A 57671-nucleotide genomic window follows, 5' to 3' on the forward strand; every position below is an offset into this window, starting at 1 on the left:
GTAAAGAAAATGTATCAATAGGTGTATCCCCTAATGTTATGCTTCCCTTTGTAGGTTGATAATACCGTTCTAAGAGAGAAAATGTAGTAGTTTTTCCCCCTCCACTAGGACCAACAATAGCCGTTACTTTACCAGGTTCAATTGTGAAATTAATATCAGATAAAATCGCTTCATTTCCATATGCAAAGTCCACATGATTGACATGAATAGGTTCTTTCACTAGATCTAACTCTTTACCTTCATAGATGTCTTCCTCATCATGTTCAAGTACTGCACTAATACGTTCTGTTGCTCCCATTGCTTTTTGTAATTGCGTAAAGAACATCGTCAATTGCGTCATCGGTATAATAATTTGAATTAAATATAAAATAAATGCAACCATATCGCCAGCTGTTAATGCACCTGAAGAGACACGTACTCCCCCGTACCCAATAACTGCCACAAGCACAATCATAAGGATGAAAGAAATCAATGGTGAAATAAGTGCGTGTATTTTAGCTTCTTTTAAACCAAAATTGAAAAGATTTGTAATGCCTTTTTTTCCACGCTCATATTCTATGTTTTCTGCATTTGAAGCTTTTACTAAACGTGATTCTGGTAATACTTGATTTAACACAGCAGTAAATTTTGCCGTTTCATCTTGCATTCCTTTTGAAATTACATACATTTTCTTACCTAACAACATCAATATCAACATTGCAATTGGAACAGCAACAAGCATTACTAACGTCATTTTCCAATCTAAGAATAGCAAAATCGTAACAGAACCGATAATCGCAATAATGCCAGATAAACAGTTAGCAAGATGCTCTGTAATGAGCTCCTTCACAACAGCAGTATCATTTGTTACACGGCTTAGTGTCTCCCCAGTATCATTCTTATCATAATAAGGTATTGGTAGGTGAAGTAGCTTTTTCCACAAACGATCTCTCAACTTTGCTACTACATGATGACCAACCCGGTTTAACAAATAAATCGAGAGCCCGCTCGCTATTGCTTGGGCAATAAAAGCAATTACTAATAAAATTATTTGCCAATAGTTAAGTGAATCTAGTGAAAACCCATCCACTAATTTTTTTGTAAATAACGGTACGACAAAGCCTACTCCTGTTGTCGCAAAACTCATACAAAGTGCAATAATTAGCAAAAGCTTAGGCGGTTCAGTTTGTTTAATTAACTGAACAAACTGTCGCCAACCCTTTAATTTATTTTCTTTTATATCTTCTTTCATCGTTTATACTCCTCCTTATATATTCTCATACAACGATTTAACGATCTTATAATAGTTACTTTAGCATTTCATTATGAACTCAATATGAAGTGAACGACGGTAGAGAGATTTAATGAAGATGAGCCTCTTATTAATTTTACTATAGATAGAATCTCTTAGTATGTAAGCGAAGATTAATATAACTGGGAAGTGTAAAAGAGATGCAAATGCGAAGTTAGAGCTTCGAAATTAAAATACCATTCATCTTCATAAGTAGATATAAATAGGAAAAAGGAGAAGGCATGCCATCACGAGCGGATGATATCTCTTCTCCTCATATTAAGCGTATTCAATTTCCCTACTATTTAACTGCTACTGTTAAATTGAGCTTTGTTTTATCATATAGAGCTCAGTAGTGGACAATCACTTCATTAAAGTAAAGCTTATTTATCCTTTTTATCTACCACAACATGCTCAAATTTTCCGCCAGATAAATCAATATCAAATGCTTGACCAAAGCCAACTACATAGCGACCTTCTTTTGGCGTAAGCTCAAATAAAGATAGATCTAATCCTCGTAAAACGCCCATCATTGGTGCGCCGTGGTTCTTTTCAAACTTAGCAAAAATTTCTTCATGGCCATCATTTCCTACATTCTCTGCAACACATTGGAAGCGAACTCGCTCACGTGCAAATAAGTTTGGAGAATCTTGTTCATCTGTAATCATCATTATACTAATTAAATTATTGTCTTCAATAAATTTATAATGGTCCGTAATGATACTTATATAAATATAAATCTTCCCATCATGCTGAACATATGGTGCATAACTAGTGAATGGATTACCATTGCTATCTAAGCTACTAATAACAACTGTCTTACACTTTTCGATAAACTGTAAATATTGGTCTTTCTTTTTAGTGATATCAATTTGTTTTACCATTTGTTTGCCTCCTATTATTGAGCAGTTACTTTAGAAATTCCTAATAAGTTTATACGTGGTTTTCCATGCTGAAAATGTGAATCAATGTCACATTCCACTCCATAAACGTTACGAATCATTTCCTGAGTCATTACTTCTTCTGGCGTACCGTAATTTACCACTATTCCCTTGGAAATAACGCATATTTTATCGCTATAAATACTCGCCTGATTTAAATCGTGTAGTACCATTACAACCGTCATGCCTAATTCGCGATTGACGGTATGAACTAATTCTAACAACTGAAGTTGATGAGCAATATCTAAGTAAGTTGTAGGTTCATCAAGCATCAAAATTTTAGGCCTCTGCGCTAATGACATGGCAATCCAGGCCCTCTGCGCTTCTCCACCTGAAAGTGATGCTACTAATCGGTCTTTCAAAGGTGTTAACCCTGTTTTTTCGATGGCCCATTCAACTATGCTTAAATCCTCATCACTCGTACGTTCATACCATTTCTTATGAGGTATACGTCCATATTTCACTAGTTCTTCAACTGTAATATCTGACGGTGGCTCATTTGATTGGAATAAAACACTCATCATTTTTGAAATTGATTTTGTACCTAATGATTGCAAGTCTCTACCATCTAAAAAAACTTTTTCTTTTTGCACTGGAATCAATCTAGACATCGCTTTTAAAGCTGTAGATTTTCCTGAACCATTCGGACCTATAATCGAAACGATTTCGCCTTTTTCTACGTTTATCTCAAAATTATCTAATATTTTTTTCTGATCATAGCTAATATCCAATGATTGAGCTTTTAGCATCTTAAATGTCACCCGCTCTCATTAAATATAAAAAGTAAGGGCCGCCTACCATCGCCATGACGATACCTGCTGGAATATCTAAAGGTGAGAATAGGGACCGTCCAATTGTATCGGCAACTAGCAGAACAACAGCCCCTAATACCATACTCATAGGCATTAGAAGACGATAATTTGAACCGACTATTAATCTAGACATATGTGGCACAATAAGTCCTACAAAACCTAACAATCCTACAATCGATACAGAAATAGCAGCCAAATATACCGCTACTAAGGATAGTACTATTCGAATTCTGTTTGTATTTTCACCTAAGTTTACAGCTACATTTTCACCTAAGTTCAAAATGTTTGCTGAACGAATACAAAATAATGCAGCAATCCAACCAATAATGGAATATGGGAAAAGAATACTTACATCTCCCATTCCTTTCGCTGATAAACTACCGTTCATCCATTGTAAAGCTGAAGGAAGACGATCACTATAAAGAATCGAAAGTAACCCTGTTATTCCACCAAATACTGCATTTACCGCTACTCCTGATAAAATAATCCGAACAGGTGAAATACCATTCTTCTTCCACGCTAATGCATAAACGAGCGTAACAGCTATCAATCCGCCTACTACAGCTGCGAGAGGAATCCACTTACCGAATTCAGGGAATAGTAATAAGATAAATAATACTGTCACTGCAGCACCACTTGATACCCCTGTTAAACCTGGATCTGCCAGAGGATTTCTCATTACTGCTTGTAGCAATGCACCAGATATAGCTAAGTTAATGCCCACTATAGCAGCAATAAGGACTCTAGGTATTCGTAAATCCCAGACGATTGTCTCTGACAATGATTCACCAGAACCGAATATAGTTCTTATCGTTTCCATAGGTGACAGTTGCACACTTCCAATACCGATCGACAGAATCATAAAAATGATTAGTAGAATAGCTGTTATACCTATGCTAAATTTTTTCTTCGGTTTCACTTTCATTACGTCCAACCCTCATCCTAAGTCATATTACTTATATAAAATTTCGTTTAACTGCTCTAATCCTTTTGTTGCTTTTTCAATTGAAGCATAACCAAATACTTCATAGTCAAGTGCTTGAACGCGATCTTCTTTAAAGGCTTGTAATTTCTCCCAAGCGCCATTCTTCTTCACTTCTGCTTTAAACTGTTCTAATGCTGCTGTTGGATCACCGTGTGAAACAAGAAGGATTGCATCTGGATTTGAGGCAACTACATCTTCCATATTCATCGGTACATATGCTTCCGTTGATTTTAACGCTTCATTAACTATATTTGTAGCTCCTAACTTCTTCACTAAACTACCAACATATGTTTTTTCACTCATCAACATGAATGACTCGCCTGAACCAAATAGCACCATAACTTTTGATGAATCTTTACCTTTTACCTCTTCTAATACTGCTGTTTCTTTCTCTTCTAATTGTGAAAGATACGTTTTAGCTGCATCTTCCTTATGTAAAACTTTCCCCATTACTTCAAATGAAATTTTTAGATCTTCATAAGAATCTGTTGGAATATATGCAGTTGCTACTTTACTATTTTTTATTTTCTTATCTAAACTATCTTTAATCGATTCTGGTCCGATTAAGATGTCAGGTTTAAGGCTTACAATTTTCTCTACATCTGGCTCGATAGTAGAACCAATCTGCTCAATTTTATCGAATCCCTCAGGTAATTTATGTGTTGAAGTTGGTATTCCAACTGGTTTTACATCTAAAATATTCATCATTTCTAAAATCGAAACAGAAGTTGTAACAATTGATGTAGGTTGTTCTGCTGGAAATTGTTTCAATAACTTTTCTACTGCTTCTGTATGTTCACTAGAAACCTTTGTATCGCTTTGAGATTTCTCAGCATCACTATTTTGATTAGCTACAACTTTTTCTTTTGTCGTTTCTGGTTCCGCCTTATCTTCTCCGCATCCACCCAAAACAAGTAATGCCGATAAGAATGCCGCTCCATATAAGCCTTTTTTCATTACTAAAAATCCCCCGTCTAATTTTAATTGAAAATAATTATCATTATCAAATAGAAATATATCAAACAATAACTATGTTTACAACTACTTTTTCAAATACTTTCAAAAGAATATGATAACTACAATTAAAATAGACACTATTAAACTATTTAGAACTCAAGGAAATTAAATAAAAAACCGTACTCTATACTTAGAGTACGGTTTCATAGAAATAAATGATAATTTATCTAAAATCAAATGTTGGATGAACTATATTTTTTATAAAATTATCATCAACTACTTAATTTAGGAATTTGAAGCGTTATAATAAACAAAAAAACCGCACCTGCTAACGGTACGGTTTTTTTTGATATATTTAAAATTAATTTTTCACTTAAAAGCATAGAAGTGATAGATATATATCTTTACCACTTTGTTATTAGCAACACTAACATTTTACTTCTTATTGGCCTCATATACCTTTAATAATTTGCCTTTTATAGTCGTATTCTTCATATTTTTCAACACAATTGGACCCTTATCATTTAATATTTCAACATAAGAAAAAGTATCTGTAATTGTAATGATACCTATATCTTCGACTGTCACGCCATTAATTTTGGCAATTGTACCAACAAAATCTACTGCTCTGAGTTTCTTTTTCTTTCCACCATTAAAATATAATTTCATGATTTGCTTGTTTAATTTTTCATTCTTTGCGGCTTTCAACTTCGGTTCTACGTTCATTTTTTCATCAAAATCAGATTTTTTATTTGAAACTTCTTCTTTTGAAGGTACTACCATGTGTGGTATTTTGAAACCAATATATTCTTCAATTTCATTTAAAAATTTATCTTCAAACGGTGTAACTAACGTAAGGGCTTTCCCTTTTTGACCCGCCCGTCCGGTTCTTCCTGTACGGTGAACATAACTTTCTTTCTCTAATGGCAGGTCATAATTGATGACATGCGTAATATTATCAATATCAATTCCTCTAGCGGCTACATCTGTGGCAATTAAATAGCGGAAATCCCCTCGTTTAAAGTCATTCATCACTTCAAGACGAATATCCTGGATCATGCCTCCATGAATTTTATCACAGCTATAGCCTAAATCTGCTAACTGCTCACATAAAGTATCTACTCGATCTTTTGTTCGGCAAAAAATAATACAACTATCGGGATTTTCAACAATCGTTACATCTTTAAGCATTGATAGTTTGTTGCTTTCTTCTACGACAATAAGCGAGTGATCGATTTTATCTGTCGTTAATCCAGTGGCCTTAATTTCAATATCAGTAGGTTTTTTCATGTAATTGAGCGCTAAGCTTTTAACCGCTTCAGGTAAAGTAGCTGAAAATAACATCGTCACTCGTTTTCGAGGTAATTCTTTGATAATGGCTTCCACTTGTTCAATGAATCCCATATTCAACATTTCATCTGCTTCATCAATAACGAGATAACGAATCTGATCTAAAGCTAGTGTACCTTTTTCAATATGATCCATTACACGACCCGGAGTACCAACAACTACATGCGTTTTTTGCTTTAATTCTGTCTTTTGGATGGCAAAAGGTTGTTTGCCATAGACAGCTGTTGCTTTTATTCGTTTAAATCTACCTAAATTTGTGAAATCCTCTTTTACTTGAACCGCAAGTTCTCTTGTTGGTGTCAAAATTAAAGCTTGGGGTTTATTTTCTTTCCAATCAACTAATTCACAAATTGGAATTCCATAAGAAGCCGTCTTACCACTACCCGTTTGAGATTTCACGACAAGATCTTTATTCTCCAACACAAGTGGTATAACTTTACTTTGAACTTCTGTTGGATTTCTGTATTCTAAGCTATTCAGCGCATTTACGATTTCATTACTTAATTTATAATCTTTAAAACTTTCTCCACTCATAACTAAGCCTCATTTTTATATTATTTACTATTTATATTTCCGAAAAGATGATTATCTTATACAAACTTCAATTATACTCGAAATTTTACTTACACATGCAATTCTTCTACTAATTAATATGGCTAAAAGACTTTTAATAATGTACTCAAGATGATTTCTCATCATTTATTGACTTTTCTCATAGACTGTAATGACATTATATTATTTCTCCATACTAACTTTTATAAAAATTACAACGGAATAGGGGAATCAGATGAACAAAAACAAAGTGGACTTATCTGCGGTGATAAGGAAAATACCTGTATTTTTACAATTATTCCTAAATTTTTGTCTAGTTATTTTAGCACTCATTTTGTCATTCTTACTTGTGAAAGAAATAGTTGTGTTCTTTGAGATTTTAATGACTCGCGGCAGTAGTGACTATAAGTTATTCCTCGAAAATATCCTTATCTTCTTTTTGTACTTCGAATTTATCACGATGATTGTAAAATATTTTAAGGAAGATTACCATTTTCCACTTCGATATTTTATATATATTGGCATTACGGCAATGATCCGCCTTATTATTGTTGAGCATGATCACCCAACTGATACACTTATTTATTCACTAATAATTTTAATTCTGATTATTGGTTATTTCATAATCAATATTACGCCACTAGAAAGACCAGTCCATTTATGGTTTTTTAACAAGAAAGAAAAAAAATAGGTATCCCTTATCCATTTAAATTATTTAGTAGCATTATATTGGAAATTCACTGTTCTATTAATATATTCAAAATAGTTATGTAATGGATTTAATTATAGACAAAAGGCTCTTCTCAATATCTCCAAAAAATAAAACAAACCAAGGAATTTTCCCCTTGGTTTGCTTTTTGTTTTATTCTCCCTGAAATTAGATCGTAACTCAGGACAATTATAATCCCATTGTTAATATTAGTTTAAAACTTAAGCATACCACTAGTACGAATCTTAATAGAGGAACTAATTACCACGTATAAATTTTAAAGATTTCTTGAATATCGAATATAAATTGCTAAACAGTTTTTAGATTCAGTTACTTGTTGATTAATCCAATAAGCTATTATTTCATTTAGCTTTTATTTGTTTAATTGTTATCAACACTTAAAATTTCATCCATACTGTATGAAGCTAATTACCAAGCGTTAATCCTCTATATTCCCCGCGGCCAGAAAAACTTAAAGTTGTAGTCACATAGAAGACCTACTTTTCAGCATTATTTATAATATTTAACCAGACTAAAAAGAGTTATAATATCTGCTTTAAGGAAAAAATGTTTAACAATTTAGTTCTATACGCATAAAAAACACACTCGCTAATGCGAATGTGTTTTAATTTATTTTGATAAATCAAATCTTTTATTTAATAAGTAAATAGTGATACCTCCAACAGTCATAGACAATAACTCCCCAATCCCTACTGTTAACCAAGTTGGCCAAAATGGAAGATCATAAAGAATCGTTAATTGTCCTGCAACTGTGAACATTGATATAGCAAAAATCAATGCGGTAATAACCATTTTCAAAATGTCATTTGTTATTTTTTTTGTCACTGCACGACAAAGAATTAATACAAGAAAAGTAGAAATACCACCAATTGGTACATCTAGTATCCAAGTTGGTGACATAAAATTTGCAAGTATTACTCCCACTGTCACTGCCACAACATAGCGCTTGTTATACAATGCCAGATAGTTGAACATCTCAGACAAACGTAGTTGCACTGCTCCAAAACTAATGACTGACAATAAAACAGTCACTGCCACATATACGGCTGCTACAAGTGCCGTCTTTGTAAGCTCACTTACAGAAATTCGTGGTGAATCCTTTGAAAAAGACGTATTCAATTTTAATTCTCCTTTGTAAAATAGCGTATCAGCTATTCTAGTAATAACTACGACCAAAGGAAGAGAGCCTATCGCCCTATCTGAAGTGCCGTAGTGCAAGCTATATTTGCTTACTTGCGTATTATATCAGAAGAATTTAACATTGAACAAGGCTATCTCGCAATCCATCCACCATCAATCGGTACAACAGCACCATGAATATAATCAGATGCTTGACTAGCCAAGTAAAGTGTTAAATTTGCCACTTCACTTGGTTGAGCCCAACGTCCCGCAGGTGTTTCTTTAGCTACCCATTTTGCTATTTCACCATCTCCTTCAAAATCAGCCTTATTCATCGGTGTTTGAATTGCCCCAGGTGCAATCGCATTTGCACGAATTCCTTCTCGACAATAATCTTGATCTAACTGCTTTGTATAACCAACAATTGCATGTTTAGATGCTGTATAAGCTGCACCACCACCGCCTGCCACAAGACCAGCAATTGATGCCATATTAACTATTACACCTGATTTTCGCTTTAACATTTGAGGTAAAATTGCATTCGTTACAAAATAAGTACCCTTTATATTCGTGTTCATAATTTTATCCCAAAGATCCTCATCTGTATCGAGTGTTTTCGCAAATCCATCTAAAACTCCAGCGGTATTCAGTAAAATATCTATTTGCTTGAATTTAGCCATAGCTCCTTCATACGCTTGCACTACATCTGCCTTCTTGCAAACACTACCTATAGAGTAGGCAAAGCGTGCACCATATTTTTGATCAATACTTAATAACCCCCGCTCATCTATATCAAAACCAAATACATTCGCCCCATTCTCTAAAAAAGCAATTGCCTGAGCCTGCCCAATGCCAGATGAAGCACCTGTTACAAATACTGTTTTTCCCGTATATTCTTCAAATTTCAAAACTACACTCCTCATAACAAAAAGCCCATGATTTCTCATGAGCTTTTCCTATTAATCGACGATTATCCAATCTTCTGCTAACAAATCACATACTGTTGGTGTGAACATTGTATAGCCCTCACCTTGTACATTAATTAAAAAGTATGGGTTTAAATTCTCACCATCATGTTCGCTTTGTCCAACAAGCTTTACATACAATTCGGCACCGCCCCAACCTTCGCGAATCACTTTCTCACCAGCTTTTAAGCGTGGTAATACCTCTTCAAAAGTCACTTATACTCATCCTTTATCTCAGTAATATCATGCGTTCTTTATCGGGAAAAGTATACTGGATTGTTTAATTTTTTACAACTAAAGTTTGTACAGTCAAGCTTAACATTGTACTTGATGAATTTCTTAATTATCAATGCACTCTAAGGTTACAAACAAATCTATTTTTAATACATACAAATTTCAAAGAGAGTATTCATAATCACAACTAATGGAAATTTATTGAAATTCACACAGGTTATCAAAATTATATAAAACTTAACTTAGTATCACTTAAATAAAGTGCAATAAATACAGAGCTGCGGAAAACCATTTGCGTGCTGTTTATTTTGTTGTGATAAAAAAATGTATCAATGCCATATTAAGAATAATTCAAAATGAAAGGAGAGATTTAGTATGGGAAGAGACAATAAACAAGGGAAAAGTCATAACAAGGGTACATTACCTCAAACACCTAAAAATCAAAAAATAGTCCCGAACAAGGTAAATGAAGAGTTTTCTCAAGAGTTGGCTGAACTTAATACATTGATTACCAAAAGCAAACGAAAAAAATAGGTGTTTTATTGGTAATTTATATGTATGGAGGAAATCATTTCTCCTTTAATAGAATTTGAATTAAGTTATAATATTTTTGGATGAATTGATGAGTTATTTGGAGAAAGTAATAGAACAACTATCCATTTAAGAAGTTCATTAAAAAATCTGAAATGGATAGTTCAATATCGAAAAAAGAATTCCCTATATAATGATCAAATCATCCCATTGGATTAATATCCAGTGGGATTTTTTTAGGGCTTAGCTTAGCTTAGCTGAAATGAAAAACTTCTTTAAATACCTCAAGGTATATTACAAATAAACAGCGCCAAACTACGCTTATTCATTTATAAAATTCTTTTAAACGAATGATAAGCATAGTAAATATAAAAATTGAATTGGAGGAATATAAGATGAATTTTACACAAGGAGATAAAGTTGTATTAGTTGGTACAGGTGCAGTGGGATCTAGTTATGCGTATGCGTTGATCAATCAAGGCATATGTGAAGAACTTGTACTTGTTGATATAAATGAAGCTAAAACAAAAGCTGATGCAATGGATTTGAATCATGGACTTGTTTACGCACCAATACCTCAAAAAATTAAATATGGGAATTACAGTGATTGTAAAGATGCGGCAATCGTTGTAATTTGTGCAGGGGCAGCACAAAAGCCTGGAGAAACGCGCCTGGATCTTGTAAGTAAAAACCTTGCTATTTTCAAATCTATTGTAGGAAGCATTATGAATTCTGGATTCAATGGCATATTCTTAGTCGCTTCCAATCCAGTAGATATTTTAGCTTATGCAACTTGGAAATACTCTGGTCTGCCAAAAGAAAGAGTTATTGGATCAGGTACAATTTTAGATTCTGCTCGATTCCGCTTTTTATTGGGGGAAGAATTTGGTGTAGCACCAACAAGTGTTCATGCTTATATCATTGGTGAGCACGGCGATTCAGAACTTCCAGTTTGGAGTACTGCTAATATTTCAGGGAAGCTAATTGCAACTGATTTAACTGATCAAAGAAAAGATGAAATTTTCGTTCAAGTTCGCGATGCAGCTTATGAAATTATTGAGTCAAAAGGAGCTACTTATTATGGAATCGCAATGGGGCTAGCTCGAATAACAAAAGCCATTTTACGAAATGAAGAGGTCGTATTACCGGTTGGCTCATTATTAGAAGGAGAATATGGTCACAGCGATGTATACGTTGGTGTTCCGACAATTATTAATCGTTGGGGAAGAAAGAGTATAGTAGAACTTTCTTTAAACCCAGAGGAAAAGGAAAAGTTGGCTAATTCCGTAAAAACATTGAAAGAAGTTCAATCTCCATTTTGGAAGTAATTCCTAAATGGAGTAGGAATTTCTAGCAAAGGAGCCATGGACCATGTTAGTAGAAACTTATAATCCTTTTAATCAACTACTCATTTCCTCAATGGTTGCGGCAATTCCAATTATTGTTTTTATTTTGTGTTTGACTATATTTAAAATGAAAGGTATTTATGCTGCCTTATTAAATTTAGTCATTACCTTTTTTATCGCAATTATGGTATTTAAATTACCTTTTGGCGAATCGGTTGGAAGCGTCATTCAAGGTGCCATTCAAGGAATATGGCCAATTGGTTATATTATTGTCATGGCAGTTTGGTTATATAAAATCTCAGTTGACTCAGGGAAATTTGATGTATTACGCGCAAGTATCGCCGGTATTTCACAAGATCAACGACTGCAGCTACTGCTAATAGGCTTTTGTTTTAATGCATTCCTTGAAGGAGCAGCTGGTTTTGGTGTTCCAATTGCAATTTGCGCGGTACTTTTGGTTTCGTTAGGATTCAAACCTTTGCAAGCAGCTATGCTCTGTCTTATAGCAAATGGTGCCTCTGGAGCGTTTGGCGCAATTGGTATACCTGTCGCAATTACAGGTACATTAAATTTAGAAGGCAATGTAACTGCTATGGACGTTTCAACAATGACGGCACTAACCTTACCAATCATTAATTTTACAATTCCATTCTTACTTATTTTCTTAATTGATGGATTCAAAGGGATTAAAGAAACATTACCAGCTATTCTCGTTGTATCTACCACCTATACGGTGACACAAGCTATTATCACCATTTCTATAGGTCCTGAACTAGCTGATATTATCCCTCCATTACTTGCTATGGGGATTTTGGCTTTATTCTCAAAAAAATGGAGACCAAAAAATATATTCTTACTCAACAACAAAGAACTTAAAATTGAAAAACATACAACTAGTGATGTGATTAAAGCTTGGTCTCCGTTTTATTTATTGAGTTTATTTATCTTAATATGGAGTATTCCACCTTTTAAAGCTTTGTTTGCGGAAGGCGGAGCTCTAGACTTTACAAAAGTAACATTTGGCATACCTGGATCTACATTAAGTTCAAGTATTGAAGTAATAAGTGCAACAGGTACAGCAATATTGCTAGCAGCCTTAACAACTATTTTTACGACAAAAGGCATTGGTTTTGGGCATGGTGTTAAGCTTTTAAGAAGAACAATTTCGGAATTTTGGATTCCTATTGTGATGATTTGTGCCATTCTTGGGATTGCTAAGTTAATGACTTACGCAGGATTAACAAGTGCATTAGGTGAAGCAGTAGCAACTACAGGTAATGCCTTCCCATTTTTATCACCAATACTAGGGTGGATTGGCGTATTTATGACCGGATCAGTTGTTAATAACAATACCTTATTTGCACCAATTCAAGCTACAGCAGGTATCATCATCGGAGTAGATTCTGCTCTATTAGTATCCGCTAATACAGCTGGTGGGGTAATGGCAAAATTAATTTCCCCTCAATCAATTGCCATCGCAACTGCTGCTGTTGGTCAAACTGGTAAGGAATCCGAATTAACTAAAATGACGTTAAAATACAGCGTTGCATTACTCGCATTTGTTTGTATTTGGACATTTATTTTATCCATTTTTTATTAAAATTAGTCAGGGGCTTTCATCGTTACAGGTGAAAGCTCTTTTCTTTTCCACTGATGTGGTCAAATGAACTCAGTGAGATTTAAAAAAACTTCCTACAACTACTAGTAGGAAGTTTACATTTACAGTCAGATTTATTTTAGAGGGATTTCCACAATGGCTGTAGTCTTTAATTCATTTGTTGAATCAATTGAGATTTCCCCATTATATTTATTCACTATTTCCTTCACAATAAATAAACCTTGCCCTCTAATTTTTCCTCGTTCTGCTTTTTTTGTTGAATACCCTTGTTTAAAGATATGTTCATTCTCCATAATCTCCGGTCCTGTATTCGTTATCTCAAATACATATTGCACATCATCTGCTTTACAGCTAATCATTATTTTACGTTTACTCTCAGGTAATTCTATTGTTGCATCAATAGCGTTATCAATTAAATTCGATAATATTTTAATTAAATCTGTTGTTTTTATTTTATCAAATGAATCGTGAGAAACTGTAAAATTCATATCAATATTATAATTTTGTGCTGCAAGTTTCTTTGTTTGCAATAATATAGAAAGCCCGGGGTGGTCAATATTTAATTTTAACGATTCAATCGCCTGAACTTCTTTAGACAGAGATGATAAGTATTGTTGTGCTTGATCAGATTCTCCTAACTGTAGCAACCCGTGTAAAACTTGAATATGATTGGTGAAATCATGCCTTAAAGAAGATATAGAAGTAATTAATGCTCTAATTTCCGCTTGATAAGTATCTTCTGTATACCCTACTTCTTTAGCCACTTCTTTTTGATACCATCTTTGTAATATGAAAAATGAACCAATTACTACCAAGATAAATACACCATTATAGACGAAAAGATTGATATTATTTGCCAGTACCTTTACTTTTATATCATTAAGTTTATCAGTACTAATATCGATACCTAGGTATCCAATTACCTTTCCCATTTCATCCTGTATTGGTACACCAACAGACAGATAAGCTCCATAATCGGGATCTTTAATTACACCTGTTACATATGTATTTCCCTCATACGCTTTTTTGACCTGCTCTTCAGGTACTGTACAAAACTCACCAATATTAAAGCCCTTTTCTATTTCCTTAGGTAGCCCCACTATCATCGCTTTTGATACCTTAGGATTATCAATTTCTAATGTATATACATATAAAGCACCCAGTTTTTCCCTTGCATCATTTAGGTAGCTTCTTAGATCCCAATAATATTCGTTTCTCACAGGATCATTCAAAAATTGTTGATATGCTTCTATATCTATCGCTGCCGCAATGGATTTTGCAGCCTCAAGGCTTTGGTTTGCGATTGACTCTTCAACCGTCTTTTTCATCTTCACATAAGATGTAAAGATATTTAAACTTGTAAATACTAATAATAAGACAGTAGATAACAATAAAATTAATTTTATTTTACGATTTTTCATACAAACTGGTACTTCCTCATCGTTTTTTATTGAAAAAATAAATAATGAAATAGATCCTACGGATTTCTTTTAAAATATTCATTTGCTTATGAAATGGAATCAAGAACTTCCTTTCCAACAATAGCACTATATAATAGTAAATATCAAAATTACTCGTTTGTTTAATTAAACTTTCTTAAAGACATTGCCTGTATATACTACTGCGAAAAATTCGCAAAATCAATTTTTTATTGAATAGACTAAGATAATTTATCATAAACAATCAAAATTTAGCATTGTAATGTATGGTCATTGCAATTCTTATAATGACGATGTTCTTCCAATATTGAAATAGAAAAATAACATCGATAATCATTATGCCATTCTCCTATTTAGTTTAGTTGATTTTATTTTTATCCTTTATTTATAGTAAGGTTCATCGTGATTTATTTAATTGCAATTTTTATTTGAAGAATTTTGAAAAGACCGCCTTTAAAACCATACGTCTCTAAATATCATTTTTCAAGTTTTTTATTACATCATTTATCCTATTTCGAATCTTGAATTCTTTGTTTTATGATTCAACATAAATTTTTTACGATTTTTATATAAACTGGCACCTAAGTTTTACGCAAAATTGGCACTTTTAAAAACACCAATCCTTTGCTATGGTTATCAATAATTGAAGAAATTGATTTAAAGAGAAGGATGCTATCATTGAAAGTAATTTGTACAAGTTATGACTACGATCTCTGATTATGCGCTAGTACTCAATAAAGGTATCTTGGTAATTTTTTAATTTTATTTTTCTAAATATTCAGTCATCAAATATTAAGGGCAACCATGCACTACTATTCCCTGATGCCTATAAAGTAAAGATAAGAAAGGATTATGAATATGCAAAAAACAACAAGTTATTCAAACGCACGTACTTTTAATTTAATTTTAACATCCATGTTAATTGCACTTGTTTTCGTTGCAACGCTCTTATTAAATATCAAACTACCTATCACGGCAAATGGAGGTTTAGTGCATCTTGGAACAGCTATGCTCTTTATTGTATCCATCTTATTTGGACCTAAAAAGGGCGCCATAGCGGGTGCCATTGGGATGGGTTTATTTGACTTAGTCTCTGGTTGGACATTGTGGGCACCATTCACCATTTTAACTCGCGGATTACAAGGTTATATAGTTGGGAAAATTGCATGGTCGAATGGCCGTAATGGACGTAGTATGGGTTTCAATCTATTAGCTACTATCATTTCAGTTCCTTTTATGCTAGCTGGTTATTACATTTGCGAAGGAGTTATATTTAGTAGTTGGATTGTACCAGCTGCCTCTATTCCTGGAAACATTGTTCAAAATGTGGTAGGGATATGTGCTGCCATTCCAGTTTGTGCTGTACTGAAAAAACTTCCATTTTTTAAATAATTATAAAAAGTTACAGAACAATATAAATGGATTCTTAAAAACATTATTTTCAATTTCATAAAAAGGGGGAGAATGCTATATATCAACAATTCTCCTTCTTTTATTTTTCATTAAACTTCAAATTGCAAATTGAAATGAACTCAATTACTGATGACACCATCAAGAGTAACCTATCTAACGGCGAGTTTTAAAAAAAAAGAACCTTTGATTAATCCAAAGATTGATCAAAGGTTTTATGTTTTACTTTCATTCAGTATCTTTATTTCTACATCCAAAAATTAATTATTATCCTGCAAGTCCTCGCTTAGACCAAGTGCCTGCGCTGTTGAATTATGAATTTCTTGGAAAAGCTCTGGGTTATTCGCTAATGATACGCCATAAGAAGGAATCATTTCTTTTATTTTTGGTTCCCACTCTTTAATATGTTGCGGGAAGCATTTATTTAATACCTCAAGCATGACGTGAACAGCAGTAGAAGCACCCGGAGAAGCTCCTAGTAAAGCAGCAATTGAACCATCAGCTGCACTTACAACTTCTGTACCAAATTGAAGTGTTCCTTTACCACCTGCTTCAGTATCTTTAATAACTTGTACACGTTGACCAGCGACTACAATATCCCAATCATCGCTTTTAGCGTTCGGTATAAACTCACGTAACTCTTCCATACGCTGTTCTTTCGATAACATTAGTTGTTGGATCAGATATTTTGTCAATCCCATCTCTTTAACTCCTGCAGCCAATAATGTTGTAATATTATGCGGTTTTACAGAAGCTATTAAGTCCATATTTGAACCTGTTTTTAAGAACTTAGGTGAGAAGCCGGCAAACGGTCCAAATAGCAATGATTTTTTGTTATCAATATATCGTGTGTCAAGATGCGGAACAGACATTGGTGGAGCACCAACTTTAGCTTTTCCGTATACTTTTGCATGATGTTGCTCAGCAACTTCTTGGTTTTTACATACCAAGAATAAACCGCTGATTGGGAATCCACCAATGTGCTTACCTTCAGGGATACCTGTTTTTTGCAGTAACTCCAGGCTTCCTCCGCCAGCTCCGAGGAATACGAATTTCGCCTTATGGTATTCCATTTTACAGCCATCGATATCGTGCACTTTTAATTCCCATGAGCCATCTTTAGTACGCTTAATGCTTTCAACACTATGTTTATAATTGATATCGACATTTTGAGTCTTTAAGTTATCGAATATCATACGCGTTAAAGCACCAAAGTTGACATCAGTTCCAATGTCCATTTTTGTTGCCGCAATTGCTTCATTCACTGGACGGTCTTGCATAATAAGTGGAATCCATTTTTTCAATGTTTCCGGATCATCAGAAAATTCCATACCTTGGAACAATGGATTTTTTGTCATTGTTTCATGACGTTTCTTTAAAAATTCTACATTTTTTTCGCCTTGTACCATACTCATATGAGGTAATGGCATGATAAAGTCTTGTGGATTACTAATTAGATTGTTTTTTACAAGATAAGACCAAAATTGTCTTGAAAGTTGGAATTGTTCATTAACGTTTATAGCTTTGCTAATATCAATAGAGCCATCCGATTTTTCGGAAGTGTAGTTAAGTTCGCACAGTGCAGCGTGCCCTGTTCCCGCATTATTCCATTCGTTAGAGCTTTCCTCTCCCGCGTCTGCGAGCTTCTCAAATACTTTGATTTCCCATTCTGGTGCTAATTCTTTCAGTAACGATCCCAAAGTCGCACTCATGACTCCGGCACCAATTAAGATAACGTCTGTTTTATTCTGACTGTTGCTCATATTAACCTTCCTTATCTCCTAAAATTTTCAAAAAAGATGTAGGCGCTCATGCTTAGGCGTCATAGCAAGACAAGGCGCAACCTAGGAAGACACCTTATCTATATTAATCATTATTCTATCCTAGTCTATCAAAGTTATGAAATAATTAAAACATGTACTACTATTTGATAGTTATATGCTATTTAAAAGCCAGTAAAAAGTCCTTAACTCAGCATCTTGCAAAAATTAAATTTTTGCAATGCCTTTACCCATTATCAATTCAGTTAAACAAACGGAAGCCTACCAGATCCATTTGCCGGATAGTCGTTCGGTGGATGCGGTATATTACGGTGAATTTGATCTAGTAAAAATAATTATAACAAAAGAGAAAACGTGGGAAGAGCTTTTGCAAAGTACGACCTAGAGGCTTTTTCATAAGTAATGATAACAGATACATAACTTTTTTAAGATGTAATATAATAGGTTCAATGTATTATTTTAGATTTATTTAATAACTAAAACTGTGGGAATATCAGAGCTCTCGAATATGACTTTTTTCTGAATATCTATAAAAGAAAGGGGAACATTCTTCGTATCTAAATATACTAGTACAGCGCAATTAAGTTGAGTTATGGTCAGATTTAAATTTCTCATAGGTGAATTAGCAATTGTTTCTGTGAGATAAACAAAGCTCACATTCTTAAGTACACCATCTAATTCAATAGACATTGGATGTGTGGAAAAAACACCCGCATAAATAGCATATCAATTCACCTCGACTTTCAGAGATGTTGAAGAAAAATAATAATGTATCTACTTCGCAAATTCTTCTTAACCTTCACTCCAGAAAAATAACCCTCGTAAGTATTGTTAACCTACGGGGTTATTGTCTTATAATGCTACTCTTTTACAATCTCATCGGCTTCGACCAATTGCTGTCTTATCAACTCTAACTGATCTTTATTTTGTCCCACTGTATCCATATGCTCATGACGTTGTTCTGCATTTAAGAGTGCATTTTCTGCATGGGATATTGAATTGAAAGCATGCTCAACCGCTATCTCCTCTGGGTGTGACATCGCTTGCTTAACTGCACGATCCGCCTTTTGAACAGAGTTGCTTAACAAAGTACTTGGATGATCCTTTTTCCAACTTGTATCCGAGTGCTTAGCCATTGTTCCACATTCCTTTCCAAACATATTGTGATCCAATGCTTAGTATTGTAATATGTTCAGAAAATATGCACTGAGTAAATCTAATGAATACCGATGTAATTTAAATTGAGGTCTTGGCATAGCTTTACTGCAGGTGAGTAATACTAACTTCAACCGTTGATACATCGTCAGAATAAATATTTAATTGAAATACAAAATAATTACTTTAGAAAAAACTTGTTAAACAAATTAGAACCTCATTTACTTATGATACAGTTCTCCGTTATAAATCAATACGAGGTTTTCTTAATTCTTTCATCATAGTTCTTCTACATTTTATTCATCCAGCCCTAGTACTTTATAAATTTTTTTAATTCTTTTTAATTGAGGTGCTGTAAGTTCATTCTCTCTTCGCTTTAACACAGTTAAAAATGCTTCTTTATTATCATTATTAGCAGCTATAAGAGTACTCTCAGCGTGTTGAGGGAGTTCTTTAAATCTGCAAGTTTCTAAATGATGAAGCAGAAAAGGAAAAATTCGTTCATTGTTTTCCTTGCTTGCGGATGCTAACTTTGCTAAAGTTAATACCCCTTTATCAACAGTAATAACGGAGCCAGTTTTCATCGTTGAAAAAATCGTTTCAAGATGCTCCATCATAATCGTAGATGACACTGTTGCAATGGTAGATAATACTGTCATTGCACCCCAAACTAAACGGTTATTTCTACTTTTCAGTAAATTTATAAAGGTTAAAGCGAATTCACTTATAAGCTCTGGTTTAGCTTCCCCAATTTCATATGCTACTTTAATACAATCTTGTTGAATTCCTTTATCCTTATTAGATAAGTTTTGTATTACTTCTTTTATACCTTCAAGATTATGATCCTTAACTAATTCTTGTGCTAGTTCAATATTTGGTTCTTCATCACGACGTTGTAACTTCGAAGCCAGCTTAGGCACTATCGTCATATTATCCCTCTTTTATGTTGATATCATTCTATTCACATACTATGATATTAATCAGACAATATTATGTATTAAGTTTTACAGTAAACATTGGGACAAAGATTTATAAAAAAGCAGCAATTAACTCTTTTCATTAATCGTTTAATCTAATCTTTTTATCATATTACATAAATTAATTTTATAGATTATTACAAAAAACGCCATTTATAAAACCTCATTTACTTATGATACGGTTCACCGTTGCACCTTTAATGGAGGTTATTTTCAAAATGTTAATTTTCTAATTCTAATGTTAGGTACATATATTCACCTTTTGACGTAATCTCTCCATTTCTAACCTTTAAATCTTGTTTAAAAAGTGGCCCACTTATAACTGTAGTATGGAACTCTCCTGCTTCACCACAAGGGTCGATACCCCGTTCTTCTAACTCTTTCATATATTCTAAAGTAAGTACACGTCCAAGATCTTCTTCTTTCATTCCTTTTTTCAAATTAACTGCCACTACCTTTGTTACAAATCCTAAATGTATAAACTCCTCTACTACATCTTTATGGCTTTTTTGCCAAAGTGGCATACCAAGTTCAAGCCCTACACTGCTTGTAACTCTTTCATGCCAACAATCTTGTTCTGGTACATCAATATCACCTGTTACAAGCACCTCTGCTCCTAATTCTTTCGCGTCTTTTAGCAGCTTTACAAATACTCCTTCATAACCTTCCCATGTCGCAGCCCCTGTGTAAAGCGGAAGTCTTATAGATTCTGCTTGTGCTTTAAGCACTGATGGAATAAGACTATGTGATCTTGACCTTTCTCCAGTTTCCTCCATCATTACAATAATTCCTATAGCTGTGCCTTCTTGCATAGTTTTATATAATGCTAAAGTACTATCTTTCCCTCCACTATATGATGCTATAAACTTTTTATTTTTTGCACCATCAATCCATTTTTTCATTTTTCTATCGCTACTACATAAGATATATACAAAAAATAACTTTGAATACCTATTTATCAATATTTTATGAATTCTTTTTACTCTGACTATTTATTGTTAGAGATTTTATCTAGTAGCTTCTCCCTTCTTTTTTATAGATTTATTAAGTCCAAAATTATAACATCGCATACATTTATACATCTATCCTCGAAAATAATTTTATTATCTATTATTAACTGTATCATTAAAAATTCCATATTAAAAAGCAGGGAAACTATTCGTAATTTCCCCACTTTATTGATGTTATTTCAACTGTTATTTTTAATTTTGAATTTTTAAAGAAGACCCGTCGGAATTTTTTATATTGTACGTCCCTACATTAAATTGTCGCTGCTGAGGAAGCGGTTGCATGGTCAGCCTTCACACAATCAATTGCGACAACGAACGCAATAATGATGGCCTCCATCTCCTCATTCAATATTTGAACCTTATAGCTATCTCCCCAAGTGAACCACTCCTTGTTCACTTTACCGATGACTACACCATGCTGTAGGACCTGAAAATCCATATCCCACCAGTTACCATGTATCTCAATGTCTGCTGCATCAATCGTATAGCGTGCTTTAAAGAAAGAAAACTCCTTCTTAATCGTTAACACCTCTCGACCATTTACCTCAACAAAAAACTTCGGTAAAAAGCTGAACACCTTTTTCGTAATAAGCGCGACTTCATCTCTTTTTGTGTTCATAATGGAGAAAGTCTTTGGAATTTGCATAAAACTACCCTCTACGTAATAAACATCCTTCTCCTGCTGATCCTTTACCGTAAATTTGCCACTTAGACTGAATACCTTTTGCTTTATATAAAGTTGCTTCATTCTACACCTCCTTCGAAATAGCATATCAATATAGCGCAGATTTCATCATAGCTGTAGAATAATTATAGAAATAGGTTTTTAATATTTAGACTTATAAATTTATTTATTCAGCGCATTATATGTAAATACCTTCTTAACAAAAAAGATATGCAAGTAAAGTAGTTTGCATATCTTGCTAATCTATTCAACTCTACGGTTCTTCGTAACAACACTAAAGCAGAGTTTCACTTTTTCATATACAAGTAAATTTTACAAAAAAAGTAGTTCCTTCAGATCCTGTCTGAATTTCAATTTTTGCGTTATGACGTGCAGCAATGGCATAGCATATGCCCAGTCCTAAGCCAGTGCCATTATCTTTGGTCGTGTAAAATGGAGTACCCATTTTCTCTACTATCGCAGGACTGATACCTTCTCCCTGATCCCGTACTGCAAGAACTACACAATTTCCATCTCCTTTGTAGGTACTGATGGATAAAACCTTACCTGTGCTCATTGCTTCTAAGCCATTACGGTATAGATTTATTATCAATTGTCGTATTTCGTTACGATTTAAAAGTAAATCTGGAATGTCTTTCAGATTAAATTGAATAATTTTGTTTTGATTAAATGTATCTATCTTTATTAAAGGAGTAATATCTCGAATAATAGAATTTAAATCTAACATCTGTAAATCGGATGTCTTTGTATTACCTATAGAAAGAAATTCAGTAATTATAGAATTGGCACGGTCAAGTTCTTCGATCATTACATTAAAGTAATCATTATGTTTTTCGAATTCGCTCTCTTTTATTAATAGCTGCAAAAATCCTCGTACTGTTGTCATGGGATTTCTAATCTCATGGCTAATACCTGCTGCCATCTGACCTATTAAGTCTAGGTTTGATAATCTATTCAGTTCCTTGTCATATTTCTTTTTTTCGGTTATGTTTTTTAAAAGGCAGCAGATTCCCTCATCATACGGGTAAGCAACTACTTCGTACCAATAATCACCATAGGCTGAGGTCATTTCGAAATGTACTGCTATTCGCTCTGACATCGCACGATGAAATTCCTTATACATGACCGTGTCTACACATTTCGGGAAAATTCCCCATATATTCTGGCCTAATACATCTTTTGCCGTTTTCCTTTGCGGCAAATATTGATGTTTATTCATGTAAAGAAATTCCCACTCTTTGTTCAATGCAAAGAATCCATCCGTTATACTTTCAATAACACTTGTAACCTTTTCATTAGCAGTAGCTAATTCCCTTGTTCGCTCTTCCACCATATTTTCAAGTTGGTCCATATATAACAAGTTTGAAAACGTAGGGGCTGTGGCATCGACTATCGATTTTGCTAATTGAATTTGAGATTCATGGTAATTACAAGTTTCCCCTCCTAAATTGACAACTGTTATAACCCCTAATACTTCCCCCATTGAAACCAGTGGAATCATAAGTAGACTCATACTTTCTATATTTGGAGTGAGAATTATACTTTTTGTTTTAATAACCTGTTGAATCATAGCTTCGTAGCTTTGGTTCATTCTTATGCTTTTAAGATTCTCCATCCAATTCGCTTCTGTCCAATCACAGTCTTTATTTAACTTCATGAACGTGATTGTGTTTTTCCCCAACGGATCCAGGATGTGGGCTGCACTTTTTTTGCTATCTAAAATCTTTCCTAAGTAGTAAAAACATTTATCAAGACTTTTCTGCACGGAGGAACACATCGATAAATCACGTGTAACATCGAGTAACAACTGCTTTTCTGCAATAAGGTTTTCCTTTTGCTTTAAATTATTTGCGTTTTGAATTGCAACTGCAGCCATATTCACATATGCTTCAACACTTTGAATTTCCGACTCTGTTAAATTCATCGGCGTTCCATAATCAAATAAAAAAACTAAACCAAATATCTCTTGTTCATATGAGATAGGCAGTGCTAATAAGGATTTAATTTTGAAGGCTTCTACCGATCTCGGGTCCGGCCGATTATCCTTTGAGGTATCAGAGATATAGATGGTTTTTTTAGTTTCAATAACTTCTTTGGCCAGTAAGTCTGTTTCAATATCAATTACCTGTGTATCGAGTGTTATGCCATTCATATCTTCTGGCTTTCCTACAAATCCTCTAAATGTGCCATCTTTTTCGGGTAAATAAATACCAACCGAGTTACATTGCACGATTTCCTCGGATATTGCCTGCGTTACACGCTGTAAAACTTCACGTAGTTCTAACTTTGTATTAATTACTTTGGTTATATTCGCGAGCCTAGAATATCTCGTCTGTTCACTTAACATTCACATGTTCTCCAATCAAAGCCTACTAAAATTAAAAGTATAATTTCTAGCTAACAGTCTAGTTCTAGATCATTTTACTATTTTTAATTTTATATCTGTATCCTATTATACATGGAAAACCTATATTACTTATGATACGGTTCACCGTGGTAGCGCTAGCCTGTTTAGATCCGATGATAGGAACGACCATAAGGACTTCTAATAACTTCAATTTGCTTTTGTTAGGTCCTTATATTTTTCCATTGCCAGTCACCTTCAATGGCTCTATCCACTTAACAGACCATTCATATGATACCAATGAATAAGAACTGATTGTTGATTCTGTTTGCATGAGCTACATTTTCCGCACGATTTTTGTTGTCATTTGTTCTCTTTCAGAGGTAATATTTAACATTCGCACCAATACACGTTCACTCTGCAAAAATCTCATCTGTCGATAATGATTTCATATATAAATACACATCATGAAAATATGCTTGATAAATTTCCTCAAAGTCCCTATCTTTTGCCCCCTCACTTATAACTATTGAACTTGTATTCCATTACAAAAATTTTTATTCCATAAAAAATAAACACATTCATTTTATCTGAACATGCCTATCGAATTTTCGTTAACTTATACTAAATACTATGTTCTTCTAACTGATTTAGAAATGAAAGTAACATTTGATTCATAAATCCACTCCATTCCCATTTTATGCTTATACTCAGTTTGGAGAAAAAGGACTGTCCAACAAATTCTTAAATGGAAACAGGTATACTTTTTAGTGAATCACTATTTTTAGTTGGTGATGGATTGTAGTGGAAGACGGCGACTCCAGCGGGAATAGCATGAGCTGAAGGCCCCGCAGGAGCGAAGCGATGAGGAGACTGAAGCCATGCCCGCGGAACGCGTCCGTCTGAAACGGAAATCAATACATGAATAAAGGAGACCATCTCTCAGTCACTAAATGACTTAAGAGAAATCCCCTTCTAAAACCGCACTTACTTATGATACGGTTCACCCTTCATAATCCTAAAACTTCTATATATCTGTTCTACCAACACTAATTTCATCAACTGATGAGGTAATGTCATTTTACCGAATGATTGCTTTTCGTTTGCGCGCTTCAGAACATCGTCATGTAATCCAAGCGAGCCACCGATGACGAAAGTAATTTTACTTTTACCATATGTCATAAGTGATTCGATGTCTTTGGACATTTCTTCGGATGTTTTCATTTTACCGTTGATAGCAAGAGCGATGACGTGAGTGTCAGGTGAAATTTTAGCTAAAATGCGTTCGCCTTCTTTTTTCTTAACAATTTCCATTTCAGCTTCGCTTAATTGTTCGGGTGCTTTTTCGTCTGGGACTTCAATAAGATCGATTTTTGCATAGGCGCCAAGGCGCTTGACATACTCCTCAATCCCCATCTTTAAGTATTTTTCTTTTAATTTCCCAACGGTAATAATCGCTATATTCACAAGTTATCCACCTTCACATTTAATTTACAAACACGTTATCCACAGAAGTTATACACATATCCACAAGCTACATCAATATCTTGTGTGCGTTCATTCGTTCGCCACAACATATGTTGCTGCCTCTTCACAATAAGTACAACTTGTGGATAACTTTTCTTCCTCTGTCGCCATTTCAAATAACGGAACCTCTTTTTGTTCTGCCACGAACATGTCTAAAGCGTGTCCTATATGCGTTTCACAGCTGTATATTTTCAAAATATTTCATCCTTTCAATTTTCAAAATTTCCGCAAACTTATACACAATTCGGTCAATGTTATCCACAGTCTATTGTAACAAAGGAAAAGCGAGTAGGAAAGTCGTGGCTTCACGTTTCCTACTCGCCTGTTGATACGTTAGTAATTAATTTCCATTATCCACAAGATTAACTTGTTGGACTATTCGTTAAAGTTAGTTCCTTCTCAATTATTTCCCCACCTCTGTATGCTTTAAGTTTTAATTTATCGCCGACCTTTTTTTCATTGTATAAATGTTTTCGAAGATCAATTGAATTGTCTACTTTTTGGCCATCAATTTCAACAATGACATCATATTGTTCTAAACCTGCTTTTTCGGCTGATGAATTTTTAACGACGCTACTAATAACAATACCTTCAGTTATTTCAGCAGGTAATTTTAATGTACGAGTTTGATGGAATGCAGGTACATTTGTTAGATCGATTAATGATACGCCCATTGATGGTCTTTCTACTTTACCTGATTTTTGTAATTCATTGATAACAGGAATTGCTGAGTTAATAGGAATTGCAAATCCTAAACCTTCAACAGTGGATTCCGAAATTTTCATTGAGTTTATGCCTATCACTTCACCTGCAAGGTTTACAAGTGCACCACCACTGTTGCCTGGGTTAATAGCTGCATCTGTTTGTAATACCTCTGCTTGCCAATCTGGCTCACCATCAGAGTTTAAATCCACTGGTACTGTACGATCCTTACCCGAAACAACCCCTGTTGTAACAGAACCTGAAAAATCAAGACCTAATGGGTTACCAATTGCAATAACTGTCTCTCCTTGTTTTAAAACCTCAGAGTTACCAAATGTAGCAACTGTGTTAACCTTCTTACTTGAAATTGAAATGACTGCTAAATCTGTCCAAACGTCACTACCGATTAGTTTTGCTTCTGCTTTAGAACCATCTGCTAATGTTACTTCTAATTGTTTTGCGCCTTCAACAACATGATTATTTGTTACAATATACGCTGTGTCACCATCTTTTTTATAGATGACTCCTGAACCACTTCCGGCTTCTTGGGTAGTTGGTTCAGCTTGGCTCCAAAAATCTTGTGCAGATTCTTGGATATTTGTAATACCGACAACCGCTCCTGCAACTTTTTCAACTGCTCCTGTAACATCTGTTGTTACCTCAGTTGTCACTTGCTTCGTTGTGTTATTGCTTGTACCTATGGCTCCCGAACTTCCTGAACCATTTGGTAAACGATCTACCATCGATGGCATCAGCAGCCAAACAAGTAAAGCACCAATAATAACACCAATTAGACCACTAAAAAAATAGCCTGCTCTGCTACTTCGTTTTTTAGAACGACTTCTATCTTCTCCGTTAATGTTATCGTAATATCCCATACGTATCATCCCTCCGTTGTTTACCTGATAGTTATACTATATCTTTCGAAGATTAAAATCAGATGAAAATGGATTAAAAATCAGTTCAAAATTTTTTACTTTATTTTTCATCTTCGTAGCATATATTTCCCTATAAGTGCATAAAAAAACCTCCCTTTTTAAGAGAGGTTAAAATCACTATACTGTTACAACTTTAGTAGGTTCGTCTGCATCGGTATCTAATAAGGTAACAAATTCGCCTGGCATAATTCCACATGATTGCAACGTTTGAGATACACTCATACGAGCCAAATCTTTCATATTATTATCTTTACTCAAATGGGAAAGATAAATACGTGTTGGTTTTTGTTCTACAACTTCGCTCATAGCAACAGCAGCATCTTCATTTGATACATGTCCAACATCACTTAGTATACGGCGCTTTGTAGACCAAGGATAACTCCCCATTTGTAGCATACTTACATCATGATTACTTTCAAAAACAAAGGAATCAGCACCCTGGATAATCCCTTTCATTCGATCACTGACATAACCTGTATCCGTAATAACTACAAGTTTACGACCATTTTCATGGAAGGTATAAAACATAGGATCCGCAGCATCATGAGAAACAGCAAATGATTCGACATCTAATGAGCCGAATGATTGTACTGTTTCCATATCAAATTGGAAGCGCTGTTCTAGTGGAATATTGCCAACTTTGTCATCCATTGCAGCCCATGTTTTAGCGTTGGCGTAAACTGGAACATGATATTTACGTGCTAAAACGCCCACGCCTCTTATATGATCAATATGTTCATGCGTTACAAAAATACCGCTTAGTTTTTTTATATCGCGATCAACTTTTGCAAAAAGCTGCTCCATTTTCTTGCCAGTTAGACCTGCATCTACAATAAATGCATGGTCCTCATTTTCTACATAAATAGCATTACCTGTACTACCACTTGCTAATACACTGAACTGCATAGTAAAGACTCCTTATTCACTTTCTACTTCTTTATTGCTATTTAATTCTTTATCATTTTCTATTGCTTGAATATCGATAACTTGACCATCTACCGCATTAACAAAATAATCTGCTTCGTCACCATCCGCAAAATCAACACGGATATGCCATGTTGGCGCAAGAACTTGAGTTTCTATTAAAGGAGCAAATGTATAATAGCCAAGCTGTGGTTTATTAATATTCGAATCTTGCTTTAACAGACCTTTTTCATATAGTACTTTAATTGCTTCACTAGCAGTGAAACCCTTACTTTTCTCACCAAATGCATCTAGTGATTCAAACATCGTTTGTTCATAACCTGTCACTGCTAAGTCTTTATTCCAATGCAATGTTATCCTCGCATTTTCATTAAAATAGATTACGCGATTGTCAATTTGTTGGAAAAAGGTTGCCTCTCTTTTTTCTTCATCTATACGCCAAAGTTTATACGTTTCTCCCTCATACACATACTTTTGCATGAATTCTGCAAAACTCGTGGCATCTTTAATGTTTCTGAGTAATATTGGTTTTTCAAATTTTACAGTCCGCATAGAACCATTAGTCATGTCATAATGCTGATTATCAAATTTCTTGGAGTCAGCAGGTTTAAAGTGCTTGATTTGACCAGATATATACGAAATTTTTTCATTTTTAGCAGGTAGGCCTTTAACCGTAATATTCTCATCCTCTAAGCGCTCTTCTAACGATGCTTCGCCAACTTTTTCAACATCTTGGTCCTCATTGTATCGATTGACATAAAGTGAATAAAGAAAAACGTTTAGTAATGAAAATACAATGATGAAGATTGTTTTCGTTTTACTCCAATCCAATTTGGCCACCTCCCGCAATAACAGGCGATAAATGTTCCCACTTACCATTGATACTATAGAACCACATTGGCTCCAGTGTGAATAAATTTGGATTAGCATTTTTCGTTAAATAAAAACCTGACCGAATTTCCTCAATATCTTCATAGTTAATATCTTTTCTATCCTTTAGTTTCTCTATTGCCTCTGGTCCAGATATTAACTTACCATCATTCCTTACTAAAGGAATAGGAACCGGCTGGTAGTATGGACGATAATACTTCGAGATGCGGTCGTTACCCCAATCCCAATAAGTCGAAATTTCCGTTAAAGTAACTGATCGGTCACTAAAGACTGGCTGATCTTCTAAATACATTTGATAAGTAACCTTCTGATTCCCGTAATCTACTTCACTATACCGGAAGTCGCCAGTCCAACCACCATGTTCATTAATAAAACTAAATGTATTCAAAATAAGATCTGACTCTAACGCCTTTTCTTTGTTTTCTACTATGGATGTATTAACGAAATTGAGTGTTTTCTTTGTAACATCAATAGTCATTAGTGATTTGTCATCTGTGTACTTTTCTGTGCCAGTTGCTTCATCTGGACTACGTTTCACTATATTAGGATTAGAGAAAAGCGCATTTTTATAGTTATAAACAGGATCTGATTCAATTATATACGTGTATTTAGGAATGCTAATAGCTTTTGCCGGCAAATAGAAACTCTTTGCTCCCTCACGTTCAATTTCAAGATAATTTGCGAAGCTTTTTGCCACTTGTACTACATTAGTCTGGAAGTGTTTTTCACTTTGAACTTTTACTTTAGCTTTATACAATTTATTGTTTTTTGAATTAGCAAAAAAAACAATAAGCTCATTATTAGACATGCTACTATTGTTTAACTTATTCCAATCAATAATCATGCGATTGAATGATGCTTCCGTTAATTTTTTATTCTGTGTGGGTAATAGGTTTTGGAAGAATACAGGGAAAGGTATTTCATCTGTATAAAACAAAGTCATACGATTATTCATACCTATTAATTCATTGAGCTTTTTATCATCTAAATTATTACTTACAAGTGTCAAATCAGAAAGTTCCCAGTTTTTCATTTCACTTAAAATAGGATCCATTTTAGTATTTTCATTTGTGCCTTTCCATTTTTCACTCATATGAAAAAGCATACGATAGGGCTTAATGATATCTGACATTTGACGCTGTTTTCCAATTGAAATATCAAAGACTTTCGTAGTTCCAATTGTTTCATAGTTTGGTTTGTAAGTCCAAATAGAAAATGTAAGTGTAATACTCAAAAAGACAAGGACGAATAGAGCGATAGACTTTGTTTGCTCAACATACTTCAATCCCATTCACCTGCCTCATCTAATTCGTACGGCAATGTGAAGAAGATCGTTGTACCATTCCCCTCTTCACTTTCTGCCCAAATTTTACCACCATGAGCATGAATCATCTCTCTAGAAATTGCTAAGCCGAGGCCAGTGCCCCCCATAGAACGGGCTCTAGCACGGTCTACACGATAAAAACGATCAAAGATACGCTCAACATTTTCTTTCGGTATTCCCATACCATCATCGGAAATCATGACTTTTAAAATTCCTTCTTGTGCTGTTACTCCAAAGCGAATATTACCACCATCTGGCGAATATTTTAATGCATTCGAAATAATATTATCAATGACTTGTGTAATTTTATCAGTATCTAATTCTACATAGCATGGTATATCAGAGATGTGTCGTTGGAATTCTACGTTTTTTGATTTAGACATTTCAAAGCGATCAATAATTCGATCAAAAAATTTATTGAAATCTACGATATCTGCATTTAACTCATATTCTCTACTATCCATACGAGATAATTGTAATAGATCATTTACAAGACGAATCATTCGCTCTGTTTCTGTTTGGGTAACATTTAGAAAAGTAGGCGCGATATTTTCATCTCGCCATGCACCATCCGCTAATGCTTCTAAGTAACTACGCATTGTTGTTAATGGCGTACGAAGTTCATGCGAAACGTTAGATACGAATTCACGGCGCTCCATTTCTATCTTCTCTTGTTCAGTTATATCATGCAGAACTGTAATCAGACCATTTACAAAACCAGTTTCTTTTTGAATAACAGAGAAATTCGCCCGCCAAATATAAGGTCGTTCTGGTGAACTAAAATCTAGATTCACAGCATCTTTCATATGGATTAGATCTTCAAAAGTATATTCTTCTTCTAACCCTAAAACGGAAATAAGTGGGCGTCCCATTAATTCATCGTTTTCACTATTTAAAAGCTGTTGAGCAGGTGTATTGATTAGTATAATACGGCCCTTTCGATCAGTCGCAATTACACCATCTGTCATATTAGCTAGAACGGATGCTAGCTTTCTTCGTTCACCCTCTGTTGTGGATTGCGCTTCCTGAAGCCTATTTGTTAAATGATTAAAGGCTATTGCAAGTTGGCCAATTTCATCATTGCCATAAACGCGTACTTTGCGCGAATAATTTCCTTTAGCCATTGCTTGGGCTTGCTTTCTCATATCTGATATTGGTTTTGTAATTGTTTTTGCGATGAAAATACCAAGTATAACTGTAATGGCTAAGGCAAGTGCTGTACCTCCAGCCAAAATGCGATTAATCTCATTCATCTGTCCAAAAACACTTTCAATATTCGATTTTAAATAAACGGTTCCAATGACCTTACCATTGGAAGTAATAGGCGTCGCTACTAACCATACACGTGTTTTAGTTTGATCATCTAATGCGATTTTTTCTGAACGAGTTGGAGTAGCTATTGATTGGCGCACTAATTTATCCGTCGCACGCTGTCCAACGATGGACTGATTACTCGCATCAGATGTAGCTAAAATCCGATAGCTAGCATTGATAACTTGAATTTCACTTATATCTCCAGAAGATATTCCGCCTAATACCGTTTTCAAGCTTTGCTCCAAGCTAGGATCAGTTTCTGGTCTTTCTTTTAAAAGTTCCTCTTTAACACTAAATGTCACTAGCTTTAAACGGTCGTCAACAGATGTTTTAAAGTTATCTTTTAATGTTTGTTCCAATTCCCGTACGAAGTAGAATCCTATAATTTGCATAGCTATTAAAATTAATAACACGTAAATAAGTACTAGCTTTACGTGAACGGATTTAAAAAAACGGACTTTCTGCATGTATTTTACTCCTGTTCAGGATTTCTTAAGTAATATCCTACGCCACGGCGCGTCACGATCCATGCTGGATGACTTGGATTGTCTTCAATCTTCTCACGTAAGCGGCGGATTGTTACATCCACTGTACGGACATCCCCAAAATAGTCATAGCCCCATACCGTTTGTAATAAATGCTCACGCGTCATAACTTGACCAATATGTTTTGCTAGATAATGTAGTAATTCAAATTCACGATGTGTAAGTTCAATTGCTTCATCGCGTTTTAATACTAGATACGCTTCTGGTTGAATGACAAGCGAGCCAACTACGATATCACTTGAAGTTTCTTCTTGCTCTTCTGTTGCTATAGTTGATTGATGTCGACGCATATTCGCTTTTACACGGGCGATTAATTCGCGTGTACTAAATGGTTTAGTCACATAATCGTCTGCTCCTAATTCTAAACCTAATACTTTATCAATTTCGGAGTCTTTTGCTGTTAACATAATAATAGGTATATCATATTTCTTTCGTACTTCACGGCATACTTCTATGCCATCTCTTTTTGGTAACATGATATCCAGAAGCATTAAATCTGGTTTTATTTCTTCCACTTTCTCAAGTGCTTCATCACCATCATAGGCACAAACAACTTTGTAGCCCTCTTTTATTAAATTAAATTGTAGTATATCTGCAATCGGTTTTTCATCATCTACAACTAAAATTGTCTTGTCCACATTTATACTTCCCTTCATATATGAATTGGATTTATATTGTCAATTAACGTTAGTTTTCGTATATTCCACATCTTTAACTCTATCATGCTTTAGCCTTCAGTGCATCTTTTGGAATTCAAGGTATATTAATATTTCCCCGGGAATAATGTTATTCTTAACCCATTTTACAAAGCATTCTATGTAAAAAAACAGTCCACTTGGATAATGGACTGTAACGTTCTATTTTATTTTAATACATTTAACGGGTTTAGTAATTTTCCATTTTTAGACACTTCGAAATGTAAGTGTACACCTGTTGAATTACCTGTTGTACCCATGACCCCTAATTTTGACCCTTGCGCTACAACTTGTCCAACTTCCACATCAATCGATGCCAAGTGCCCATAGACTGTTTGAAAGCCATTATTATGGTCAATTGTTACCTTATTGCCGTAAGATCCATCCACACCTGCAAATGTGACTTCACCGTTATCAGCTGCTTTAATTGTGAAACCATCTGGTCTAGCAATATCAAGTCCTCGATGTAATTCGCCCCAACGATAGCCCATCTCACTTGAAATGTAGCCACCTTCTGCTGGCCATTCAAAGCTTCCGCTCCCACGTGAAGGTACTTCTTTTGTTCCCTTCACGATTACACGTGTTTCTGCTTCCTTCGTAACAGATTGTGTTGTTACTTTTTCTAAAGCAGGCTCACCATCTATTTCAGTTATTACATGCCTTACTAACTTTTTACCGTCCTCGCCCTTTTGTTTTACTTCTTTTTCACTTGTTAGCATTGTTTTATCTTTTTTAATAATTGTTTTGTGCTCTATTTTCTCAGACTTTATGGATTCTTTTGTTAGTTCGATATTAATCCAAGGCTCCAACTCTGCTACTTTTATGGTATGTCCAATTGTTAGAGATTTTTCATCTGTTAAATTTTCATTGAGTTTCAAAAGCTTAGAAGTTGAAAGTTTATATTTAGCTGCAATACTACTAAGTGTATCACCTTTTTTAACGGTATAAGATTTCTCTTGAAGCTTGCCTTTTGTTAGTAATTTAACAGCTTCCTTTGTAGTTAATACATTAGCTGGATCTGTATACTGAGTCATACCAGCTACTGATTGTTTGATAGAAATATCCACAATACGTGTTTCATTTTTCTTTAATGGTGGTAAAGTTTTATGATTATTTTCCATAGCATCCAATGACTTAAGCTCTTCGGCTGAAACATACTGTAATTTAAGCTGACGAATTGTTTCATCATATGCATCGATGTCTTTGACATAGGTAGCCACTTTACCATCGATAAGTAAGGCAAATGCTGAAGCTTTAATTTTTAAAGCATCGTCTAGCTTTTTTAAAGTATCTTCGTCATTTGTATCCTCTTGGAAAACTTGCTCTGATATAACGGATAAATCTGGTGTAGCATTAAGCGAGAGATCTTCGTATTGGGTGCTAGCCTTTTTCACCTTATCTTCAATATGTTTATCAATCAACTTTTCATTAGATACTGCTCCCATGTATTGATTCTTAATGTATATATGATAAATTTTATGCAATTGATTGTCTTTCTGAGCATTTACATAACCATTATTCAATCCTACTAATGACACGAGGAATATTGCGATAGTTGCTACTTTCATTGCTATTGATTGGCGGTTTCGTTTAGAAAATATGGAGTTCTCACTACCATTCCGATTCAAACGCATGATAAGCTCCTTTCGTTTTTTGATAAAAATCAATTATTATTTACAAGAGTTATGTCGAAATCAAGCCTCTCTAATTTAACATATTCCAATTTCCAATTGAACATATTACACTTGATGTCACTAAAATGTATAATTAACTCCATTTATTTTAAAGCTTTTACAAATAAAGGGTTTTAATAGGTATTTTTTATTTATTATAAACATTTTTTGTAAACATTATTCACCATACCACTCTCTATATATACAAAAATCTCATTTCATTTTCATGAAAATTGTTACAATATAACTCTTTTTACTTTTGCATTTTAGAAAATTCCGTTAAAATTAAGTTAGAATAATTAGTTTTTTTAGAGAATGGGGAGATTAGTTTGAGTGACTCAAACAGGAGTATGGAAGACATTTTAGCAGAAGCAAAAAAAATCAATGATAGAAATAGGAAAACGTCTAAAACCCGTTTACTAAAACGCATTATTATGGTGATTACCGGTGCTATCATTATGGCGATTGGCTTGGAACAATTTCTTGTACCAAACAATATTTTAGATGGTGGAATTGTTGGTATATCTATTATTGTTTCTCACCTTAGCGGTCTACCACTAGGATTATTTATTTTCCTCTTGAACATACCCTTCTTTTTCCTCGGTTATAAGCAAATTGGGAAAACATTTGCATTATCAACCGCGTTAGGAATTACTACTCTATCTATAGCAACGGTTCTATTACACCCAATTGAACCTGTCACAAACGATTTACTATTATCTACAGTATTTGGCGGAATTGTTCTTGGTACTGGTGTCGGTATCGTTATCCGCTACGGTGGCTCTCTTGATGGGACTGAAATTATGGCCATTTTATTTAACAAAAACTCTCCGTTCTCTGTCGGCGAAATCATTATGTTCTTCAACCTAATCATTTTCGCTATAGCCGGTTTTGTTTTTACATGGGAACAAGCGATGTATTCAGTACTAGCCTATTTCATTGCTTACAAAACAATCGATGTAGTCATTCAAGGGCTCGATGAATCGAAATCAGTCTATATTATTAGCGAAGAATATGAAGAAATTGGGCGCGCTATTATGGATCGTCTTGGCCGTGGAGTAACGTACTTAATAGGAGAAGGCGCTTATACTGGTGACAGGAAAAAAGTGATTTTCACAGTCATCACGCGACTAGAAGAATCTAAACTAACAACAATTGTTGAAGAACTCGATGACCACGCATTCCTGGCAATCGGCAATATAGCTGAAGTTCGTGGTGGACGCTTTAAGAAGAAAGATATTCACTAAATGTAAAAAGGTTAATTCCCTATAAAGAATTAACCTTTTTTATTTAAATAAAAATATTAATCTCTATGCACTTTGCCATTCTATTTTGCATTTTGTGTAAATTAATATTATACAGTGTAATGCCATAAAAAAAGCGGAGATAATTATCTCCGCTTTTTTTCTATTTATTAATTAATGCTTATTCTCCCAAACATCTACAAGGACATTTGTTTGATCGCGGTCTGGTCCTACTGAGAATGTAGCAATTTGAATGCCAGCTAGTTCACTAACGCGCTCAACATAGCGACGAGCGTTCACTGGTAATTCTTCTAGCGTTCTGCAGCCTGTAACGTCTTCAGACCAACCTGGAAGTTCTTCATATACTGGTTCACATTGTTCAATAATGTGAAGATTAGCAGGATATTCTGTAAGTATTTGACCATTGTATTTATAAGCTGTACAGATTTTAACTGTTTCAAGTCCTGATAATACATCAATTGAGTTTAACGATAGATCTGTAATACCACTTACTCGACGTGAGTGACGTACTACTACGCTATCAAACCAACCAACGCGGCGTGGACGTCCTGTAGTTGTACCATACTCACGACCTACTTCGCGGATTTGGTGACCTACTTCATCAAATAATTCAGTTGGGAATGGCCCGTCACCAACACGAGATGTATAAGCCTTACAAACGCCAATAACGCGCATATCTCTAGATGGCCCAACTCCGGCACCAATTGCCACTCCTCCAGCTACTGGGTTTGAAGAAGTTACAAATGGGTATGTTCCTTGATCGACGTCAAGCATAACACCTTGTGCGCCTTCAAATAATACGCGACCACCTTCATCAAGAACATCATTTAAGATTTTTGAAGTGTCTGTTACATATTTAGCAATTTCTTGACCATAACCATAGTATTCCTCAAAGATATCTTCAAAATGTAACCCTTCTGTTTCATAAAATTTCTCAAAAAGGCGATTTTTAAGAGCTAAGTTTTCACGTAGTTTATGCTCAAATACTTCACGGTCCAATAAGTCTGCCATACGGATTCCAATACGCGCTACTTTATCTTGATAGCAAGGTCCGATACCTTTAGCAGTTGTCCCAATTTTGTTGTCTCCACGGCTTTCTTCATCTACGATATCTTGTTTAATATGATAAGGTAGAATAACGTGTGCGCGGTTAGAGATACGAAGATTTTCAGTACTTACGCCTCTCTCTTGTAACCCTTTCAATTCCGTTACGATGGATTTTGGATTTACAACTAATCCGTTACCGATAACTGAAATCTTATCTTGATAGAAAATACCTGATGGAATTAAGTGTAACTTGTACGTCTCACCATCAAATTTTATCGTATGGCCAGCATTATCTCCACCCGCATAACGAGCTATTGCTTCAGCTTTTTTTGATAGGAAGTCGGTGATTTTACCTTTACCTTCATCTCCCCATTGAGTTCCCACTACTACTACTGATGTCATTACCAGCACCTCCGTCAGACGCTTTCAAGCATCCTGAATCAAACACGATAATTGTATCAACTGAAAAGGCAATAGTCAATTGAAAACAAACAAAAACACGAACGCACTATAATATATAGCAATTAACGTTCGTGTTTCATATACTCTAATATCCTCCAGCTGGCTCATGCTGCGACCAATCGACACTAACAAATTTGTTATGTTCTTTAACGAACGCAAGCTTAACCGTATCTGTTGGACCATTACGTTGCTTAGCTACAATAATTTCAATCGTATTAGCATCTTCCGTTTCTTTATCGTAGTAATCTTCACGATATAGGAAAGAAACGATATCGGCATCCTGCTCAATACTCCCGGATTCACGTAAATCACTCATCATTGGTCGTTTATCTTGACGTTGTTCAACGCCACGTGATAACTGAGATAAAGCAATAACAGGCACTTCTAATTCACGCGCTAATGCTTTTAGAGAGCGTGAGATTTCGGATACTTCTTGTTGGCGGTTTTCACGCCCACTACCACTGCCTTGAATCAGCTGCAAATAGTCGATTAAAATCATGCCAAGTCCATGTTCTTGCTTCAAACGGCGACACTTTGCTCGTATTTCATTAATACGTACACCTGGTGTATCGTCAATGAAAATGCCTGCTTTAGATAAACTGCCCATTGCCATCGTTAGTTTGCGCCAATCTTCAACATTTAAAGCACCAGTTCGTAATACTTGTGCATCAATGTTACCTTCTGCACATATCATACGCATGACAAGCTGTTCTGCACCCATTTCCAGTGAGAAGATAGCAACATTTTCCGATGTCTTTGTTCCTACATTTTGGGCAACATTCAAAGCAAATGCTGTTTTCCCAACTGAAGGTCGGGCTGCTACAATGATTAGGTCCCCACGTTGAAACCCTGCTGTTAGGCGATCCAAATCACGGAATCCTGTAGGAATACCTGTAACGTCACCTTTTCGGTGTTGTAACTGCTCAATATTTTCATATGTTTGGACGAGTACATCCTTCACGGGCTTAAAGTCGCCTGCGTTTTTGCGGCTTGCCACTTCCATCATTTTACGTTCAGCTTCTGCTAAAAGTGCATCCACTTCGTCTTCACGTGTATAACCATCTTCTACAATTTTCGTTGCTACTCTAATTAAACGGCGTAATAAAGCCTTCTCTGAAACGATTTGTGCATAATAAGCGACATTGGCTGCTGTTGGTACAGCATTGGCAAGTTCCGTTAAGTAAGAAATGCCACCGATGTCTTCTAGCTCATTATGATTGGAAAGTTCCTCTGTCACTGTAACGACGTCTATTGCTTTACCTTGATCGCTTAGACGCAACATCGTCGAGAAGATTTTAACATGCGCAGATCTATAGAAATCATCTTCAAGAAGAATTTCTGAAGCCGTTATGAGTGATTGTGGTTCAAGAAAAATGGCTCCTATGACAGATTGTTCAGCTTCAAGATTATGAGGCGGAACGCGTTCCAATAATGGATCGTTCATATATGTCTCTCCTTACGCTTCTTCTGTAACATGTACTTTCAGTGTAGCTGTTACTTCATGATGTAGCTTCACTGGTACGTTTGTAAATCCTAGTGCACGAATAGCGTCTGCTAATTCCATTTTACGTTTATCAATTTTGATACCATGTTGTTTATTTAAACCATCTGCAATTTGTTTTGTAGTCACTGCACCAAATAAACGGCCACCTTCACCTGATTTTGCTTTTAGTATAACCGTTAACTCTTCAATTTTTGCTTTTAAATCTTTAGCAGCAGCTAATTCAGCAGCAGCATCTTTTTCAGCTTTTTTCTTTTGCCCATCTAATTGGCTAATTGCTGCTTGATTTGCCTCAACAGCTAGATTATTTTTTAATAAGAAATTATGTGCATAACCATCAGCTACATTTTTGATTTCACCTTTTTTGCCTTTACCTTTAACGTCTTTTAAGAATACTACTTTCATGATTCCGAACTCCCTTCTAATACAACCTCTATTGCTTCTTTTAACATGTTAATAGCCTCATCAATTGTTGCTACGTCTAATTGGCATGCAGCATTCGTTAAATGTCCACCACCGCCAAGCTCTTCCATTACAAGCTGGACGTTAATCTCACCTAGTGAACGCGCACTAATACCAATGACTCCATCATGACGATGAGCAACTACAAATGATGCAGAAATGTCTTTCATTGTTAATAATATATCTGCTGTTTGTGCAAGTAAAACCGAGTTATAAATCTTATCATTATCCCCACGTGCTATAGCTAGCCCTTGATGTACAAACTCCGCTGTTTGGACTATTTTAGAACGTTCAATATACGTATTGATATCTTCCTTCAATATACGTTGTACTAAAATTGTATCTGCACCGTTTGTACGTAAATACGACGCTGCTTCAAACGTACGCGCTCCAGTACGTAAAGTAAAACTTTTTGTATCGACAATAATGCCTGCCAGAAGAGCTGTTGCCTCTAACATTGTTATTTTATCATTTTTTGGTTGATACTCTAATAATTCTGTTACAAGCTCCGCAGTCGATGACGCATAAGGTTCCATATATACAAGCATCGGATTTTTCACAAACTCTTCGCCACGTCGATGGTGGTCAATTACGACGACTTTCTCAGCCCTATTTATTAATTTTTCTTCAATAGTCATCGATGGCTTATGTGTATCAACAACGACTAATAATGACTTATCGGTAATTTTCGATAATGCTTCCTCCGGAGTAATAAATCGATCATAGAGATCAGACTTTTCCTTGACCACATTCATTAAGCGGACAATACTATTATCAATTTGATCGAAATCCATAACGACATAACCATCAATTTTATTCATCTGAGCCATTTTACGAACTCCAATGGCTGCTCCTATGGCGTCCATATCAGGCATTTTATGGCCCATTACGAAGACTTGATCACTATCCTGGATTAAATCACGTAGTGCATGAGAAATAACGCGTGCACGTACTCTAGTACGCTTTTCAACAGGATTTGTTTTACCACCGTAAAATTTCACTTTACCATTAGGTTGCTTGATTGCAACCTGGTCACCACCGCGCCCTAAAACAAGATCTAAACTAGATTGCGCTAGTTCACCCAGCTCTATAAGTGATTGAGAACCAGCACCAACACCAATACTTAATGTCAAAGATAAACTCTGTTTTGCAGTAGTTTCACGAATATCATCTAAAATAGAGAATTTCTTCTTCTCAATTTCTTGTAAAATGGATTCATTTAGTATCGCTATAAAACGATCCGTCGAAATGCGCTTTATAAAAATACCATATTGTGTGCCCCAATTATTAATAAGCGATGTAATGAGTGAATTTGTCTGACTACGATTTTGATCATCCATACCTTGTGTGATTTCGTCATAGTTATCAACAAAGAGGACTGCTATTACTGACCGATCTTCATAGTAAAGCGTTTCAATTTCTACTTGCTCAGTGATATCAAAGAAATATAATAACCTTTCTTCGGGTTTATAAAATGCTCTATACTTACGATCCCTAAGAGTGATATTCATCTCATGCTTCTCATCATGTTTGATTAATGTATAGAGATCTTCTGAAAGTGTAAAAATCTCCTCTCCCATTAATGTATCTACATCTAAAATACCTAGCATATATGGATTCGACCATTCAATCATATATTGAGTATCAATTAAAATGATACCAATAGGCATTTCAAGCAAGGCCTCTTCCCCTACTTTTTTCATACGATATGAGAGTGTTTCAATGTGCTTTTCTGTTTCTTCATAGGTTGTTTTTTCCGTTTTCCATGTCATTATTAGCGCCAATACCACTACAAGACCATAAGCGATACCAATGAACGGATTCCACATTATACATACGATAACGCTTGCTACACTAAGAAGAGACAGAATTAAAAGAGGATATCGAATTGGTCTTTTTCTGAACAAAGTACCCATAGAATTCAGCTCCTTATTTTCTCGGCGTTCCCGTCACAAGCGCACGAATATTAAATCCTAAATCCACAATACCAAGTAGCGTAACAAACGAGTATAGAGGTAACGCTAAAATAGTACTTATTATTGCAACCCATTTAGGCCATTCTTGCTCATGTATATAGTAGTGAATAAATGAAATCCCTTGTAACAGCAGTAATGTGCTCAGTATAAATGACAGATTCAAAAAAGCCATATCAGCGAAAGAGCCACTTTCAGGTTTTATAAATAATGTCACTATTAAAACTAGCATATAGTACCATAAAACCGATCTAGGCAATTGAAGGTCTTTAAATGGTGCAAATTTTGGAACAGTTATTCCAAAACGTTTTAATAACGGTAAATTAACTGTAATGATAATAAAAGTGATTATGAATACAGACATCGTAATCATAGTCGGCATTACCATAGTTACTAAATTAAACATTTGCTCTAACTGTTCAGCAGTCAACGCTTTAACACCCGGCATAGTCTTAGCTAATTCATTTGATCTTTCATAGCTTTCTCTGGCGATGTCCATCAAAATCTTCAAACTATCTACATTGAATAATTTTACCGAGATAACATACATAATCGCCATAGATAGTAATACACTAATACCTGTAGTCATAAATAAATAAACTTTGCTTTTTTTCATACGCAGTGTGTCGCCAATTAAAAATCCTGCAAGGCAGAAAATAATAGCAAGTGGCAGGGACATTATACCTGTAACAAGTATAGAAACTCCTATACTAACAACAGCTACTATCATTGATGCTTTGCGATCATACATTGTACTATACCAAGCAATTGGAAAAGAAATAAACCATATTGTTACCAAAGATAATATAGGAATATATGAAGTAATCGCTAAAAGGGCTGTAAATATTACGGCCATCATCGCCCCTTGTGTCAGTTGTTGCGTTTTATTTTTAGGCATTTATAACCTTCCTTTTTTCAAAAGACTATCTTTTATTTCATCTTATTATTGTACCATGTTTCATGTTCATGAACAAAAATGCACTAGGCTATACTTTTGTGGATTATGAGGTGTTTAATGGAGATATTTTATGCAGTTCGTTTAACTACTATAAAATAAATTAGATTGATGTAGGTATTATTTTTGTAAAAAAAAAAAAAGACCGGTTACCCGGTCTTTAGAAAGTTATTATCTTTCTTCTGTGCTGAATGGAAGTAAGCCCATAATACGAGAAACTTTAATTGAAGCTGTAAGTTTACGTTGGTATTTTGCGCTAGTACCAGTTACACGGCGTGGAAGAATTTTTCCGCGCTCAGAGATGAATTTTTTCAACAAATCTACATCTTTATAGTCGATGTGTTTGATGTTGTTAGAAGTGAAATAGCAAACTTTACGGCGTTTGCGGCCTCCTCTACGTGGTGCCATAGTATTGTCGCCTCCTTAAGTATATTGGTATATATTGCGTGCAATGGATTTTTACTTAGAATGGTAAGTCATCTTCAGAAACTTCGATTGGACCACCATTGTTGTTAGCAAATGGATCTTCATCTACACGCGTATAGTTTTGCTGACTAGGTGATTGATTCTGTTGATAAGATGGTTGTTGCTGATAGTTGTTTTGTTGTGGAGCTTGGCTGTACGATTGTTCACCACCATATGATGGTTGTCCACCGTACTGTTGCTGTCCTTGTGGACGATCTCCTGCAGCACCGCGCGGCTCTAAGAACTGCACGCTATCTGCAACAACTTCAGTTGTGTAAACACGTTTACCATCTTGTCCTTCATAACTACCTGTTTGGATACGGCCTTCTATGCCCGCTAGACTTCCTTTTTTCAAGAAGTTAGCAGTATTTTCAGCTTGTTTACGCCAAACAACACAGTTAATAAAGTCCGCTTGTTTTTCACCTTGTTGGTTAGCAAATGTTCTATTTACAGCAATTGTAAAGCGAGCAACAGCTGCGCCACTTGGTGTATAGCGAAGTTCCGGATCTTTTGTTAGTCTTCCAACTAATACGACTCGGTTAATCATCAGAATACAACCTCCTTTATCTGCGATTTTTATAAATTTAGATTATTTTTCTTCTTCGCGAACTGCAATGTGGCGAATAATGTCTTCGCTAATGTTAGCAAGACGAGTGTATTCGTTGATAGCTTTAGCGTCAGCGTTGATTTTCACGATTTGGTAGAAACCTTCACGGAAATCATTGATTTCGTAAGCTAAGCGGCGTTTGCCCCACTCTTTAGATTCGATGACTTCAGCGCCGTTTGAAGTTAAGATTTCGTTGAAGCGTTCTACAAGAGCCTTCTTCGCATCTTCTTCAATGTTTGGGCGAATGATGTACATTAATTCGTACTTTTTCATCTATAAGCACCTCCTTATGGACTTTGGCCCGACTAGTTGCAGTGGGCAAGGAGCAAGTAAATTTATTACTCACATCAGTGAATTGTAGCACATTAATTTGAATATAGCAACCTTCATCCCTATACTTTTCCAAGTCATTTCCATTATACTTAGCGTAGAGGTGATTATTTTGATAGAACACGAAAAACCTTCAATTATTGAGCTAGATTTAAAGAAAATAGCTTGGCAAAACATCATTATGACTTTTAGCTTAATGATCGGACTTATTATTCTAAATGGTTGGATCCATCAAGTATTTGAACTAAATTTTTCACTTTTAAGTATTATATTATTTATCGTATATTATATTATTTTAATTGTGTTACATGAAATTTTTCATTTAATTGGTTTTATGATTTTTGGTAAAGTACCTTTTCACTCACTGGATTACGGTGTGAATTTGAAAATGGGTGTTGCCTATGCAACAACGAAAGAGCCTATTTGTAATAAGGCAATGAAAAAAGCACTTCTACTACCTTTTTGGACAACCGGCGTTATTCCTGCTGTTTTTGGTCTCTACTTTAATAGTACGATGCTTGTTGTATTAGGAGCTTGGTTAATTGCTGGTGCTGTTGGGGATTTTGCTATGTATTTCGCACTTCGTAAATATCCAAATACATTTTGGGTAAAAGATGACCCTGATTTACCTAGATTATATTTGTACAAAAACAAAACATATTAAAATAAAAAAAGACAGAGCCGGATACATCCAGCACTGTCTTTTAATTTTATATTATACGTTGAAGCGGAATAACATAACATCGCCATCTTGTACGATGTATTCTTTACCTTCTTGACGTACTTTACCTGCTTCTTTGGCTGCAGTCATTGAGCCATATGCCATTAAATCTTCGTAAGCAACTGTTTCTGCACGGATAAATCCACGTTCAAAGTCAGAGTGGATAACACCAGCGCATTGTGGTGCTTTCATCCCTTTACGGAATGTCCATGCACGTACTTCTTGTACACCTGCTGTGAAGTAAGTTGCTAGTCCAAGTAGATTGTAGGATGCACGAATTAATTGGTCTAAACCAGATTCTTCGATTCCTAGTTCTTCAAGGAACATTGCTTTTTCTTCATCATCAAGTTCTGCAATTTCTTCTTCGATTTTCGCACAAATAACAATTACTTCTGCGCCTTCAGCTTTTGCATATTCGCGCACTTTTTGTACATATTCATTGTCGTCAGCATTAGCTACTTCATCTTCAGAAACGTTAGCTACGTATAGCATAGGTTTCACAGTCAGTAGGTGGAACCCTTTAACGATTTTAAATTCTTCTTCAGTAAAGTCAATAGAGCGACCCGGTTTTTCAGCTTCAAAAGTTTCTTTTAGGCGAGTCAAAATCGGTGCTTCTGCCATTGCATCTTTATCTTTTTGTTTTGCTAATTTTTCAACACGAGACAAGCGTTTTTCAACTGCTTCTAAATCTGCAAGAATTAACTCAAGGTTAATAACTTCGATATCTTCGATTGGATCTACTTTACCTGATACATGTGTGATATTATCGTCAGCGAAACAACGAACTACTTGTGTAATTGCATCTACTTCACGAATGTGTGCTAAGAACTTGTTACCAAGCCCTTCACCTTTACTAGCGCCTTTTACGATACCAGCAATATCAGTAAATTCAAAAGCTGTTGGCACAGTTTTCTTCGGCTCTACTAATTCCGTTAATTTTTGTAGACGATTATCTGGTACTTCAACGATTCCTACGTTTGGATCAATCGTACAGAATGGATAGTTTGCAGATTCTGCTCCTGCTTTTGTAATTGCATTAAACAATGTTGATTTACCTACGTTTGGTAAACCTACGATGCCAGCTGTTAAAGCCATTCTATTCACAACCTTTCAATTTTTCATAAACAGTATTATATTTACACGACTTGTTAATTATAGAGACTCATCTAATAAAAGTCTAATTTTGCTCTTCTGTTACAGGATTAGCAGGAATTAATATTTTCTTTAACTTTTTTTCAAAGTCTCTTCGTGGAATCATCACGCTATGCTGACATCCTTCGCATTTAATCCGAATATCTGCACCCATTCGGATAATTTTCCACTCGTTTGTTCCACAAGGATGTTGTTTTTTCATTTCTACAACGTCGCCCAACTCAAACTTTTTTGCTTCCATCATCTTTCTCCTTCTTCGTTAAATGTTTGATTATTATCTCTTTCATAAACCATCATTTTTGGATAAGGAATTTCGATACGATTTCGATCAAAAATTTCTTTTACATCACGACGAACCATACGTGATATTGCAAAATGTTGCATTGGTAATGTTTCCACTGAAATACGAAGAGAAACTTCTGCACCTACGACATTTTGTACGCCTAATAAAGTAGGAGGCGCAGTTATTTCTTCATGTTTTTTTGGTAGCTCTTTAAGATATTCCTCTATCAAGCGCTCTGCTTTTGCGATATCTGAGCTATAAGCAACACTTACATCGATAATAGCAATTGAATTATTTATAGAATAGTTTACAACATCAGTGATTGAACCATTTGGAACAATATTAATCTCTCCTGCAGCACCTTTAATTTTAGTTGTACGTAACCCAATTTCGAGTACAGTACCTTCTACTGAAGTGATTTTAATATAGTCACCAACACCAAACTGATCTTCAAAAATAATGAAGAATCCAGTGATGACGTCTTTCACTAAGCTTTGTGCACCAAACCCGACTGCTAAACCTACGATTCCGGCACCTGCTAAAAGTCCTTTAACATCTATATTTACAGCTGATAATATCGCTAAAATCGCCGAAAAATAAACTACATATGAAACAATACTTTGTACCAGTCTCAAAATAGTTCGATATCGTCTTTCAGATGCTGGTTGTAAAGGGGCTGGCGCTTTCATACGGATTTCAAATCCTTTACGAATAGCTATTTTAGCTACACGTACAACAACCATTGATAATATCGTGATTGCTGTAATTTTTATTGTTGCAAGACCAACACCTATCCACATTTCTTCACTAGTCAAAGCTGCCATAAAGTTCTTATACATTTTTTCCAATTTTGCCGCTCCTCTTGCATAAAAAATTCTCGTTATGCGTATAATGCTGAAAAAAGAAAGAGAGATTCTGGATGCTTATAACTTCGAATCAACCATTTTCACATGTTCTTCATTATAAAGAATCAGGTGCCATTTGGAGGTTGAGCTCTTTCCTTTTAGAGCATATACCATTTCATCACGAAAATCTTGTATTTTGCTGTATTGGAACCGATCGCTCTACTGGAGACTCACTCGGACCATTAGCCGGCAGTTTTTTAAATCAGTATGTTTCATTTCCTTATGAAATTATAGGGACTTTGGAAAAACCCCTTCATGCACTGAATCTAACAGATACAGTTGATAATTTATCTACCCATGAAATACAGCCGTTTGTAGTTGCCATTGATGCTTGTCTTGGTTCACAGCAACGCATTGGGGAAATTATTGTACATGAGGGACCTTTACTGCCTGGCAAAGCTGTGAAGAAGGAGCTCCCCCCTATTGGCGATATGTCTATAAAAGGCATAGTCAATATTGGAGGATTTATGGAGCATGCAGTTTTACAAAACACTCGCCTACATGTTACGTACGAAATGAGCCAGCAAATTTCCCGCGCATTATTTTTAGCATGGAGTCGTTATTCTTTAAAAAAGGTACATGAACATAACCGCGATGGCCACAATGAGTATTCCCGGAAGTAAATTGGCCACGCGGATTTTCGTTAAGCCTACTAAATTAAGACCTATTGCAAGAATCATAATACCACCTGTCGCGGTCATTTCTTGAATGAACATTTGTAGTGCAGCATCAGGTATGAACCGACTAATTTGTCCTGCAAAAACAGCAATAATACCTTGATACAAAAATACCGGAACAGCAGATAAAATAACTCCTATCCCTAGTGTCGAAGCTAAAATTACTGCTGTAAAACCATCAATAATACCTTTTGTTATTAAAACAGAATGATCATCACGTAGCCCACTATCTAACGCACCTATTATAGCCATGGAACCAATAACAAAAATAAGAGTAGCGTTAACAAAACCTTGTGAAATATTCCCATCTTTAGCCTTGTTTCCTAGTTTTCTCTCAAGAAACTGACCTAGACGGTTTAATTGCTTATCTAGATCAATCCATTCTCCTAGAATAGCACCAAATACAAGGCTAACAATGACGATGATAAAATTCTCACTTTGTATGCCCATTTGAATGCCCAACACTGCGACAGCTAGACCTATAATACTCATCACTGTCTCTTTAGTGTTATCGGGTATTCTCTGTAACAATCTACCAATTAACGTGCCAATTACAATCAACACTGCGTTTATTGCCGTACCTAATAGAACCAAGTGAAATCCTCTCAATCTTCGAGTAATTCTAATATACGTTCTAAATCATCAGCAGAGAAAAATTCAATTTCAATTTTCCCCTTATTTTTCGATTCCTTAATTGTCACGTTCGTACCAAAATAATCACGTAACTGTGATTCCTTTTCGGCAATGAAAATATCCTTTTTCACTTTCTTCTTTGTTTCACGTGAAACATTGTCATTCATAGATTGTACTAATGCCTCTAACTGACGAACGTTCAAATGCTGAGTTAACACTTTTTCAGTTACTTGTGATATTAATTTTCTTCTTTTCAATCCCAGTAATGCACGACCATGACCCATTGTGATTTTACCTTCTGATAAAAGAATACGCACATCTTCCGGCAATGCTAACAACCGGACATGGTTCGCAATATGTGGACGACTTTTCCCTAAACGAGCTGCTAATTGTTCCTGCGTTAAGTTTAAGTTATCCATTAGATTTGTATAAGCCTCAGCCTCTTCAATTGGGGTTAAATCTTCACGTTGTAAATTCTCAAGAATTGCTAACTCCATCATCTGTTGATCGTCCATCTCTCGGACAACAACCGGAATTTCTGTTAACCCCGCAAGTTTGGAAGCTCTAAATCGTCTTTCACCAACAACAATTTCATAAAAGTTAACTCGTTTGCGTGCAATAATTGGTTGCAAAACTCCATGTTCTTTAATGGATATGGCCAATTCCTCGATTGCAGACTCATCAAAAATTTTCCGAGGTTGATATGGATTTGCTCGTAAATCTGTTAATGCCAAATGCTCAATTGTTTCATTACTAGATAAAGATTCACCTGGGAATAATGCGTTAATTCCTTTTCCTAGACCTTTAGCCATTTTTAATCACTTCCCTTGCAAGCTCTAAATATCCTTCTGCCCCACGCGATTTTGCATCATATACAATAATTGGTTCCCCGTGACTTGGCGCTTCACTTAAACGGACATTACGTGGGATAACCGTTTTAAACACTTTATCTTGAAAATATTTTTTCACTTCTTCTATTACTTGAAGACCCAGATTCGTACGTGCGTCAAGCATCGTCAATAAAACACCCTCAATTGTTAGTTGATGATTTAAATGCTTCTGTACTAACCGGACAGTTGATAATAGCTGACTTAATCCTTCTAAAGCGTAATATTCACATTGTACAGGAATCAAAATTGAATCAGATGCTGTTAATGAATTAATTGTTAACAATCCAAGAGATGGTGGACAGTCAATTACGATGTAATCATAGTCGTTTTTTATATCTTCAATTGCATGTTTTAACCGTACTTCTCTTGAAATTGTTGATACTAGTTCTATTTCAGCCCCCGCTAACGCAATTGTAGCAGGTACTATATATAAATTTTCTACTTTTGTTTCTCGAATGACATCTTTAATTGGTTCGTCATCAATTAGCACATCATAAATACATTTATGTACTTCACCTTTGTTAACCCCAACTCCACTCGTTGCATTTCCTTGAGGGTCTGTATCAATCATTAATACTTTTTTACCTAAATGGGCGAGGCAAGCGCTAAGATTAACTGATGTTGTAGTTTTTCCTACGCCGCCTTTCTGGTTAGCGATTGCAATTGTTTTACCCACATGTGCACCTGCTTTCCAAAATCAATTTTATAAAAATAGGCAATATTAAATTAATTTGAATACCTAATTTTCATTCTATCAAAAAAAAGTACAATAGGCTCTTATTATAAAAGAAATATATATAAAAAAACTCTTGTCTTAAATACTAGACAAGAGTTTAAAATAGATGAAATTATGATTTCTTTTTCGGTATCTTCACAGTGATTTGATAAAACTCATCATGTTCTTCTTCTTCGGCTTCTACATTAATACCTGTTTTTGTAACCATCGTAAGTGATTGTCGAATGGTATTTAATGCAATACGAATGTCTTTACTAATTGCTTTACGGGTTGGTTTATTTTTCTTTGGCTTTTCAGCAGGATTTAGAATTCCATCAATTCTTTGCTCTAACTGTCGTACATTATAATCATTGTCGATTATTTCTTGTAACAACGCTAATTGTAATTCCTTATCTTTAACAGGTACCAAAGCACGTGCGTGACGTTCTGAAATTTCCCTTTTTAAAATAGCCATTTGGATTTCTTCAGGTAACTTTAATAAGCGGATTTTATTAGCTATTGTTGACTGACCTTTACCAAGCCTTTGGGCAAGTGCTTCTTGTGTTAAACCATGAAGTTCTAATAATTTTAGGTAAGCCTGTGCTTCCTCAATTGATGTAAGTTCTTCACGTTGTAAGTTTTCAATTAACGCCACTGAAGCTGTTTCTTTGTCATTCATTTCACGGACGATTGCGGGCACTTCTGTCCACTCTAGCATTTTCATCGCGCGATAACGACGCTCACCGGCAATTATTTCGTAATGACCTTCTTCCATTTTTCGAACGACGATTGGTTGAATTACACCGTGTGTACGGATTGTTCGTGCAAGCTCTTCAATCTTCGAATCATCGAAAATTGTACGTGGCTGATAACGATTCGGCTGGATCTCATCAATAAGGAGTTTAACAACCGATTCCGCACTTTCTACCTCATTTTTCGAGTCGTGTTCTACTTTCTCACCACTTCCAAAAAAACGTGAAAAAGTACTTTTCATCCCTTGGCACCACCTTTAACGATATTTCCAAGCATTCTCCATCTAATATCATAGGTAAAAGCCCGTTAGAAGGTGGAGAGAACTATTTATATTTTGACTATCATTGTGCAATAAGTAACTTCTACATATCATTATAGTTATTTTCTATAAAAAACGTAAGAACCCTTTTATGTTTCACGTGGAACGAAACAATTATTGGATTGGTGATTTGTTTGGTACACCTGGCTTACGTGGATACTTCTTCGGTGTATTTTTTGTTTTATTAAAAATAAAAATAGAACGTTCACTATCTTCTATTGGTAATAAGAATGAATAGCTATCTACTAATTTAGCACCTAATACTGTTAATGCCTTTTTTGCATCCTTCATCTCTTCATCACCACTTGCTGCTTTCATCGCAACAAAATGGCCGTTTGTTTTCACAAGCGGTATACATAACTCAGAAAGTACTGATAATCTAGCGACTGCACGAGCTGTCACAAGATCAAATTGTTCTCTATATTTCGGATTTTGACCAAAATCCTCTGCACGTGAATGAACAAATTCCACATGATCTAAATTTAGCTGTTCACTTAAATGTGTTAAAAATTGAATACGTTTATTTAATGAATCTACAATTGTCACTTGTAAATGTGGGAAACAGATTTTAATCGGAATACTCGGAAAACCTGCACCTGCTCCTACATCACATATCGATTGCACTTTATCGAAATCCATATAAAAAGTAGCACTAATAGAATCGTAGAAATGCTTTAAATAAACAGATGGCTGGTCAGTAATTGCAGTTAAGTTCATTTTCTCATTCCATTCAACTAATAGTTCAAAATAAGTATGAAATTGTTTTAACTGTCCCTCTGATAACTCAATTCCTTGTTCTTTTAAAGCCTGCACAAACTGTTCTTCGTTCATGATTTTCCCCTTCCATGTAGTGCCACTGTTGGTTTTATCATATTAATCGTTGCTCGCTAATTTCGCTATTCTACCATGTTCAATATACACTAGTAAAATTGAAATGTCAGCCGGGTTTACACCCGAAATACGTGATGCCTGCGCAACAGATAGTGGTCTTACTTGTTTTAATTTTTGTTTTGCTTCAGTTGCAATTCCTGAAATTGCTTCATAATCAATGTTCTCCGGAATTTTTTTGTCTTCCATTTTTTTAAGCTTATCTACTTGTTGAAGTGCTTTTTCAATATAACCTTCATATTTTACCTGAATTTCGATTTGCTCTTTTTCCTCTGTTGATAACTCAACAGGTGACTCAGTTAATGCTGACAATAATTCATACGTCATTTCTGGTCGTTTTAATAGATCAGCTGCACGGATACCATCTTTTAATTCACTACTACCTAAATCACGTAATAAACCTTGTGTTTTAGCATCCGGTTTTAAAATTGTATCACGAAGACGTTTAATTTCATTGTCTACTTTTTGACGTTTTATATTAAATCTATCATAACGTTCTTGAGTAATTAAACCTGCTTCATAAGCACGATCAGATAAACGCATATCCGCATTGTCATGACGTAGTAATAATCGGTATTCTGCACGAGATGTTAATAGACGATATGGTTCGTTTGTTCCTTTTGTTACAAGGTCATCGATTAACACACCTATATATGCATCTGCACGTCCTAGAATCATCTCTTCTTTACTAAGCGCTTTAGCAGCAGCGTTAATTCCAGCCATTAGACCTTGTCCAGCAGCTTCTTCATAACCTGAAGTACCGTTAATTTGTCCAGCTGTATATAAGTTTGCAATGCGTTTAGTTTCTAGTGTTGGCCATAATTGTGTTGGCACAATTGCATCGTATTCGATTGCGTAACCTGCTCTCATCATTTCTGCCTTTTCTAGACCTGGCACCGATTCCAACAGTTTGCGTTGTACATGTTCAGGTAAGCTTGTTGATAACCCTTGAACATACACTTCACGTGTATTACGACCTTCTGGTTCTAAGAATAATTGATGACGAGGCTTATCACTAAAACGAACAACCTTATCTTCAATCGATGGGCAATAACGTGGGCCCGTACCTTTAATCATCCCTGAATACATTGGAGATAAATGAAGATTATCATTAATGATTTCATGTGTTTCTTCACTTGTATATGTCAGCCAACATGGTAGTTGATCTGTAATATATTCAGTCGTTTCATAACTAAATGCACGAGGCTCTGTATCACCAGGCTGAATTTCAGTTTTACTGTAATCAATTGTTTTGCTGTTAACACGTGGTGGTGTACCTGTTTTAAAGCGTACTAACTCAAAGCCAAGTTCTTTTAGATTATCTGCTAATTTAATAGATGGCTGTTGGTTATTTGGACCACTTGAATACTTCAAGTCACCAATAATGATTTCACCACGTAGGAATGTACCTGTTGTAACAATAACTGTTTTTGCATGATAAACAGCACCAACTTGCGTAACGATACCTTTTACTTCACCATCTTCAACGATTAATTCATCTACCATTGCTTGGTGAATTGTAAGATTTTCTTCGTCTTCTAGTAACTTTTTCATTTCTTGTTGGTAAAGTACTTTATCTGCTTGTGCGCGTAGAGCACGTACTGCAGGACCTTTACCTGTATTTAACATACGCATTTGGATATGTGTTTTATCGATAATTTTACTCATCGCACCGCCTAATGCGTCAATTTCGCGTACAACAATCCCTTTAGCCGGGCCACCTACTGAAGGATTACATGGCATAAAGGCGATCATATCAAGATTGATTGTTAACATAAGTGTTTTTGCACCCATTCTTGACGCAGCATATGCAGCTTCTACTCCTGCATGACCTGCTCCAATTACAATCACATCGAACGTGCCTGCTTCAAATTTTGTTGGCATGCTCGTTACTTCCTTTCTATATTTAAGTTTATTTCCCTAAACAGAATTGTGAAAATAGCTGATTGATTAAGCTTTCTTGCACGGTATCTCCAATAATTTCACCAAGAAGTTCCCATGTTCTAGTGACATCGATTTGAATCATATCGACAGGTACACCCGCGTGAGCTGCTTCAATAGCATCCTTAATCGTTGAATGCGCTTGGTGTAGTAAAGCGATATGCCGTGCATTTGATACATATGTCATATCTCCAGCTTCCAATGATCCTTCAAAGAATAATGCCGCAATTGCTTCCTCAAGCTCTGTGACACCTTCTTCTTTAAGTAGTGATGTTGTCACCACTTTGCGATTGCCCGCTAATGCTTGTACACGAGCTAAGTCGATCTGTTGTGACAAATCTGTTTTATTAACAACGACTATATAGTCCATATTTTGAATCGTTTCGAAAAGACGTTCATCTTCCTCAGTAAGTTCATCTCCATAATTCACAACCAGCAGAATTAAATCTGCTTCTTTCAATACTTGCCTAGAGCGTTCAACACCGATGCGCTCAACGATATCCTCGGTCTCGCGAATACCTGCAGTATCGACCAACCGTAATGGAACACCTCTTACATTTACGTACTCTTCTATAATATCACGCGTTGTACCAGCAACGTCTGTAACGATTGCTTTATTTTCTTGTACAAGGCTATTTAATAGTGATGATTTGCCGACATTCGGACGACCTAGTATAACAGTTGAAAGGCCCTCACGCAAAATTTTGCCCTGAGAAGATGTTTGTAAAAGTTTCTCGATTTCTTTCATTACCCATGTAGACTTTTCGAGCATAAGTGGAATTGTCATTTCTTCAACATCGTCATATTCTGGATAATCTATGTTCACTTCTACTTGCGCTAAAGTTTCTAATAGTGCTTGTCTAAGTTCACCGATTAATCGTGATAATTTCCCGTCCATTTGACCAAGCGCTACATTCATCGCACGGTCTGTTTTTGCACGAATCAAATCCATTACAGCTTCTGCTTGGGATAAATCGATTCGGCCATTTAAGAATGCTCTCTTTGTAAATTCACCAGGCTCAGCTAATCGCGCACCATTCTTCAATACTAATTGCAGTACTCGATTCACTGAAACTATTCCACCATGACAGTTAATTTCTACTACATCTTCACGTGTAAATGTTTTTGGTCCTTTCATCATCGATAGCATAACTTCCTCTACTACCTCACCTGATTCAGGCTCCTTTAAATGTCCATAATGAATAGTATGTGACGGCTGTGTGGATAACTTTTTCCGATTCGGTGCATGAAACACACGATCTGCAATGGCAACAGCATCATCTCCACTCAAACGGACAATGGCAATTGCCCCTTCACCCATTGGCGTTGAGATAGCCGCAATTGTATCGAACTCCATAGATAATACCTCCTAAAAAATTAAAAATTATCCACATGTGGATAACCTGAAAACGAACTAACTCTCTAACATACAATAATAGCATAAAAGCTCGAAAAGTAGAATTGTGGACAACTTTTTTTAAATGCAGAAGGCGTCCGCTTAGCGACAAGGTCATTGGTAGGCGGAAGCCAAAATCGCTCTTTGAATTTACCCTTCCGTTAAAAAGCCCCAAGTAGCTAGCACCTAAAGCCGTATTACTTTTTTTGAATGCTACAGGCACTCGTTAAGCTCTACAAGTACTTGAATCTTCTAATCAAAAAACTTTCCAACTTTTTTTGAGAATTGAGGATAGCCACCTAAGTTCGCCACGTCGTGTCATAACGGTTCCAATACCAACGTCCTGTTAGCTTAGGGTGCTCGTTTAACTGCGAAACTCCCCAAACATTAGCTCCTGAAGCTAGATAGCTCTATTTAATGAAAAAACAACCATTTTTCATTCGTAAATTTATTATTTATCAAATGGATAAAGGCTAACCAACTAAAATTATCCATTAAAACAAACAAAAGCCCAGCTCATTTAAAATGAGCTGGGCTTTAACAGAATATTTCATTTATCGAATTGGTTCAATAACTAAATAGCGTTTGGTATCCGATCCAACGGAATACGTCTCGATATCAATTCGATTGGCAAGAATATGATGGATAATTTTTCGCTCATTCGAAGGCATTGGCTCTAACTCAATCTTTTTCCCTGTATGAACGGCCTTATCTGCCATACGATTTGCTAGCTGTTCCAATGATTCTTGGCGACGCTTGCGATAATTTTCTACGTCTAATTTTACTAAGACGAATCGCTTTGCGTATTGATGAACAACTAATTGTGTCAATTCTTGTAGGGAGTTTAGCGTTTGGCCACGTTTACCAATTAGTAATGCTGCCTTCTTGCTCTCTAAACTAATATTAATAATTTTACCCTTTTCTTCAACACCGATAGTTAAGTCATTGATATCTAACTGCTTAGCTATATCTGTTAAATAAGTGACTGCATGCTCAATAGCTACTGTGTTATCGTTACGTTTCTCATCTATTAATTCATTTTCTTCAACTTCCAAAGGTGATAGTTCTTGTAAGTTTTCAGTTGTCGATTCTTGTATATTTTCTACTTCACTTTTCGAAATAAGCGCTACTGCTTCTGATGATTCAATTTCACTCACTTCTACCATTGCCTGTTGCACAGATTGTTGCTCTTGATCCGATTTCTCAAGTTGTTTTTCAGTTACGCGTACATTTGCTTTACGTGAACCAAAACCTAAAAAACCCTTTTTACCTTCTTGAAGTATTTCAATATCTACTTGCTCTCGGGTAAGGTCAAGCTCTTTTAACGCTATAGAGATCGCTTCTTCTACGGTTGCTCCCATTTGCGTAATCTGTTTCACTTTTTGGCCCCTCCTGTTTTTGCAGGTTTTGTTGTTTTGTTCCACGGCTTATACATAACAAGATTTTGTATGAATGTAATAATATTACCAATTACCCAGTAAAGAGATAAAGCGGCAGGTAAATAACTACCTAATCCAATAATCATAAATGGCATGATGTACATCATAATTCGCATTTGAGGATTATCCATCGCTGGGCCAGTACGTAGAACAATAAACTGCATGATACCTGCTAGAACAGCGAGTACAATACTCGATTCTGCTAATGGGAACATGAAAAAGTCGCCCAAGTTAATTTCTGGTGTCGAGTTCATACGACTAATTGCGTGATAGAAACCAACTAGAATTGGCATTTGAATCAGCACTGGTAAGCATCCAGCTGCTGGATTAGCACCAGATTCGCTCATTAATTTCATCATTTCTTCTTGATACTTTTTCTGAGTTACTGCATCTTTGGAGCTGTATTTCTCTTTTAACTTCGCCAATTTAGGCTGTAATTCTTGCATTTTCTTCGCACTTTTTGTCTGTTTAATCATTAACGGTAAAATAGCTAAGCGAATAATGATTGTTACACAAACTATTCCCCAAGCATACGTACCCAGTAATCCTTTAAATAGCGTTATGAAAGCTACAAATGGCCAAACGATATATTTGCTCCAAAAACCTTCAGTGTCACTATAAATTGGTTGGTTATATTCTGTACACCCAGTTAATAATAATGTTATTGAAGTAAGCGCGAGAATGATCCAAAGTTTTTTCTTCAATCTTCATCCCCCTAAAATAACTTTCATTTTCTATCAGCTATTTTATCATGCACCTTCTATTACTCTCTACTACTTCTTTTTAAAACCTTCGCAATTTTTAAAACATGCTGTAAACTCTTTTTCGTTTCATGAAAATCTATAGTGGCCGCCGGATGTCTGGCGATGATCACGTATTCCATATCATTTCTCAAATCATCTTGTAATTCGAAGAAACTCTGACGGATATAACGTTTGATTTGATTTCTAGTGACTGCCTTACCTATTTTCTTATTAATGGATAGCCCAATGCGAAATTCTTCTTGTCCTTCTTTTGGTAAACAGTAGACAACAAATTGACGATTCGCAAATGACTTGCCTTTACGAAATACTTTTTGAAAATCTTCATTCTTTTTAATTCTGCGGCGTTTTTTCATCTTTGCACCTGCTTATTCATTGTTCTTTCTT

The 57671-nt window shown here is 35.4% G+C and carries 54 protein-coding genes (1 of these 54 cut by a window edge); 8 read left to right on the top strand and 46 right to left on the bottom strand.

What is annotated here, in order from left to right; genetic code table 11:
• The 6 genes from MHH98_RS21710 to MHH98_RS21735 form a co-directional block, all read right to left on the bottom strand.
• Positions 1 to 1231: the 5' portion of an ABC transporter ATP-binding protein gene (locus MHH98_RS21710; RefSeq protein ID WP_076034970.1), read on the bottom strand. 518 nt of this gene lie to the left of the window's left edge; the window shows 1231 of its 1749 coding nt (coding positions 1–1231); it begins with the start codon at positions 1229 to 1231; the stop codon falls past the left edge of the window.
• Positions 1232 to 1653: 422 nt separating this feature from the next.
• Entirely contained in the window at positions 1654 to 2154 is a 501-nt protein-coding gene (locus tag MHH98_RS21715) for a HugZ family pyridoxamine 5'-phosphate oxidase (RefSeq protein ID WP_038178881.1), read from the bottom strand.
• A gap of 14 nt (positions 2155 to 2168) precedes the next feature.
• Positions 2169 to 2960 (bottom strand): ABC transporter ATP-binding protein, encoded by a 792-nt coding sequence (locus MHH98_RS21720; protein WP_038178879.1) that lies wholly within the window; start codon positions 2958 to 2960, stop codon positions 2169 to 2171.
• A 1-nt stretch (position 2961) separates the two neighbouring features.
• On the bottom strand, positions 2962 to 3948 hold the full coding sequence (locus MHH98_RS21725) for a FecCD family ABC transporter permease (protein ID WP_038178877.1): 987 nt from the start codon (positions 3946 to 3948) through the stop codon (positions 2962 to 2964).
• A gap of 27 nt (positions 3949 to 3975) precedes the next feature.
• Positions 3976 to 4965 carry an ABC transporter substrate-binding protein gene (locus MHH98_RS21730; protein ID WP_038178875.1) on the bottom strand — a complete coding sequence of 330 codons (990 nt, stop codon included), beginning with the start codon at positions 4963 to 4965 and terminating at the stop codon, positions 3976 to 3978.
• Between the two features lie 435 nt (positions 4966 to 5400).
• The gene (locus tag MHH98_RS21735; protein WP_038178873.1) at positions 5401 to 6849 is read right to left on the bottom strand and encodes a DEAD/DEAH box helicase; all 1449 of its coding nucleotides are present in this window, start codon (positions 6847 to 6849) and stop codon (positions 5401 to 5403) included.
• A 253-nt stretch (positions 6850 to 7102) separates the two neighbouring features.
• Between MHH98_RS21735 and psiE the strand changes: the two genes are divergently transcribed.
• The gene (gene psiE, locus MHH98_RS21740) at positions 7103 to 7558 is read left to right on the top strand and encodes a phosphate-starvation-inducible protein PsiE (protein ID WP_051448541.1); all 456 of its coding nucleotides are present in this window, start codon (positions 7103 to 7105) and stop codon (positions 7556 to 7558) included.
• A 648-nt stretch (positions 7559 to 8206) separates the two neighbouring features.
• On the opposite strand, the gene MHH98_RS21745 is transcribed toward psiE, so the two are convergent.
• From MHH98_RS21745 to MHH98_RS21755, 3 genes are all read right to left on the bottom strand, one after another.
• Positions 8207 to 8716, bottom strand: coding sequence for a QueT transporter family protein (locus tag MHH98_RS21745; RefSeq protein WP_051448540.1), 510 nt, complete (start codon positions 8714 to 8716; stop codon positions 8207 to 8209).
• Positions 8717 to 8868: 152 nt separating this feature from the next.
• Positions 8869 to 9624, bottom strand: a complete 756-nt coding sequence (locus tag MHH98_RS21750; protein WP_038178871.1) for a 3-oxoacyl-ACP reductase — start codon at positions 9622 to 9624, stop codon at positions 8869 to 8871.
• A 51-nt stretch (positions 9625 to 9675) separates the two neighbouring features.
• Complete coding sequence (locus MHH98_RS21755; protein WP_038178863.1) at positions 9676 to 9897, bottom strand: DUF2829 domain-containing protein; 222 nt, start codon at positions 9895 to 9897, stop codon at positions 9676 to 9678.
• A 393-nt stretch (positions 9898 to 10290) separates the two neighbouring features.
• Here MHH98_RS21755 and MHH98_RS21760 point away from each other — a divergent pair, with 393 nt between their 5' ends.
• The 3 genes from MHH98_RS21760 to MHH98_RS21770 all read left to right on the top strand — a co-directional run bounded on the left by MHH98_RS21760 (position 10291) and on the right by MHH98_RS21770 (position 13392).
• Positions 10291 to 10449, top strand: a complete 159-nt coding sequence (locus MHH98_RS21760) for a YfhD family protein (protein WP_340713506.1) — start codon at positions 10291 to 10293, stop codon at positions 10447 to 10449.
• 392 nt (positions 10450 to 10841) lie between these two features.
• Positions 10842 to 11774 (top strand): L-lactate dehydrogenase, encoded by a 933-nt coding sequence (locus MHH98_RS21765; RefSeq protein WP_038178860.1) that lies wholly within the window; start codon positions 10842 to 10844, stop codon positions 11772 to 11774.
• 43 nt (positions 11775 to 11817) lie between these two features.
• On the top strand, positions 11818 to 13392 hold the full coding sequence (locus tag MHH98_RS21770) for an L-lactate permease (RefSeq protein WP_038178858.1): 1575 nt from the start codon (positions 11818 to 11820) through the stop codon (positions 13390 to 13392).
• Between the two features lie 131 nt (positions 13393 to 13523).
• Here MHH98_RS21770 and MHH98_RS21775 read toward each other — a convergent pair whose 3' ends face one another.
• Entirely contained in the window at positions 13524 to 14831 is a 1308-nt protein-coding gene (locus tag MHH98_RS21775) for a GHKL domain-containing protein (RefSeq protein ID WP_038178855.1), read from the bottom strand.
• An 876-nt stretch (positions 14832 to 15707) separates the two neighbouring features.
• On the opposite strand from MHH98_RS21775, the gene MHH98_RS21780 reads away from it, so the two are divergent.
• Positions 15708 to 16241 (top strand): ECF transporter S component, encoded by a 534-nt coding sequence (locus tag MHH98_RS21780; RefSeq protein WP_179078271.1) that lies wholly within the window; start codon positions 15708 to 15710, stop codon positions 16239 to 16241.
• Between the two features lie 278 nt (positions 16242 to 16519).
• Here the strand turns inward: MHH98_RS21780 and MHH98_RS21785 are convergent, their stop codons facing one another.
• The 15 genes from MHH98_RS21785 to MHH98_RS21855 form a co-directional block, all read right to left on the bottom strand.
• A complete protein-coding gene (locus tag MHH98_RS21785; protein ID WP_340713507.1) occupies positions 16520 to 18022 on the bottom strand; it encodes a malate:quinone oxidoreductase in 1503 nt (500 codons plus the stop codon).
• An 878-nt stretch (positions 18023 to 18900) separates the two neighbouring features.
• Complete coding sequence (locus tag MHH98_RS21790; protein WP_038178842.1) at positions 18901 to 19176, bottom strand: hypothetical protein; 276 nt, start codon at positions 19174 to 19176, stop codon at positions 18901 to 18903.
• 315 nt (positions 19177 to 19491) lie between these two features.
• Complete coding sequence (locus MHH98_RS21795; RefSeq protein ID WP_340713508.1) at positions 19492 to 20124, bottom strand: hypothetical protein; 633 nt, start codon at positions 20122 to 20124, stop codon at positions 19492 to 19494.
• Between the two features lie 269 nt (positions 20125 to 20393).
• Positions 20394 to 21074: a Dph6-related ATP pyrophosphatase gene (locus tag MHH98_RS21800; RefSeq protein ID WP_340713509.1), complete on the bottom strand. Its 681-nt coding sequence runs from the start codon at positions 21072 to 21074 to the stop codon at positions 20394 to 20396.
• Between the two features lie 358 nt (positions 21075 to 21432).
• Positions 21433 to 21930, bottom strand: a complete 498-nt coding sequence (locus tag MHH98_RS21805; protein WP_340713510.1) for an LURP-one-related/scramblase family protein — start codon at positions 21928 to 21930, stop codon at positions 21433 to 21435.
• A gap of 232 nt (positions 21931 to 22162) precedes the next feature.
• The gene (locus MHH98_RS21810) at positions 22163 to 24214 is read right to left on the bottom strand and encodes a GAF domain-containing sensor histidine kinase (RefSeq protein ID WP_340713511.1); all 2052 of its coding nucleotides are present in this window, start codon (positions 24212 to 24214) and stop codon (positions 22163 to 22165) included.
• Positions 24215 to 25198: 984 nt separating this feature from the next.
• Entirely contained in the window at positions 25199 to 25678 is a 480-nt protein-coding gene (rlmH, locus tag MHH98_RS21815) for a 23S rRNA (pseudouridine(1915)-N(3))-methyltransferase RlmH (protein ID WP_038178833.1), read from the bottom strand.
• Positions 25679 to 25768: 90 nt separating this feature from the next.
• Positions 25769 to 25933, bottom strand: coding sequence for a CxxH/CxxC protein (locus tag MHH98_RS21820; protein WP_038178832.1), 165 nt, complete (start codon positions 25931 to 25933; stop codon positions 25769 to 25771).
• Positions 25934 to 26100: 167 nt separating this feature from the next.
• Positions 26101 to 27318: a S1C family serine protease gene (locus MHH98_RS21825; RefSeq protein ID WP_340713513.1), complete on the bottom strand. Its 1218-nt coding sequence runs from the start codon at positions 27316 to 27318 to the stop codon at positions 26101 to 26103.
• 177 nt (positions 27319 to 27495) lie between these two features.
• A complete protein-coding gene (locus MHH98_RS21830; protein WP_038178828.1) occupies positions 27496 to 28284 on the bottom strand; it encodes an MBL fold metallo-hydrolase in 789 nt (262 codons plus the stop codon).
• A 12-nt stretch (positions 28285 to 28296) separates the two neighbouring features.
• Positions 28297 to 29133, bottom strand: a complete 837-nt coding sequence (locus MHH98_RS21835) for a two-component system regulatory protein YycI (protein WP_038178819.1) — start codon at positions 29131 to 29133, stop codon at positions 28297 to 28299.
• Positions 29120 to 30484, bottom strand: coding sequence for a YycH family regulatory protein (locus MHH98_RS21840; protein ID WP_038178817.1), 1365 nt, complete (start codon positions 30482 to 30484; stop codon positions 29120 to 29122). The genes MHH98_RS21835 and MHH98_RS21840 overlap by 14 nt, the downstream gene beginning before the upstream one ends.
• The gene (walK, locus tag MHH98_RS21845; protein WP_038178815.1) at positions 30475 to 32298 is read right to left on the bottom strand and encodes a cell wall metabolism sensor histidine kinase WalK; all 1824 of its coding nucleotides are present in this window, start codon (positions 32296 to 32298) and stop codon (positions 30475 to 30477) included. Before walK ends, MHH98_RS21840 begins: the two co-directional genes overlap by 10 nt.
• 5 nt (positions 32299 to 32303) lie before the next feature.
• Positions 32304 to 33014: a response regulator YycF gene (yycF, locus tag MHH98_RS21850; RefSeq protein ID WP_038178813.1), complete on the bottom strand. Its 711-nt coding sequence runs from the start codon at positions 33012 to 33014 to the stop codon at positions 32304 to 32306.
• A 224-nt stretch (positions 33015 to 33238) separates the two neighbouring features.
• Entirely contained in the window at positions 33239 to 34705 is a 1467-nt protein-coding gene (locus tag MHH98_RS21855; RefSeq protein ID WP_038178811.1) for a peptidoglycan DD-metalloendopeptidase family protein, read from the bottom strand.
• 473 nt (positions 34706 to 35178) lie between these two features.
• Here MHH98_RS21855 and MHH98_RS21860 point away from each other — a divergent pair, with 473 nt between their 5' ends.
• Positions 35179 to 35991, top strand: coding sequence for a YitT family protein (locus MHH98_RS21860; protein WP_445329623.1), 813 nt, complete (start codon positions 35179 to 35181; stop codon positions 35989 to 35991).
• Between the two features lie 171 nt (positions 35992 to 36162).
• On the opposite strand, the gene MHH98_RS21865 is transcribed toward MHH98_RS21860, so the two are convergent.
• From MHH98_RS21865 to rpsF, 8 genes are all read right to left on the bottom strand, one after another.
• Entirely contained in the window at positions 36163 to 37458 is a 1296-nt protein-coding gene (locus MHH98_RS21865) for an adenylosuccinate synthase (RefSeq protein WP_038178809.1), read from the bottom strand.
• A 145-nt stretch (positions 37459 to 37603) separates the two neighbouring features.
• On the bottom strand, positions 37604 to 38962 hold the full coding sequence (dnaB, locus tag MHH98_RS21870) for a replicative DNA helicase (protein ID WP_038178807.1): 1359 nt from the start codon (positions 38960 to 38962) through the stop codon (positions 37604 to 37606).
• A 12-nt stretch (positions 38963 to 38974) separates the two neighbouring features.
• Positions 38975 to 39424 carry a 50S ribosomal protein L9 gene (gene rplI, locus MHH98_RS21875; RefSeq protein ID WP_038178806.1) on the bottom strand — a complete coding sequence of 150 codons (450 nt, stop codon included), beginning with the start codon at positions 39422 to 39424 and terminating at the stop codon, positions 38975 to 38977.
• Positions 39421 to 41397, bottom strand: a complete 1977-nt coding sequence (locus tag MHH98_RS21880) for a DHH family phosphoesterase (protein ID WP_038178804.1) — start codon at positions 41395 to 41397, stop codon at positions 39421 to 39423. The genes rplI and MHH98_RS21880 overlap by 4 nt, the downstream gene beginning before the upstream one ends.
• A gap of 13 nt (positions 41398 to 41410) precedes the next feature.
• On the bottom strand, positions 41411 to 42352 hold the full coding sequence (locus MHH98_RS21885) for a YybS family protein (RefSeq protein ID WP_038178802.1): 942 nt from the start codon (positions 42350 to 42352) through the stop codon (positions 41411 to 41413).
• A 228-nt stretch (positions 42353 to 42580) separates the two neighbouring features.
• Entirely contained in the window at positions 42581 to 42817 is a 237-nt protein-coding gene (gene rpsR / locus MHH98_RS21890; RefSeq protein ID WP_038178800.1) for a 30S ribosomal protein S18, read from the bottom strand.
• Positions 42818 to 42872: 55 nt separating this feature from the next.
• A complete protein-coding gene (gene ssb / locus MHH98_RS21895) occupies positions 42873 to 43421 on the bottom strand; it encodes a single-stranded DNA-binding protein (RefSeq protein WP_038178798.1) in 549 nt (182 codons plus the stop codon).
• 42 nt (positions 43422 to 43463) lie between these two features.
• Positions 43464 to 43754: a 30S ribosomal protein S6 gene (gene rpsF, locus MHH98_RS21900; RefSeq protein ID WP_038178796.1), complete on the bottom strand. Its 291-nt coding sequence runs from the start codon at positions 43752 to 43754 to the stop codon at positions 43464 to 43466.
• A 169-nt stretch (positions 43755 to 43923) separates the two neighbouring features.
• Here rpsF and MHH98_RS21905 point away from each other — a divergent pair, with 169 nt between their 5' ends.
• Entirely contained in the window at positions 43924 to 44475 is a 552-nt protein-coding gene (locus tag MHH98_RS21905; protein ID WP_235175662.1) for a DUF3267 domain-containing protein, read from the top strand.
• Positions 44476 to 44526: 51 nt separating this feature from the next.
• On the opposite strand, the gene ychF is transcribed toward MHH98_RS21905, so the two are convergent.
• From ychF to MHH98_RS21920, 3 genes are all read right to left on the bottom strand, one after another.
• The gene (ychF, locus tag MHH98_RS21910) at positions 44527 to 45627 is read right to left on the bottom strand and encodes a redox-regulated ATPase YchF (RefSeq protein ID WP_038178794.1); all 1101 of its coding nucleotides are present in this window, start codon (positions 45625 to 45627) and stop codon (positions 44527 to 44529) included.
• A gap of 82 nt (positions 45628 to 45709) precedes the next feature.
• Entirely contained in the window at positions 45710 to 45925 is a 216-nt protein-coding gene (locus MHH98_RS21915) for a DUF951 domain-containing protein (protein ID WP_038178792.1), read from the bottom strand.
• Entirely contained in the window at positions 45925 to 46815 is an 891-nt protein-coding gene (locus tag MHH98_RS21920) for a mechanosensitive ion channel family protein (RefSeq protein ID WP_412104671.1), read from the bottom strand. Before MHH98_RS21920 ends, MHH98_RS21915 begins: the two co-directional genes overlap by 1 nt.
• 71 nt (positions 46816 to 46886) lie before the next feature.
• On the opposite strand from MHH98_RS21920, the gene yyaC reads away from it, so the two are divergent.
• Positions 46887 to 47495: a spore protease YyaC gene (gene yyaC, locus MHH98_RS21925; protein ID WP_081729989.1), complete on the top strand. Its 609-nt coding sequence runs from the start codon at positions 46887 to 46889 to the stop codon at positions 47493 to 47495.
• On the opposite strand, the gene MHH98_RS21930 is transcribed toward yyaC, so the two are convergent.
• The 10 genes from MHH98_RS21930 to rnpA form a co-directional block, all read right to left on the bottom strand.
• Complete coding sequence (locus MHH98_RS21930) at positions 47439 to 48143, bottom strand: DUF554 domain-containing protein (RefSeq protein ID WP_038178783.1); 705 nt, start codon at positions 48141 to 48143, stop codon at positions 47439 to 47441. The genes yyaC and MHH98_RS21930 overlap by 57 nt on opposite strands.
• Before the next feature lie 11 nt (positions 48144 to 48154).
• Complete coding sequence (locus MHH98_RS21935) at positions 48155 to 48994, bottom strand: ParB/RepB/Spo0J family partition protein (RefSeq protein ID WP_038178782.1); 840 nt, start codon at positions 48992 to 48994, stop codon at positions 48155 to 48157.
• Positions 48987 to 49748 carry a ParA family protein gene (locus MHH98_RS21940; RefSeq protein ID WP_038178780.1) on the bottom strand — a complete coding sequence of 254 codons (762 nt, stop codon included), beginning with the start codon at positions 49746 to 49748 and terminating at the stop codon, positions 48987 to 48989. The genes MHH98_RS21935 and MHH98_RS21940 overlap by 8 nt, the downstream gene beginning before the upstream one ends.
• A 172-nt stretch (positions 49749 to 49920) precedes the next feature.
• The gene (noc, locus tag MHH98_RS21945; protein WP_038178778.1) at positions 49921 to 50781 is read right to left on the bottom strand and encodes a nucleoid occlusion protein; all 861 of its coding nucleotides are present in this window, start codon (positions 50779 to 50781) and stop codon (positions 49921 to 49923) included.
• A 192-nt stretch (positions 50782 to 50973) separates the two neighbouring features.
• A complete protein-coding gene (rsmG, locus tag MHH98_RS21950; RefSeq protein WP_038178771.1) occupies positions 50974 to 51690 on the bottom strand; it encodes a 16S rRNA (guanine(527)-N(7))-methyltransferase RsmG in 717 nt (238 codons plus the stop codon).
• 42 nt (positions 51691 to 51732) lie between these two features.
• Positions 51733 to 53631, bottom strand: a complete 1899-nt coding sequence (gene mnmG / locus MHH98_RS21955; protein WP_340713514.1) for a tRNA uridine-5-carboxymethylaminomethyl(34) synthesis enzyme MnmG — start codon at positions 53629 to 53631, stop codon at positions 51733 to 51735.
• A gap of 28 nt (positions 53632 to 53659) precedes the next feature.
• Positions 53660 to 55045 carry a tRNA uridine-5-carboxymethylaminomethyl(34) synthesis GTPase MnmE gene (gene mnmE / locus MHH98_RS21960; protein WP_038178768.1) on the bottom strand — a complete coding sequence of 462 codons (1386 nt, stop codon included), beginning with the start codon at positions 55043 to 55045 and terminating at the stop codon, positions 53660 to 53662.
• Positions 55046 to 55638: 593 nt separating this feature from the next.
• Positions 55639 to 56463 (bottom strand): RNA-binding cell elongation regulator Jag/EloR, encoded by an 825-nt coding sequence (gene jag, locus MHH98_RS21965; protein WP_038178766.1) that lies wholly within the window; start codon positions 56461 to 56463, stop codon positions 55639 to 55641.
• Complete coding sequence (yidC, locus tag MHH98_RS21970; protein WP_038178764.1) at positions 56460 to 57227, bottom strand: membrane protein insertase YidC; 768 nt, start codon at positions 57225 to 57227, stop codon at positions 56460 to 56462. Before yidC ends, jag begins: the two co-directional genes overlap by 4 nt.
• A gap of 59 nt (positions 57228 to 57286) precedes the next feature.
• Positions 57287 to 57640 carry a ribonuclease P protein component gene (rnpA, locus tag MHH98_RS21975; RefSeq protein WP_038178762.1) on the bottom strand — a complete coding sequence of 118 codons (354 nt, stop codon included), beginning with the start codon at positions 57638 to 57640 and terminating at the stop codon, positions 57287 to 57289.
• Positions 57641 to 57671 lie beyond the last annotated feature (31 nt).

Origin of the sequence: Viridibacillus sp. FSL H8-0110 (assembly GCF_038003565.1) — a bacterium.
GTDB classification, from domain to species: domain Bacteria; phylum Bacillota; class Bacilli; order Bacillales_A; family Planococcaceae; genus Viridibacillus; species Viridibacillus arenosi.

Coding starts and splice junctions, on each gene's coding strand:
- ychF (WP_038178794.1), bottom strand. CDS start 45,627: ATGGCTTTAACAGCTGGCATCGTAGGTTTACCAAACGTAGGTAAATCA.
- MHH98_RS21780 (WP_179078271.1), top strand. CDS start 15,708: ATGCAAAAAACAACAAGTTATTCAAACGCACGTACTTTTAATTTAATT.
- mnmE (WP_038178768.1), bottom strand. CDS start 55,045: ATGGAGTTCGATACAATTGCGGCTATCTCAACGCCAATGGGTGAAGGG.
- rsmG (WP_038178771.1), bottom strand. CDS start 51,690: ATGAACGAAGAACAGTTTGTGCAGGCTTTAAAAGAACAAGGAATTGAG.
- MHH98_RS21810 (WP_340713511.1), bottom strand. CDS start 24,214: ATGTTAAGTGAACAGACGAGATATTCTAGGCTCGCGAATATAACCAAA.
- MHH98_RS21770 (WP_038178858.1), top strand. CDS start 11,818: ATGTTAGTAGAAACTTATAATCCTTTTAATCAACTACTCATTTCCTCA.
- MHH98_RS21725 (WP_038178877.1), bottom strand. CDS start 3,948: ATGAAAGTGAAACCGAAGAAAAAATTTAGCATAGGTATAACAGCTATT.
- MHH98_RS21915 (WP_038178792.1), bottom strand. CDS start 45,925: ATGGAAGCAAAAAAGTTTGAGTTGGGCGACGTTGTAGAAATGAAAAAA.
- ssb (WP_038178798.1), bottom strand. CDS start 43,421: ATGATTAACCGAGTCGTATTAGTTGGAAGACTAACAAAAGATCCGGAA.
- MHH98_RS21865 (WP_038178809.1), bottom strand. CDS start 37,458: ATGACATCAGTAGTAGTAGTGGGAACTCAATGGGGAGATGAAGGTAAA.
- rnpA (WP_038178762.1), bottom strand. CDS start 57,640: ATGAAAAAACGCCGCAGAATTAAAAAGAATGAAGATTTTCAAAAAGTA.
- MHH98_RS21805 (WP_340713510.1), bottom strand. CDS start 21,930: ATGAAGCAACTTTATATAAAGCAAAAGGTATTCAGTCTAAGTGGCAAA.
- MHH98_RS21790 (WP_038178842.1), bottom strand. CDS start 19,176: ATGGCTAAGCACTCGGATACAAGTTGGAAAAAGGATCATCCAAGTACT.
- MHH98_RS21855 (WP_038178811.1), bottom strand. CDS start 34,705: ATGCGTTTGAATCGGAATGGTAGTGAGAACTCCATATTTTCTAAACGA.
- MHH98_RS21775 (WP_038178855.1), bottom strand. CDS start 14,831: ATGAAAAATCGTAAAATAAAATTAATTTTATTGTTATCTACTGTCTTA.
- rplI (WP_038178806.1), bottom strand. CDS start 39,424: ATGAAAGTAGTATTCTTAAAAGACGTTAAAGGTAAAGGCAAAAAAGGT.
- MHH98_RS21795 (WP_340713508.1), bottom strand. CDS start 20,124: ATGACGATAGTGCCTAAGCTGGCTTCGAAGTTACAACGTCGTGATGAA.
- MHH98_RS21765 (WP_038178860.1), top strand. CDS start 10,842: ATGAATTTTACACAAGGAGATAAAGTTGTATTAGTTGGTACAGGTGCA.
- rpsR (WP_038178800.1), bottom strand. CDS start 42,817: ATGGCACCACGTAGAGGAGGCCGCAAACGCCGTAAAGTTTGCTATTTC.
- MHH98_RS21735 (WP_038178873.1), bottom strand. CDS start 6,849: ATGAGTGGAGAAAGTTTTAAAGATTATAAATTAAGTAATGAAATCGTA.
- rpsF (WP_038178796.1), bottom strand. CDS start 43,754: ATGAAAAAGTACGAATTAATGTACATCATTCGCCCAAACATTGAAGAA.
- MHH98_RS21785 (WP_340713507.1), bottom strand. CDS start 18,022: ATGAGCAACAGTCAGAATAAAACAGACGTTATCTTAATTGGTGCCGGA.
- MHH98_RS21880 (WP_038178804.1), bottom strand. CDS start 41,397: ATGGGTACTTTGTTCAGAAAAAGACCAATTCGATATCCTCTTTTAATT.
- MHH98_RS21830 (WP_038178828.1), bottom strand. CDS start 28,284: ATGCAGTTCAGTGTATTAGCAAGTGGTAGTACAGGTAATGCTATTTAT.
- MHH98_RS21860 (WP_445329623.1), top strand. CDS start 35,179: ATGGTGATTACCGGTGCTATCATTATGGCGATTGGCTTGGAACAATTT.
- mnmG (WP_340713514.1), bottom strand. CDS start 53,631: ATGCCAACAAAATTTGAAGCAGGCACGTTCGATGTGATTGTAATTGGA.
- psiE (WP_051448541.1), top strand. CDS start 7,103: ATGAACAAAAACAAAGTGGACTTATCTGCGGTGATAAGGAAAATACCT.
- MHH98_RS21715 (WP_038178881.1), bottom strand. CDS start 2,154: ATGGTAAAACAAATTGATATCACTAAAAAGAAAGACCAATATTTACAG.
- MHH98_RS21730 (WP_038178875.1), bottom strand. CDS start 4,965: ATGAAAAAAGGCTTATATGGAGCGGCATTCTTATCGGCATTACTTGTT.
- walK (WP_038178815.1), bottom strand. CDS start 32,298: ATGCAGAAAGTCCGTTTTTTTAAATCCGTTCACGTAAAGCTAGTACTT.
- MHH98_RS21885 (WP_038178802.1), bottom strand. CDS start 42,352: ATGCCTAAAAATAAAACGCAACAACTGACACAAGGGGCGATGATGGCC.
- MHH98_RS21800 (WP_340713509.1), bottom strand. CDS start 21,074: ATGAAAAAATGGATTGATGGTGCAAAAAATAAAAAGTTTATAGCATCA.
- MHH98_RS21720 (WP_038178879.1), bottom strand. CDS start 2,960: ATGCTAAAAGCTCAATCATTGGATATTAGCTATGATCAGAAAAAAATA.
- MHH98_RS21840 (WP_038178817.1), bottom strand. CDS start 30,484: ATGGGATTGAAGTATGTTGAGCAAACAAAGTCTATCGCTCTATTCGTC.
- dnaB (WP_038178807.1), bottom strand. CDS start 38,962: ATGAACGATCCATTATTGGAACGCGTTCCGCCTCATAATCTTGAAGCT.
- MHH98_RS21760 (WP_340713506.1), top strand. CDS start 10,291: ATGGGAAGAGACAATAAACAAGGGAAAAGTCATAACAAGGGTACATTA.
- MHH98_RS21935 (WP_038178782.1), bottom strand. CDS start 48,994: ATGGCTAAAGGTCTAGGAAAAGGAATTAACGCATTATTCCCAGGTGAA.
- noc (WP_038178778.1), bottom strand. CDS start 50,781: ATGAAAAGTACTTTTTCACGTTTTTTTGGAAGTGGTGAGAAAGTAGAA.
- yyaC (WP_081729989.1), top strand. CDS start 46,887: ATGCTTATAACTTCGAATCAACCATTTTCACATGTTCTTCATTATAAA.
- MHH98_RS21825 (WP_340713513.1), bottom strand. CDS start 27,318: ATGGGATATTACGATAACATTAACGGAGAAGATAGAAGTCGTTCTAAA.